Here is a 43649-nt window from a genome sequence, read left to right on the forward strand (position 1 = left end):
CCGAACCGATGCCCAGGACGATCGTGCAGAAGATGACAGGTGCGATCATCATCTTGATCAGGTTCACGAACACGGTGCCGAGCGGCGCGAGTGACTGACCGAATTCCGGGGCCACCCGGCCGACAACGACGCCGGCCACGACGGCAATGATCACCGCGATGTACAGCCAGTGGGTATGGTCGCGTTTCCGCGCTGCGGTGGTATCACTCATGCCGACGAGCATGAGCAACTATTGTGACGGCCGTCACTTTGGTCCATAAGTTTCATATCTGCGCATAACGTTCGAGAAATCCAGGTCGGAGGCAAGAGGTGCGACGAGGACGACTGTCGCTCGCGGGACAGGCCTTCGTATGGCAGCTGGTGGTGCTGGCGCTGCTGATCGCCATCGGCACGATCCTGGCCGTGCTCGATGCCAGGCGCGACCATGACCTGGCCGCGGAGATGCAGGTCAGAGACGTCTCGGTCACGGTGGCGCGGTCGCCGTCGACCTTGGCCGCGGTGAACTCGCCCTACCCGAGCGGATTGCTGCAACCGACCACCGAGCGGATCAGGGCGGCCACCGGCATGGACTTCATCGTCGTGATGGCCCCCGACCGCACCCGCTACACCCACACCAACCCCGACCTGATCGGCAAGCCGTTCGTCGGCAGCATCGACGGAGCCCTGGCGGGCCAGACCCTCACCGAGACCTTCACCGGTACCCTCGGTCCCTCGATCCGCGCGGTCACCCCGGTCTACGACAACGGCCGGGTGGTCGCGCTGGTCTCGGCGGGTGTCACCCGAGCCAAGATCAGCACCCAGGTCGCCTCCCAGCTGCCGCTGATCCTCGGCGTCGCCGCGATGGGTCTCGCGCTGGCCGCGCTCTCGTCGTTCCTGATCAGCCGCAGGCTGCGCCGCCAGACCCACGGCCTGGCCCCCGACGAACTACGCGCGCTCTACGAGCACCACGACGCGGTGCTGCACTCCGTCCACGAGGGCCTGGTGGTGTTCGGTGACCAATCCGAGGCCGCGGAGGTGGTCAACGATCAGGCGCGCACGTTGCTCGACCTGCCCGACGGTCCCGTCCTGCGCAGCGACCTGCCGGTCTCGCTGCAACAGATGAGCGGGGGTGTGGTGCGCGACGAGACGCACGTGACCACCGACCGCATCCTGCTGGTCAACCAGGACCTGGTGAGCTGGGAGGGCCGCGAAATCGGCACCGTGCTCACCATCCGCGATCAGACCGAACTGCGCGCGGTGCTCGGCGAGCTCGACTCGGTGCGCGGCTTCGCCGAATCGCTGCGCGCGCAAGCACACGAGGCGGCCAACCGGCTGCACACCGTGGTGACGATGGTCGAGCTGGGCCGACCCGACGAAGCGGTAGCCTTCGCGACCGCGGAGCTACAGCTCTCGCAGGTGCTGATCGACCGGCTGCTGGCCGCCGTCGGCGACGCGGCGCTGGCCGCGCTGCTGCTCGGCAAGGTCGACCAGGCCGCCGAGCGTGGGGTGAGCCTGGCGATCAGCGAGGACACCGCGCTGGACTCCACCGATCCACTGTCCGCGCACGAGACCGTCACCCTGGCGGGCAACCTGATCGACAACGCGATCGACGCGGCGGCGGGCACCGTCGACAAGCGCGTCGAGGTGTCGGTGTGTCATCGTGACGGCGCGCTGTGGGTCCAGGTGTCCGACAGCGGGCCCGGCATGTCGGCCCAGATGTTCTCGCGGGCCGCCGAACGCGGCTACACCACGAAATCCGACCACGCGGGCCTCGGCCTCGCTCTGGTGCACCGCCTCGTCGATCGACATCGCGGCACCATCACCACCACGGCCGCACCACACAGCGCGGTCATCGTTCGCATTCCGCTGAGGGAGACACCATGATCCGCGTCCTGATCGTCGAGGACGAGCCGTTGATCGCCCAGGCACATCGGGCCTATCTCGAACGGCTCGACGGTTTCGTCACCGGTGGGGTCGTCCACACCGGACGCGACGCGCTGCGGGTGGCGGCCGAGGCGATCGCCGACGGCAATCCGTTCCATCTGGTGCTGATGGACATCGGCCTGCCCGACATCAGCGGCCTCGATGTGGCCGCCGCGCTCAACGGGCTCCAGCCGCGCCCCGATGTCATCGCGATCACCTCGGCGCGCGAGCTGAACATGGTGCGCAGCGCGGTGGCGCACGGTGTGGTGCTGTACCTGCTCAAGCCGTTCACCTTCGCCGCGTTCCGGGAAAAGCTGGAACGCTACCGCGGTTTCGACACCGCGCTGCCCGCGGGTGAGGCGGCACTGTCGCAGTACGACATCGACCGCGCGCTCGGTGCGCTGCGCACCGCCGACCAGAAGGCCGGTGCGCCGAAAGGCGTTGTCCAGCACACCCTCGAAGAGGTGTCGCGCGCGGTACGCGCGGCCGAAGCCGGGATCACGGCCACCGATGCCGCGGCGGCCGTGGGTGTTTCGCGGATCACGGCATGGCGCTATCTCGAGAAGCTCGCCGACGACGGATTGGCCGAGCGTCGCGCCGATTACGGCCGGGCCGGCCGGCCGAAGACCCGCTACCGCTGGCGTGCGAGCACGTAGCCGCGCACGGAGGGCTCGTCCGGCGCGGGCAGGCGCGAAAGTCCGGCCGGCGACCGGCGAGCACCGGACTCAGGCCGGACGGGACGCACCCGCCAGGTCATCGGGGGCCGAGACGCGCGCGACCGGACCCAAGTCGACCGGCATGTGCTCGAAACCGTGCAGCGTGAACAGGTTTCGACGGACCGGCTCGCCGCGCAAACGCAGATTCGGGTAGCGGGTGTAGAGCGCGCGCAGGGCGTGAACCGCCTCCATCCTGGCCAGGCTCGCACCGAGGCAGGAGTGCACGCCGCTGCTGAACGCCAAGTGCTCCTTGGCATTACGGCGGTCGATGTCGAAGCGGTGCGGGTCGGGGAAGACCGCCGGGTCGCGGTTGGCCCCGGCCAGCGACAGGATCACCGTACTGTTCGCCCGCACTCGCACACCATCGATATCGACATCCTCGAGCGTCTGGCGTGCGGTGGTCTGGACGGGTGGATCGAACCGCAGCGTTTCCTCCACCACGTCGGGCCAGCGTTCGGGATCGTCCTGGGCGAGGGCGAGCTGATCGGGATGGGCCGACAGCGCGGCGACCGCGTTGCCGATCAGGTTGACCGTCGTCTCGAAACCGGCGCCCATCAGCAGACTCGCGCCCGCCTGCAGTTCCCGCAGACTCAGATCACCCGAGCGGACCAGGGTGGACAGGATGTCCTCACCCGGCGCGCGACGCAATGTGGCGATGTGGTCGGCCAGGTAGTCGTCCATGGTCTCGATCGCGGCCATCGCGGCCCGATAGGTCCGCCATGATGTGCCGAGATCGAGCAGCGGGGTGACTTTGTCGCCCCAGCGCAGAAACATCTCGCGGTCCGCGGGCGGGAAGCCGAGCATGTCGGCGATGATCGCGATCGGCACCCTGGCCGCGAAATCGGTGATCAGGTCGACCGAGCCGTCCGCGGGCATCGCCGCGAGCAGTTCGGCGGTGACCACCTCCACGCGCTCGCGCAGCCGCGCGATCGCGCGCGGGGTGAACGCCGACGCCACCGGCTTGCGCATCCGGGTGTGTTCCGGCGGGTCGAGGACCAGCATCGACGGCGGCTCGACCGGGTTGGGCGGTACCGTGACCACCTCGGCGAGCTTGCGCCACGCGGCGGGCAGTTCCGCGTTGAGGGCGGGACGCACCCCGAATTTGGGATCGCGCAGAATCGCTCGAACCTGCGCGTGATCGAACGTGGCGTAGGAGACCGACGTCTTGATCAATCCGCCGCGACCGCGCAGTTCATCGATCAGCGGATACGGATCGTGCAGGCCCCGCTGACCACTGAGCAACGTCGAGAACGGATCGCCGCGACGCACCTGCCAGCGCAGGATGGCACGCGGCGCCCCGTGTTCGGCCGACCATCGAACCCAGTATTTCGCTATCATCGCCACCTCTGCCGCTCTGCCGAAGTCTTGCTTCCACAGTACGGACGGGGTGTGACACGCGACACGTCCCCGAGGTGGACCCGAACCTATACCTGGGTAGGAGTCAGCGCCGGACGGTCACCTTCTCGGTGACGACCCGATGTTCGAGACCGGCGGGATCGGGATTGACGACCTGCACCAGCGAGGCCCCGGCGAACAACACCGCGACGAAGCCGTCGATCAGCTCCTCCACCGTCTCCCATGGCGTACTCGACAGCACCCGGTCGCCAGCGGAAAAACCTTGCAGCGCAGCGGACTTCCTGGCCATCGTCAGCACTTCCGGCACCGGGAGCCCGTCGAGCGCGGCCCGGAAACCACCGGGCAGGAACTGATCGCCGTGCACGCGCACCGCGGTCGCGAAGTCGGTGACTCCGACCGGCAGGTCGCGCACCGGGGTCCCCATGGCGTCCAGCGACAGCACCGCCACCTCGTCGACACCGTCGGCATCGTCGAGCCGGTCGGGCGTGACCAGCGCGAGGTCGGCGTCGGGATCGGGGGTGAGCACCACTTCGGTTCCCGCCCACCAGCAGCCGAGCAGCACCGCGGCGGTCTGCCAGTGCGCGGGCAACAGCACCGCGACCCGCGCACCGGGGGTGAGCGCGAATTCGTCGCGGATCAGGTTCGCGGTCTTGGCGGCCCAGTTGGCCAGTGTCAGCCCGGACAGTTCGATCCGCGCGCCGGTGGCGTCGTCGTACCAGGTGACGCGCGGTCCGGCGGGATCACGTTCGAGTATGGGGTCGAGGAGGGCGTCGGTCAGGGTCGAATTCGGCTCACGCATGGGTCAATTCACACATTTCGGTCCGTTCTGGCCTGCGTCGATCGGCGGGGCGGGCGGTATCGGTGTCGCGGTCGCCGAGGAAGTCGCGTCGAGATCGAACATGCCTGCCGCGGCCGAGCCGGGACCAGAGTAGTCGCTCGCCAACACCACGCTCACTGTATCCGTAGACACCGTCTCATCGGCGACCACCGTCAAGCCGCCCAGCGCCTCCGCGACCGCCGCTGCCTTCGGGTCGTCGGCGTCGGCGGCCAGCACGCGGCTCGAGCTCACGCTGCCGCCGGTGTAGTTGCCGACCGTGCCTTCCCGGAATCCCTTGCCCGTCAGAGCCGTGGACACCTTGCCCGCGAGTCCGGTGGCGCCGCCGGCATTGAGCACGTTCACCGTCACGGTCGAGGTATCGATCTTCGGAGCGGTGTCTTCTTCCTTCTTCTCCTCCCCCACCAGACCGGCGACGAACTTCTGCACCGTCTTCGGGTCGACCTTCACCACCGACTCCCCGGCCGAGGTCATGCTGTTGAGGTCGGAGACGGGAATGGTCTCGAATTCCACCTTGCCGCCGGACAGATCCTTGAGCTGCTGCAGGAAAGCCAGCACGTCCCAGTCGTCGTCGAGCACGACGGTGCGCCCGACCGCCTCGCTGATCTCGCTGAGCTTGCCCGGATTGGCCAGGGTCTTGGCGTTGAGCAACTGGCCGACCAATTGCGCCATGAACACCTGCTGACGCACGATCCGGTCGATGTCACCGCGTTCGAGATCGTGGCGCTGGCGCACGAAGCTCAATGCCTCCTGACCGTCGAGACGCTGACGCCCGGCCGGGAAGTCCGCGCCCGACATCGGTTCGTCCACCGCCTGATTCAGGCACACCTCGACACCACCGACCGAGTCGGTGAGCAGCACGAAGCCGAGCAGGCTCACCTCGGCGTAGTGATCGACGGTGATGCCGGTCAGGGTCGCCACCGATTTGATCAGCGCCTGCCTGCCGGCCTTGGTCGACTCGCGTTCGGCCTCGGCCTCGGACTTGCCGTCGGCGAGCAGTTCGGCGCGTTCGGTCTCCTTGGTCGAGCCGTACGCGGAGTTGATCTTGGCCTTGCCCTGGCCGCCGACATCGACGTAGGAGTCGCGCGGGATGGAGATCGCGGTGGCCGAGCGCCCGTCGTTGGGCACGCGGATCAGCACGATGGTGTCGGTGTTGGTGCCCACCTCGTCGCCCGCGTGCAGCATCGCGCGTTCGGCGGTGGTGAGCGGGTTGCCGTGTGCGTCGGTGCGGCTGTCGACGCCGACGAGCAGGATGTCGACAGCGCCGTCGCGCTCACCGCCGAGGCCGAGCCCACCGATCCGGTCGATGTTGGCGATCAGGTTATCGACACTGCGCCAGGCGAATCCGGTGAGTGCCAGCACCAGCACCGCCGAAATCGCCACCATCAGTTTGGCCGGACCGAAGGTGCCCGCAGGCGCGCTGACCGGTCTTGTCGACTCTCGCACTCGTGCATCCTCTCGACGAACTCCGCGCCCGGCCCGCTCTTCCCCCGGCAAACTCCGCCTTGTCGTTAACCCGGGCTCGTCCGAGGACACCGGCCATCACAGGCTAACCAACAGTTACCACACTCGGGCCCAACCGCACGTGCCCCGGCGTGCCAGACTGGCCGCGTGAACGTCGATTTCCCCGCCCCCGCTCACCTGATCGTAACCGGCGCACATGGTCTGCTGGGGCGACAGATCCTGCGCCTGGCACCCGAGGCGCGTGGCTTCGGGCGGGCCGAACTCGACATCACCGACCGCGCCGCCGTCGACGCCGTCCTCGCCCCGGGGGCCGTACTGATCAACTGCGCGGCCTACACCGCGGTCGACGCCGCCGAAACCGACGTCGACGCCGCCTTCGCCGCCAACGCGACCGGACCGGGCGTCCTGGCCGCCGCCTGCGCCGCGGCGGGAGCGCGGCTGATCCACGTGTCCACCGACTACGTCTTCCCCGGGACCGCGCGCACTCCGTACGAACCCGACGACCCCACCGGGCCGGAAACCGTCTACGGCCGATCCAAGCTCGCCGGTGAGCAGGCGGTGCTCGCGCTGGGCGCCCAGGTCGTGCGCACCGCCTGGGTCTATTCCGTTGTCGAGGGGGATTTCGTCGCGACGATGCGCAGGCTGGAGGCCGAACGCGACACCGTCACCGTGGTGAACGACCAGCTCGGCTCTCCCACCAGCGCCGCCGATCTGGCCGCGGGCCTGCTCGAATTGAGCACCCGCCCCGACGCCCCCCGTGTGCTGCACGCCACCAATTCCGGCACCGCCACCTGGTTCGACCTCGCCGCGGCGGTCTTCACCGACCTGGGCGCCGACCCGAACCGGGTACTGCCGTGCGCGTCCAGCGAATTCCCCAGACCCGCACCGCGCCCGGCGTATTCGGTGCTGTCCCCCGCCGCCTGGAACGCGGCGGGCCTCACCCCGCTTCGCCCCTGGCGTATCGCACTCACCGACGCACTGCGCCGGTTGTCCGACTAGGCTCCGCAGTCGTGAACGCAGCAGACGCAGCCGATTCTCCAGCCACCGCCGGCCTTGCCGTGGTCACGGTGACCTATTCACCGGGTGAGCACCTCGAGCACTTCATCACCACTCTCGCCGACGCGACCAGCGAGAAGCCGCAGGTGATCCTGGCCGACAACGGCTCGACCGACGGCGTCCCCGAACTCGTCGCCGAGGCCAACTCGCACGTGACGCTGCTGCACACCGGCGGCAATATCGGCTACGGCGGCGCCATCAACCGGGCCGTCGCCGAGATCGATCCGTCCATCGAATTCGTCATCCTGGCCAACCCGGACATCCGCTGGGGCGTCGACTCCATCGACAAGATGCTCGAAGCCGCCGCGCGCTGGCCGCGGGCCGGCGCGATCGGGCCGATGGTTCGCGAGCCGGACGGCAGCATCTACCCGTCCGCGCGCCGGGTCCCCGGCCTCGCCGATGGCGCCGGGCACGCGATTCTGGGCTCGGTCTGGCCGAAGAACCCCTGGTCGATGCGCTACCGCCAGGAGAACGAGCAGATCTCCGAGCGGGTGGTCGGCTGGCTGTCCGGCTCCTGCCTGCTGGTGCGCCGCGCCGCCTTCGACACCATCGACGGTTTCGACTCGCGCTACTTCATGTACATGGAGGACGTGGACTTCGGTGACCGCATGGGCAAGGCGGGCTGGCACAATGTATTCGTCCCGGACGCCGAGGTGACCCACGCCAAGGGTCATGCCGCGGGCAAGCATCCCGAATTGATGCTGCCCGCCCACCACGCCAGCGCCTACCGCTTCCAGGCGGACCGGCATCCGCACTGGTGGCAGGCACCGTTGCGGGGCGCGTTGCGGGCCGGACTTGCGGTTCGCTCCAAGATTGCGGTTCGATCGGCGCTGCGTGAGCAAGCGCGAACCGGCGCCTGAATGGGCGCGGTATCACTGTGAACAGGGGAAACTCGATGGCAGGCAATGCAGGCACCGACGCGGTCATCCTCGTCGGCGGACAGGGCACGCGGCTGCGTCCGCTCACCCTCTCGGCGCCCAAGCCCATGCTGCCGACGGCCGGGCTGCCGTTCCTGACCCACCTGCTGGCCAGGATCGCCGAGGCCGGGATCACCCACGTGGTGCTCGGCACGTCCTTCAAGGCCGAGGTCTTCGAGGAGCACTTCGGTGACGGCTCCGAACTGGGCCTCGACCTGGAGTACGTGACCGAGACCGAGCCGCTGGGCACCGGTGGCGGTATCCGCAATGTGCTGCCCAAGCTGCGCGCGGACAACGTGATGGTGTTCAACGGCGACGTGCTCGGCGGCACCGACCTCGGTGCGATCCTCGACACCCACGAGTCGACCAACGCCGACGTCACCCTGCACCTGGTCCGCGTCAGCGATCCGCGCGCCTTCGGTTGCGTGCCGACCGACGACGACGGCCGCGTCACCGCGTTCCTGGAGAAGACCCAGGATCCGCCGACCGACCAGATCAACGCGGGTTGCTACGTGTTCCGCCGCGAATACATCGAGAAGATCCCCACGGGTCGCCCGGTCTCGGTGGAACGCGAGGTGTTCCCCGCGCTCCTGGCCGAGGGCGCCCGCGTCCAGGGCCACGTCGACGCCTCCTACTGGCGCGACATGGGCACCCCGGAGGACTTCGTGCGCGGCTCCGCGGACCTGGTCCGTGGCATCGCTCCCTCCCCCGCCCTGCCCGGCCAGCGTGGCGAGTCCCTCGTCCACCCCGGCGCGGGTGTGGCACCGGGCGCGCTGCTCATCGGCGGGACCGTGGTCGGGCGCGGCGCGGAAATCGGCGCCGGTGCGCGACTGGACGGCGCGGTGATCTTCGACGGCGCGGTGGTCGAGGCGGGCGCTACCGTCGAACGCTCGATCATCGGCTTCGGTGCCCGCATCGGCCCCCGCGCACTGGTCCGCGACGGTGTGATCGGCGACGGCGCCAATGTCGGCGCCCGCTGCGAGCTCCTGCGTGGCGCCCGCGTGTGGCCCGGCGTGGTCATCCCCGACGGCGGCATCCGCTTCTCCACCGACGTCTGATCCTCACGACGCCGGGTCACCGCCGATTCCTCGGCCGGTGACCCGGCGTCGTGCTGTTCACGCGAGCCCATATGCCTCACGGAAGACATTGCGCTCCATGGCCCGGCGCCCCGGATGATCGCGTCGCTCGGCCGGGTGACCGACCGCCAGCAGCAGCGCGATCGCGAGATCGTCACGGTCGCCGATCCCGATCGCCTCCTTCACCTTCGCTTCGTCCCAGCCGTTCATCGGTGCGGTGGCCAGCCCCAGCTCGGTGGCCGCCAGCATCACGTAGGTCGCCGCGATCATGGCGTCCTTGACCGCGTATTCACGCAGTAGCCCGCGCCGCGCGAGATCGTTCTGGAACTCGTGGGACGCCGAGGCGAACATCTCGATGAACTCCTCGGACCACGCGCCGTTGCCGCGTGCCTGGTCGTAGACGTCGCTGTGGTCCTCGCGCCAGGACTCCGGTTCGGCGACGAACACGAGAATCAGCGGCGCCTCCCGCGGTTGGGGCTGCTCACCGGTCGCCCAGGCCAGGCCCGCCCGGCCCGCCTCGCTCGTGACGGTGACGATGGCGCGGTCCTGCAAGTTCCAGCTGGTGGGCGCCTCGATGGCGAGAGTGAGCAGCGCCTCAAGATCGGTCGCCGAGACCGGATCAGGGCGGTAGTGACGGACGGTGCGTCGGGTGCGGATCGCCTCGGCGACCGACAGAGTCTTCGATGTCATGCGCCAACTATCAGAGAGTCACTCTCTATTGGGAAGTAGGCACTAAATAGTGCGTTACTATCCGTCGATGACGACCTTCGTGGAGTCCTCCGGTCTGCCCGCCGACGCCTACTCGGCGAAGTGCCCGACCCGCCAGGTGCTCGATCACATCGCAGGCAAATGGACGATCCTGGTGGTCGACGCGCTCCTCGACGGCACGCAGCGCTACACCGACCTCAGCCGGCGCATCGAGGGCGTCTCCCAGAAAATGCTCACCCAGACGCTGCGCCGTCTCGAAGCCGACGGATTCGTCACCCGCACGGTGTATCCCACCATTCCGCCCAGAGTCGACTACGAACTCACCGCGCTGGGTCGCAGCCTCGCCGAACCGATCACCGCCCTGCGGCAGTGGACCGAGACCCACATCAACGAGATCGAACGCGCTCGCGCCGGGTCTAGCTGAAGCCGACGGCTTGGTCGCCCCAGGCGGTGTGGAGTTCGGCGTCGGGGTTGTCCACCACGCGGTCGATGGTGTCGATGAGCAGGGTGGTGCGGGCGGTGGGGCGGTAGCGGGGCCAGTGTTTGGAGCCGTCGATGGCGGCGGGGACACTGTGTTCGGCGAAGGCCAGCCAGCGGCGCTGCATGCGGCCCGAGACCGCGACCGAGGCCTTGCGCCCACCGAGCCAGAAGGTGGGGTCGTGGTTCAAGGTGCCGAAATTGCCGAAGACATACGGCAATTCGGTGGCATGACCGGCTCCCACCCTGGCCGCCTTCAACATCGGGGTGGCGTAGTCGAAGCGGTACATCCAGGTCGGCGAATGCTGGGCGTGCCCCTCGGCGACCCAGGCCGCGGGCATGCGGAAGGCCGCGTCGGTCGACATCGCCAGTGCGCCGCGGGTTTTGGTGAGGTCAGGGTAGGCCGAGGTGATCTCGGCGATCCGCTCGGGCGACATCTCGGGATGCGATGCGGCGACGTCGCGCAGCATCGCGTTCACCGCGTCGGGCGTCACCGGCATGATCGGTGAGCGCAGCACCCGAAACAGCGACGCCTCATCGCGATTGGTGCCGATCAGCAGCGGCACCCGATGCGAATGTCCCTGCTGGAATCGGTCGATCGGGTAGCCGGGCAACAGGTCCGCGTCGACGACCGGGGCCGCGGCGAGCCTGCCCGGTTCCTTGATGGGCACCTCGTCCAACAGCACGGACCCGATCTCGACGAGCTGTTCGATCGGCAATTCCAGCAACCGATTCGCCTCGCCGGGCCCGAGTTCGAGCAGCTCGAGATAGCGCTGTCCGACGACCGCCGCCCGTTCCTGCCCGAAAACCGTGGTGGCGGGCGGACTCTGGGCGATCGCCTTGTGGAACAGCCCGGCCGCGGCGGGCGAGGTGAGCAGCGCGGTGACACATCCCGCGCCCGAGGACTCACCGAAGAGGGTCACGTTGCCCGGATCACCACCGAAGGCGGCGATGTTGTCTCGCACCCACGCGAGGGCGGCGAGCTGATCGTGCAGGCCGAGGTTCGCGGTGAACTGCTCACCGAACGAGGACAGATCGAGGAAACCGAGCACCCCGATTCGGTAGTTCACCGAGACGACCACGACGTCGCCCGCCTCGGCCAGCTTGCGTCCGTCGTAGATGGTCTGGGCTGCGGTGCCCAGGCAGTAGGCGCCGCCGTGCACCCAGACCATGACCGGGCGCGGTGCGTCGTCGCTGGGCTCGGGTCGCGGCGACCAGACATTGACCCACAGACAGTCCTCGCCCATCTGCAGGTCGGAATCCACCGGCACCATCGCGCCCATGGCCTGCGGTGCGATATCCCCGAACACCACACAGTCGCGCACGCCGTCCCAGGGCTTCGGGGGTTCGGGTTTCGCGAAACGAGCGGGGCCGGCGGGAGCGGCGGCGTAGGGAATGCTGCGCCATACGGCGACCGGTCCGTCCCAGGTTCCACTGACCGTGCCGTACTCGGTCTCCGCCAGTGGGTCGGCATCATGGGCCCGCGCGTCCGGGTCGAAATCGGGCTGAATGCTCATCGCACACCTCCTAGCCGGCACGACCGCACGGGTGCCTGTGCATTTGCTCCCGCTGGTCGCAGCACCTGGTGACTTCCTACGAGCGTACGTGGACACCGCCCGAACGCGCGCCCTACGCGCCATTTCCGCAGGTAACAGTTACTCCGCGGTACACGCGAAAGTCCCGTTCCGCACCGACACACGGCGGTCGTGACGCGAATTCGGCGGCGAAGGCCGACCCGGTCCGGCGCTCCCAGGTGGACCGGGGTCGGCCGCCATCCGGATCTCCCCCACCGGACGGCGGCCGAGCTCGCGCCGATTAGCTGGAAATGTGCTGAGCTTCGTCGCCGACATAGGCGGCCCACAGGCGCCGATACGGTCCATCGACGGCCACCAGCTCGGCATGAGCGCCGATCTGCACGAGTTTGCCCTCGCCGACCACCGCGATCAGATCGGCGTCGGCGGCGGTGGCGAGCCGATGCGCGACGACGATCGTGGTGCGGCCCGCGGTCAGCACGTCGACCGCGGCACGCACCCGTGCCTCGGTGGCCAGATCCAGCGAGGCGGTGGCCTCGTCCAGGATGAGGATGTCCGGGTCGATGAGCTGCGCCCTGGCCAGTGCCAGCAGCTGCCGCTGCCCGGCCGACAGACTGCGCCCGTGCGCGCCGATCGGCTGGTAGTAGCCGTGTTCGAGCGCCGCGATCATCTCGTGCGCCCCGACCGCGCGGGCGGCCCACTCGATCTCGGCGGGCTCGGCGTCGGGGTTGCCGTAGGCGATGGCCTCGCGCACGGTGTCGCCGAACAGGAACGGCTCCTGCGGGACGACACCGAGACGTTTGCGGAAGTCGCGCAGGCGGAACCGGCGGATGTCGACACCGTCGACGAGCACCGCTCCCTCGGTCGGGTCGTAGTACCTGGCGAGCAGCTTGACCAGAGTCGATTTGCCCGCACCGGTCTCCCCGACCAGGGCCACCTTCTGGCCCGGCTCGATCCGCAGGTCCAGCCCGTCGAGCACGGTGCGGGCTCGCGACGAGTACCCGAAACTCACCGAACGCAGTTCGATCGCGCCGTCGAGGCCGGTCACCGGGAGCGGATCGGCGGCCTCGGGGGTGTCGACGGGGGTGCGCAGCAGGTCACCGATGCGGTCGACGCCGACCACCGCCTGCTGATAGCTGTCGAACACCTGCGAGAGCTGCTGGATCGGGGCGAACAGCAACTCGATGTAGAGCAGGAACGCGATGAGCGTGCCCGCGGTGAGCACGTCGTCGCGAACCTGGTGCACGCCGACCGCGAGCACCGCGGCCGTGGCGATCACCGACATCAGCTCGATGCACGGGAAGAACACCGCCATCAGCACCTGCGAGCGCAGCCGCGCGTCGCGATAGGCCCACGACCGGCGCTCGAACTCGTTCTGGTTCACCGACTCCCGGCGAAACGCCTGGGTGACGGTGATGTTGTCGACGTTCTCCTGCAGATACGCGTTGACCGCGCTGACGCGCTCCCTGGCCAGGTTGTAGGCGGGCACCGACGCGCGCCGGAACGCCACGGTCGCGACGCCGAGTACCGGCAGCAGCACGAGCACGACCACGGCCAGTTCGGCGTCGATCACCAGGAGCGCGGCGACCACGCCCGCGATGGTGACCGTGCTGGTGAGCGCGGTGGCCAGGCCGGTCTGCAGAAACGCCGACAGCCCGTCCACGTCGGTGGTCATCCTGGTCATGATCCGGCCGCCGAGCTCGCGCTCGTAATACTGCAGGCCGAGCCGTTGCAGGTGGGCGAAGGTCTTGAGGCGCAGACCGTAGAGCAGCCGCTCCCCGACCCGCCCGGTGACGCGCACCTGGGCGACGCTGATCGCCCAGTCCACCACCACGACCACGATCGCCAGCGCGGCCGCGCCGATCACCACCTCGCGCGCACCGGCCAGGACGCCGTGATCGATGCCGTAGCGCACCAGGAACGGGATCAGCACCTGGGCGATGGCATCGAGTCCGACCAGGCCGAGTCCGGCGAGCAGCGGCCAGGTGAACGGGCGAAGCAGTCGCGGCAGGGAGAACGCGGTGTCCGGGGTGTGGGAAAAGGACGGGTCGACCTCGGGTTCGCCGGACACCGGCGGCAACCGGTCGAGCAGGGCGACGATATCGCCGCTGGGTGGCGCGCCGGCCATCATGCCCCCGCCAGCGCCACCGCCGGGACCCGCGGGCGCGCCTGCCGAGCGCCGCGCGAACGCCTTGGCCAGGTGTTCCATCGTGCGGTCGTCGTCGGAGTCGACTTCCGGTGCCACCCAGAGCTCTTCGGTGGCGACCCGCGTGCTGTCGCGATGCGGGTCGACGCCGATGCCGACGACTTCCGGCGGCGTGAACAGGGCGCGGAACAGCTCACCGGACTGCTGTAGTTCGCGCAGTGTGCCCAGTTCGGCGACGCGGCCGCCGTCGAGCACCGCGACCCGATCGGCGAGCGCCAGGGTCGAGATCCGGTGCGCGACGACGATGGTCGTACGCTTGCGCAGTTCGGCGCCGATCCGCCGGTAGATCTGTTCCTCCACCTGGGCGTCGATGGCCGAGGTGGCGTCGTCGAGCACCAGGACAGGCGCCTCGGTGAGCAAGGCCCGAGCCAGCGCGATGCGCTGGCGCTGACCACCCGAGAGCCGTTGTCCGCGTTCACCGATGGTGGTGTCGATGCCCTGCGGCAGGGCGGTGACGAATTCGTCTGCCGCGGCCAGATACAGCGCGTGCCGGACCTGTTCGTCGCTCGCGTCGGGTCTGCCGTAGGCGACGTTGGCCCGGATCGAATCGGCCATCAGGTGCGTGTCCTCGAAGACCATCGCCACCTGCGCGCGTGGGTCGGGCAGCTGTCGCAGGTCGATTCCGTCGAAACGCACCGCGCCGGAATCGGGCTCGAGCAGGGCGGGCAGCAACGACACCAGGATCGACTTGCCGCTGCCCGCACCGCCCGCGACGGCGACGGTCTCACCCGAGCCGATCCGCAGATCGACGCCGTCCAGGATCGTCGTGCCGTCGAAACCGAAAGTGACCGCGTCGAATTCGATCGACGGCGGCTCGGTGACGCCGAGCCCACTCGAGGCGGCGACCGGCGTCCCCGCCGCGCCGGGCGCCGCGCCCGCGTCGTCCGGCGCTTCGATCACCTCGCGCACCCGGTCGAGGGACGCCTTGCCCTGCTGGCTCACGGTGAGCAGCATCGAGAACTGCCGCACCGGCCCCACGAAAGCGCCCAGGTAGGTCATGAACGCGAGAAACGTGCCGAGCGTGATGGATTGGCGCAGCGCGAGCAACCCGCCGACGATCAGGATCAGCGCCTGCCCCGCCGCGGGCACCGCCTGCACGACGGGGGTGAACCGGCTGGTGATCCGGGCGACCCGCAACCGCGACCGATACAGCACCCGCGCCCGCGCGCCCAGCTGTTCCAGCTCGTATTGCTCCTGCCCGAAACCCTTCACCACCCGCACACCGGCCACGGCGGCCTCGACCTGCATCGCCACCTCGGCGGCCCGCGCCTGCGCGTCCCAGTTCGCGGGGAACAGCTGACGCTGGCTGCGCCGGGTGACAATCCACAGCCCCGGCAGCACGACCAGCGCGATCACGGTGAGCGCCGGCGACATCACGGCCATCAGCACCAGCACCGCCAGCAGCAGCGCCACATTGCCCGCGATCATCGGGATGAGCTGCAAGAACATCTGGATCAACGTGACATCGGTGATCGCCCTGCTCACCACCTGCCCGGTGCGCAGCTGTGCCTGCTCGCGCCCGTTGAGCCGCAGCAATGCGGCGAACAGGTCGCGGCGCAGGTCGTGTTGCACCCCCAGCGACAGCTCGGAGGAGGCCACCCGGCGCGCGTACGACGACGCGAACCTGGCCGCCCCGATCACCAGCAACAGCACCACCCACGGCGTCACCGACGCCGCGGTGGCACTGAGTGTGTCGACCACATGCCGCACCACCAGCGGCAGCGCCGCGGTGAGCAGCGCCGCCGCCAGCGCACCGGTGTAGCTGACGATCACCAGCCGCCGGTGCTCGAGACAGCGACGGGTCAGGTACCGGATCCAGTCCGATCTCATCGGGCGGCCACGAGCGCGTCCGCGTCGTCGAACTGGTTCGCCGGTCGCGCGAGACCGTAGTGGCCGCGCAACGTGGTCTCGGTGTACTCGGTGCGGAACAGGCCGCGCTCCTGCAGGATCGGGACCACCTCGTCGACGAAGCGCTCCAGACCCGAGGGCAGCACCGCGGGCATGATGTTGAAGCCGTCGGCGGCGCCCTGACGGAACCAGTCCTCGATGGCGTCGGCCACCTGGACCGCGGTCCCCGCGAAAGTGCGGTGCCCGCGTCCGCCGCCGAGCCGGGCGATCAGCTCGCGCACCGTGAGCCGTTCGCGCCGAGCCAGATTCACGATCAGGGTGAAGCGGCTCTTGGCGCCCTCGATGTCGTCCTCGGTGGGCAGGTCCTCGGGTAGCTCACTGTCGAGGTCGAGCTCGTCGACGGGCAGCTTGAACCGCTCGGCGAGTTGCTTGCGCGCGTATTCGGGCGAGATCAGCCGCGCCAGTTCCTCGTCGAGTTCGCGGGCCTGCTCCTCGGTGTCGCCGATGATCGGGACGATGCCGGGCAGGATCTTGATGCTCTCCGGATCGCGGCCCGCGGCGACTGTGCGCGCCTTGAGGTCGGTGTAGAAGGCCTTGGCGTCGTCGAGCGTCTGCTGCGCGGTGAACACGGCCTCGGCGTAGCGGGCGGCGAATTCCTTGCCGTCCTCCGATGATCCGGCCTGCACCAGCAGCGGATACCCCTGGGGTGACCGTGGCAGGTTCAGGGGGCCGTCGACTCGGAAGTGCTCGCCGTGGTGCAGGATCTTGCGCACCTTCGAGGCGTCGGTGTGGATGCCGAGTTCCTTGTCGGCCAGGATGGCGTCGTCGTCCCAGCTGTCCCACAGTTTCGTTGCCACGTCGACGAATTCGGCGGCCTTCTCGTAGCGCAGCCGATGGTCGGGGGTGTCGTCGAGCCCGAAGTTACGGGCCGCGTCGGCACCGGCGGTGGTGACGATGTTCCAGCCCGCCCTGCCGTTGCTCGCCCAGTCCACGGAGGCGAACCGGCGGGCGAGGTTGTAGGGGTCGTTGTAGCTGGTGGAGGCCGTCGCGATGAGGCCGATCCGGCTGGTCTGCACGGCGACCGCGGTCAGGATGACGGTCGGTTCGAGCTTGCCGCTCGGCCGGCGGCCGGGGTCGCCCATCAGTACCGGGCTGTCGGCGAAGAAGATCGAGTCGAGCTTGCCGCGCTCGGCGGTCTGGGCCAGCCGGACGTAGTAGTTGATGTCGGTGTGCGCGTGGGGATCGCTCTCCGGCAGCCGCCAGGCCGCTTCGTGGTGACCGACCGACATCAGAAAAGCGTTGAGGTGCAGTTTTTTCGACATGATGGGTGCCTTTCAGGCCGCAGTCTCGGCAAGACCGAGTGCGGTGAGCAGAGTGCGGCGGATGCGCTGGAACGCGGGCCGGCTCGGATCACGCTCGCCGGACAGGTCGACCGGAATGTCCACCGCGAGCTTTCCGTCGTCGAGCACGATCACCCGGTCGGCCAGTGCGACAGCCTCGTCGACATCGTGGGTGACCAGCAGCACGGTCGGACGATGCCGGCTGATCAGGTCGCGCAGCAGAGCGTGCATCTTGATCCGGGTGAGCGCGTCGAGCGCGCCGAAGGGTTCGTCGGCCAGCAGCAGATCCGGTTCGCCGACCAAGGAACGGGCCAGCGAAACTCGTTGCTGCTCACCACCGGAGAGCTCTCTTGGCCAGGCGCGTTCCCGACCGGCCAGGCCGACCTCGGCCAGGACCTGCTCGCCGGCGGCGCGGCGCGTGCGCGGCTGCCCGTAGAGCACGTTCGGCAGCACCCGCTGCCAGGGCAACAGCCGTGAATCCTGGAACACCACCGAGGTTTTCGCCGGGATGCGCAGTGTGCCACCGCCGTCGACGTCGTAGTCCAGCCCGGCGAGCGCCCGCAGCAACGTGCTCTTGCCGGAGCCGCTGCGTCCGAGCAAGGCGACGAACTGGCCGGGTGCGATGGTCAGGTCGATCGAGTCGAGCACCGTGCGATCGCCGAATCTTCGCGTCAGCGAGCGGACTTCGACACCCGCGACCTTCGGCTCGCTCACCCCGCGATAGTGCGTCGCCATGACAGCACCCTCCGTTCCACCAGCCGGATCGCCGAATCCGAGGCCAGGCCGAAGATGGCGTAGACGACCAAGCCGACCAGGATCACATCGGCCTGCCCGTAGTTCTGCGCGTTCGACATCATCTTGCCGAGACCGTCGATGGCGTTGACCGTCTCGACCACGATCAGTACCAGCCAGGCGCTGGTGACCGACATCCGCAGACCGAGGAAGAAGCCGGGCAGCGATCCGGGCAGCACCACGCTGCGAATGAACTCCGCGCGTGAAACACCCTGGACCTCGGAGAGTTCCACGAGCTTCTGGTCGATAGTGGTGAGCGAGGCGTGGGTCTGGATGTACATGTGCACGACCACACCCAGGGTGATGAGCACGAGCTTGAATTCCTCGCCGATACCGAGCCACAGGATCATCAGCGGAATCAGGCCGAGGGTGGGAATGGCCCGCTTGATCTGGACCGGGCCGTCGATGAGCGATTCACCCCACCGGGAAAGTCCCGCGATCACGGCGAGCGTGGTGCCGATGAGCACACCGAGGACCATGCCGATCAGCACCCGTTGCAGCGACACCCCCAGGTTGGCCAGCAGTGGCCCGTCGACCAGCAACTCCCAGCCGGTCGCCAGGACAGTCCACGGCGCTGACAGTTTGCGCGGGTCGATCAGTTCGAGCAGTGAGCCCGCCGCCCACGCTCCGACCACCAGGACCACGCCGAGCAGGCGGGCGGCGGGGAAGGCCTTGCGCAGTCCGAGCCGGCGTAGCGTGCGCCGCTCGACGAATCCGTCACCGGACGGTGCGGAAACCGGAATCGCGGTACGAGACAGGGCGATGGTCATTGCTGCCCCTTGGTGCGATACGGCGCCGCCACCGCGTCGAACGCGATCTTCTCGAATCGGCGGTCGAACAGTTCGCCGGCGGGGAAGGAATTACCGAAGAAGCCGGCTTTGGTCACCAGATCGATCGTCTCCTGTTCCCAGGCGATCGCCTCGTTCCAATTCTCCGGGAAATACGGCTTTTCCGTCGTGGCGACAATGCGTTTGCCGTCCTCGGCCGAGACCGTCTGATCCTTGACGTAGTAGGCGTCGATCCATTCCGTGGGATGCTCCCAGGCCCAGACTTCCCCGCGCGCCCAGAATTTCACGAATTGGGCGACGGCAGCGGCTTTGCTGTCGTCACGCAATACCGAGGTCGGCGCCCACAGCACGGTCAGCGCGTCGACGGCGGGAGTGTCGATCGCGGTGGCGCCGTCGACGCGATACTTGTCGAGATACTTGGTCAGGGTCGGTTCGCCGAACGGGGCGACGTCGATTTCCTTGGCCTGCAGGGCAGTGAGGAACTTCGTGCTCGGCAGCTCCACGAGCTGCACCTCGTCGGTGCGGATGCCCGCCGCCTTCAGCGTGCGCAACACCACCAGCCCCTGCGCCTGGCCCGGCGAGAAACCGATCTTCTTCCCGCGCAGCCCATCGAGGCCGGTAATGCTCGATCCGGGGGCGGTGGCCAGCTTGTACAGCGGGGTCGTCCGCACCTTGACACCGACGATCTTCGCGTCGAGACCGCTGGCGTGCGCGTGGATCGGCGGAATGCCCGCGTTGGTGGCCAGGTCCACCGACCCGCCACGGAAGGCCTGGATGACATCGGGACCGGCCTGCACGGCGGGCCACGACGACACCGTGAACCCGAGCTTGTTCAGTTCTCCCGACGCGGTCAGTGCCACTTTGGCGGTATTGGCCGCGACCGCGAGCGAGACCCCGGCGGGGACTTCGGTGGGCAGCGGATTCGTCAGCGCGGTGCCGCCCTCGTCGCCGGTGGCGCAGGAGACCGCGAGCAGCGAAGCCGCTGCGGCGAGAAGTGCTATTCGTCGAATATTTTTACGCAAGGTGATTTCCCGGATTTGATGGAAGAATTGTCGGCGACGGAATTCGAACCGCGACAACACAGCACATCCGACGTGACCCGGGCGACGCCGGACTGCATTTTGTTCATAGTGTCAACTGTCGCGGGTGACGCCGCTTTCGGTCAATATTCGACTGTCTTAAAATAACCACGAATCAAACTGCCTGCGCGACAACCGTGCTCAGTGGATCACTGAACAACTCCTGCAACACCACCCCGGCCGCCGCCATCACCAGCACCTGCCCGGGGAACGTCGACGCGAAGATCACCTCGGACGGGTCGGCGCCGATGGTCGAGTGGGCGCGCACCGCGTCGTCGTAGGCTTCGCGAACGCCGGGAACCGCGAACAAGCCGCGGTCGATCAGTACCAGCGCTTCCGGGTCGATCAGATCGATCAGTGCCGCGGCGACCTCGCCCATCGCCGTGGCACGCTCGATGAAGTACTCGCGTTCCGGGCCACCCGCCGCGGCCGCCGCCACCAACTCGGGGAAGCCGTCGAACCGGCCGATCGCTTCGGCACGCGCCAGCAACGCGTGGTCACCGAGGGCCTCGAGGGCGAATCTGTCGGTCGTGCCGAGCAATCGGGCGATCGAGCCCGCCCCGAAATGCGGCCCGCAGTGGACGCGGCCGTGCACGGCGATGGCGGCGTCGATGACATTGCCGACGAACAGCACGATCGAGCTCGCCGAGCCGCGCAACCGGCCGTAGAGCTGTTCGGCGTACACCGTCGCGCGGGTGTGGCTGTCCACACTGACCGGTAAACCTGTTCGGGCACTCAGATATTCGCGCACCGGCACATCACGCCAGCGCAGGTAGGAGTGTTCGACGACCGAACCGGTGGCGGTGTCGACACGGCCGCCGATCGCCACCCCGAGCCCGCGGATCCGCACCTGGTCGGCGAGGTCGGCCCCGACCGCGCGCACTCGCTCCAATACGGCGTCGAGGATGTCGTACGGAGCATGGGTGCGGTGGGGCACCTGCTCGCTGCGCAGCACCGCACCGGCGATGTCGACCACCGCGACGGTGATCTGCACCGCCGCGATATGCACCGCGATCACCACATTGCCGACCGCGTCCAGCGCGATCGGGCTGTGTGGCCTGCCCACGCCACCCGGCCCTGGTGACTCCGGCAGTTCGACGAGCAGTCCCGCCTCGACCAGCGCCCGGCTCTGCCAGGTGACCGTGGCCGGGGAAACCCCGGCGTGTCTGGCCACCACGCTGCGCGGTGCCGACCCGAGGTCGAGCACCGCCCGCAATACCGCCCCCGCGCTACTGTTCGCCATGCGCCACCTCGCCATCACCGCTGTTCGCTCACGGTACGGAGCGCAGCGGCCACGACGAAGCGTTCGGCGCAGCGTGATCGCAAGCATCGGCCTTACACTGGGCCGATGCCGAACTACAGCTTCCGGTGTCGCTCCTGTGGCGACACGTTCGACGTCAACCGGCCGATGGCGCAGTCCTCGGATCCGGCCACGTGCCCGGCCGGCCACGACGACACCGTCAAACTGCTCACCACCTTCGCGGCGGTGGGACGGGGCTCGGCGCCCGCCCCCGCACCCGCGCCACGTCCGGCGGGTGGCGGTTGCTGCGGTGGTGGCGGCTGCTGCTGATTCCGTCGATCGGAGTGCGCGGCCGCCGCTGCGACGTCAGTCGCGGCGGTCCGAGTGGCCGAGGTCGCGCTCGGGGGCGATCCGGTCGCGGACCCGCTGCTTGAGGACGGCGATGTCGGGAAAGCCGCCGTCGGCCTTGCGTTCCCAGAGCTGTTCGCCGTCCAGGGTGATGCGGAAGATGCCCCCCTGGCCGGGCACCAGCGCCACCTCGCCGAGCTCGGTGGCGAACGTGGTGAGCAATTCCTGCGCCATCCAGCTCGCGCGGAGCAGCCAGCGACATTGGGTGCAGTACTCGATCGCGATGCGTGGCACCTCAGCAGTATCCCTGGTTCACGCCTGGAAGGTACCGTCGAGATAGACCCACGCGCCGTCGACCCGGACGAAGGTGCTCAGCTCGTGCATCGCGTCGCGCGTGCCGTCGAGCTTGTAGTGGGCGATGAATTCGACGGTGCCGTTGTCGTCGAACGGGCCGCCGCGCTGGGTGCCGACGATCTCCAGGAACAGCCAGCGCTGGTCCGCGTCGAGTTCGAGGTCGGCGGGGCGGGTGCTGGGATGCCAGGAGCGCAGCAGATAGTCCACGTCACCTACTACGTAGGCGGTGTAGCGCGAGCGCATCAGCGTTTCCGCGGTCGGCGCGGGCTTGTCCCCGGCCAGGATCGGTCCACAGCAGGCATCGAACGGCTCGCCACGGCGGCACGGACACGGTTTCACTTCACCCATGCCGCACATCCTGCCGGACCTCGCGGTCACACCGCGCACCCCAGGTCCACCATGGCCACCCTTCGCCGATCACCCGAACGGCTGGTGGGCAAGGGGCGCGAGCTCCAGCGCTCGCGCCAGCTCAGCGGTCTGATCCCGCCAACGCCGCAGATCGGTGACACTCGGCGCCATCTCGTAGTCGAGATGATGCGCCGCCCGTGACAGCGCCGCCCACAACGCACCGACCTGACCAGCCGTCTCCGGCCCCGCGTACACCCGCAACGCGAGCAGCTGCGCCCGCATCGGACACCGCATCAGCTCCGGCGCCACCTGCGCCCACAGCTGGTCCACCGCCTGCTCGAGCGCCAACCGCAGGATCCACGCCACCGCCCGCGACCACACCCCACCGGCATCCGACACCGATCCGTCCAGCAAATTCTCGGCCGCTTCCAGCCGCTGCGCCACCGACGGCCTCGGGCTGAACTTCGCGCGCGCGGGCCTGCCACGGCGATTCACGTCGACCTCACCGCACCGGCGAGGCCACGCGGCGGTGCGGCCGCGCCGCTCATGTTCGCACCGCGTTCGGCTCGTGGGCGCGCAGCCACGTGATGAATCGTTCGGTGTCACTGATCAATTCACGCATCGGACGATCGATCGGCACGTGCGCCCCCGCGGTGGCATCGCGCAGGACGCCGACGAGCCAGCGTCCGCCGACCGCGCTGAGATGCTTGTTCAGGTCGTCCACGCGGGCGCCGACACCCATGATGGCGAGGGTGATCATGGCGCGGGTGGTGTGGGCGTTGCGCACGCGCCGCTCCACTTCCCCGTGCGCCAGACCGGTCGCCAGCAGTTCCTGACGGGCCTTCGCCAGGCCCGCCGCCTCGATCGCCGAACGGCAGCAGGTCGCGACGAGTTCATCGGCGATGGCGGCGGGCAGTTGCGGTGTGCGGAGCAGGGATCGGGCGTCGTCGAGATAGCGGCGAACCGGGTCGCCCGTCACCCGCACCTCGACGATCGAACGCTCGCGACGCTGTACCTCGAGCACCGTCGCGTCGAGCTGCATGCGGCGGACCGCCTCGGCGAGGCGCTCGTCATGGGTGAACACCACCACCTGCCGCGACGCCGCCACCTCGGCGAGCACCCTGGCCAGCCCGTCCACCTTCGCGGGATCCATCGCCTGCACCGGGTCGTCGATCATGACGAACCGGAAAGGGCTGTGCGCCACCGTGGCTCGCGGCAGGAACAGCGACAGTCCGAGCGCGTGCAGCTCCCCCTGGCTCATGACGCCGAGCGCCGCGCCGTCCACCTCGTCGACGGTCACATCGAGCAGCACCCGCCGCGCCGTGCCCGCACTGCCCTGCAAACGAATCGCCCCGAGCTCGACATTGCTCTGCTGGCGCAGGGTGCTCCACACCCAGCGTGCCGTGGTCTCCAGCGGCCGCATCCGCTCCCCACGGATCGTCGCCGTCGCCGCCTTGAGCCAGTCGGCTGCCTTCTTCACCACCCGCAGCTCGCTCGCGTGGTCGGCGACGGCGCGGGCGGGGTCGAGCCACGCGAGAACGCGCGGGACCAACGGCGACCACACCGCATCCAGACGGTCCAGTTCGGTGCGCGTATCCCGTTGCAGTGCGGCGAGTTCCGCGGTGAGGTCGGCGTGCATCGTGCGCAGTCGATCCGGGAGCTGGTCTTCGTAGTCGGCTGTCGCGAGCGCGGCCCACTCCGACCACAGCTGTCCGACGATGTCGCGCTGTTTCCGCAACGAGTCCGACGTGCCGTACGGCGCGGGCGCATCCGCCCGACGCCCCGCCGGATCGGACGTCGATACCGTGAGACCCACTGCGCGGGTACCGGCTGCGATCGCCGAACCGAACTCGATCGGCAGGTCTGCGGGAAGGTTGCGGGCCGCTGTCAGAGCCGTGTCGAATTCCGCCGTGGCCGCCTGAAGGGCCGCGAGTTCCGCAGTGCGGTGGGCGATTTCGGCATCGGCGGCGGCGAGCCAGTCGGCGTCGAGTTCGTCGCGTCCACAGACCGGACAGGGGCACGAACCCGCCGTCGAGACGTGTTCGCGCGCCCGCGTGAGCAATTCGAGCACCCGCAGATCGGCTTCGGTATCGACCGTCTCGTGGCGCGCCACATTCCGGGCCGCTTCGGCGAGTCGATCGGTGGTGGCGGCAACCCGCGCGACATCGGGCAACGACAGGCGCAGGATCGCGCGCAAACCCTCCGGCCCGTCGATGCCGAGGACCGAACCGGCCACCGCGCCCGCTACCGCGTCGAGATCGGGGTCCGGCGTGCGCAGCAGGTCGGCCACGGCACGGGCACGTTCGTCATCGGCCTCGGCCAGCTCGACCAGCAGGTCGGCGCGGGACTGGCGCGAATCCTTCACCGCGCGTTCGAGTTCCAGCTTGCGCAACCGGATCTGCTCGGCCGCGGCGGCCAGCTCGTCCAGGCCGAGCAGGCGATGCAGCGCGTCGAACAGGTCGCTCGGCTTCCCGTCGACGAGCGCGCCGAGCTCGCTGTAGGACAGGAACGGCCGGTACAGATCGAGCCGCCGGCGCCGTCCGTGCGGGTCGACCGAGGCCGCCGGTTCGGATCCACGCCGCTCGGTCCACCGCGCGTCGGCCAGGTCCGCACTCGGGTCCCAGCTGGTCGCGACCGAGAGCGCGGGGTCATCGCCCGCCGTGAGCAGCTCGACGTCGATCCGGGCGGTCTCGGGTTCGTGCAGGTTGCGCCACCCCTCGCGCCAGGCGGTCGAGCGGCCGTCCCAGCGTCGATTCCCGCCGGTCAGGGCGAATTCCGCGGCCTCGGCGAAACTCGATTTCCCGCTGCCGTTGCGACCGACCACCAGCGTCAGGCCAGGCCCCGGATTCAACCGCAGCGTCGCCGCGGGCCCGATTCCCCGGAAACCCTGCACGGTGATCGACCGCAGAAAGACCCCGGTATCGCCGGAATCCGTTGCGGCCGAGTCACCGTCGACAGCTGTGAGCGCGGCGAGCACGCAATCGGCGACCCGTTCCTCCACTGCCGGGTCGGCGGCGAGCTCGCGCGCGACCACCTCGGCGATCCGATCCGAGCACACTTGCGACATCCCCCTTCGCGTCGGCGCGCAACGCGGCGATCCTGGTTGAAACGCTACCCGATCGCCGGATGTTCGCCCAGGGGATGCGCAGGGCCCTCAGCGAATCTGCCCGCGGGAGTGGAATGGCCATCGCGGCGCCACGGCGGGCCCTCGATGTCCACCCCTCGCCCACCCCGGCGGGCAGCTCGATGAGGTGTTCACACCCGCGTTACGCTGCGTCGAGCAGCGCGGGCGGTCCGGGCGGTGCCGAACAGGTCAGAATGCCAGAGATCGCGACCCACGGCAAGAGGTGGAGCACGAATTTGCCGCGGCACCAGTGTTTTCCGAGCGCTATGCCGCCGGGCCCGCCAGTTGTCGGTGGGTTGCGGTAGATATTCGGCGAACACGAGAACGGGGGAACCGATGACCGAGCAACGCACGCCGTGGACCGAGGACCAGGTCCGCGCGCTCGCGCCCGATGCGAGCTCACTGGCTGCCGCACGCAAGCTGGCCGGTCGCTGGCGCGAGACCGGCACCGCGGGCAATGCGGTGTGGGGGCTGTGTCAGGGCAGTGGCGCCAAGCCGTACCAGGCGATCGTCGACCTGGACGGGCCCGCGTACAAGTGCTCGTGCCCCAGCCGCAAGTTCCCGTGTAAGCACACGCTGTCGCTGTTGCTCACGTGGTCGGGTGGCCGGACTCCCGTCCGGGAGGAGCCCGCCGACTTCGCGGCCGAGTGGCTGGCCGGGCGGGCCGCGAAAGCCGCCGCGCCGCCGAAGACCAAGGCCGCGAGTACGCCGTCGCAGGCCACCGTCGAGCAGCGGCGGGCGCGGGTATCCGCCGGGCTCACCGAACTGGAGGTCTGGCTCACCGACCAGATCCGGACCGGGCTCGCCCAGACCGACCGTTCGTACGCTGCCTACGAGGCGATCGCGGCACGGATGGTCGATGCCCAGGCGCCCCGCATCGCCGAGGCCCTGCGCAGGCTGCCCACCGCGGTCGTCACCACCGAACACTGGCCCGAACTGCTGTTGCGCGAGTACGCCCGCCTGCACCTGCTGGTGCTGGCCCATCGCAGACTCGACGCGCTCCCCGAGCCGCTGCGGGCGGGGATCCGCACCCATGTCGGCTACCCGACGTCGGCCGAGTCGGTGCTGAACGAGCCCGCAGTGCGGGATCGCTGGCTGGTGCTCGGCATGCGGACGAGCGAGGAGGAGCGGCTGCACACGCGCCGCACCTGGCTGCGCGGTCGCGGTAGCGGACGGTGGGCCCTGCTCATCGAACATTCCTTCGCCACCCCGAATTTCACCGGCGAGGTGCCCGCGCCCGGCAACGAAGTGGACGCCGAACTGCACTATTACCCCGGCGCGGCGTCCCTGCGCGCGCAGTGGGGCACCCGCCACGGCACACCCGAACCCTTCACCACCGTCCCCGCTGTCGGCGGCACCACGATCGACGACGCGCTCGACGCCTACGCGGGCGCGTTGAGTGCGGATCCGTGGCTGCGTTCCTGGCCCGCGCTGCTCACCGATGTCGTCCCGGTGCTCGACGAGAACGGCTGGCAACTCGTCGCATCCGACGGCACCGCGCTACCGCTGCCCGCGGGCGTGCGCCCGTGGCGGCTGATCGCGGTCGCGGGTGGTCATCCGGTGACGGTGTGCGGCGAGTGGCGAGCCGACGGCTTCGACCCGATCTCGGTGTTGTGCGCCGGCGAGGTGAGCGACCTGGAGACCGAGTTCCCCACCGAAACCACCCCGACCCCCGCGCTGGCCGAGCTCGTCTCGGTGGCGCTGCTCGGCACCGCCCGGCGCAGCGCCGACGGTGTGCACCTCGAGTCCGCGGTCGCCGCCGCCGTCCCACAGCACGCGGGCGAACCGGCCACCCGGCTGCTCCACACCGCCGCGCTGCAGGACCTGTACCTGCGCGGCGGGCAACTCCCCCGTACCGCGGCGAAACCCGAACCCGCCGTCGATGATCCGCGCCCGCTTCTCCCGCGCCCCGCCGCCGACCGCCTCAGCCGCCTCCTCGCGGACAAATCCCCGTTCCTGACCGAATGGTTCACTGCGGCAACACCATTCGATTTCCGCCTGCCCGATGTGCTGTGTGTCCAGGCGCTCTCGGCTGCCTCCGACACCACCCTGCGTGCGCCGCTGCTCCGACTGGCCGGCCGCCGCGGACGCTGGCTCGCCGCCCGCAACCCGGCCTGGGCGAAACTGGTCGACGAGTTCCCTGCCGACGCTGCCACATCGTCGGCGGACGAGGCGGCCGATGCCGATTCGGGCACGACTGCCGGCTCGGGCTCCGGTACGGAGCCGGGAGCGCACGCAGCGCACGATGTCTGGTTGTTCGGCACCTCCGGCGAGCGAAAGGACTGGTTCGCGCGTACTCGCCGGGCCGATCCCGCCGCGGCACTGGGCGTGTTGACCGCTGCGTGGCCGAAGGAGTCGGGGCCGGTGAAGGCGGAGCTGCTGGGACTGCTCGCCGACGGGCTGAGTTCGGCCGACGAAGCCCTGCTCGAGCGGGCCCTCGACGACCGGCGCGGTGATGTCCGGCGCACCGCCACGACGCTGCTGAACAAGCTTCCGGATGCCGCTTTCGGGCGGCGGATGGCAGCGCTCGTGGCGTCGTGGATCCGGGTCGAGGAAGACGGGACGGTAGACGTACGAGTACCCGCGGAGCTCGACGCGCAGGCCAGGCGCGACGGCATCACCGATGCGACCGATCAAGCGAAATTGCGCTGGGACACCCCTGATTCGACGATCACGACGCTGCACCAGGCGATCGCCGCGACTCCGCTCACCGCATGGTCGTCGATCGTGCGGGCCACCGGCGAGCACACTCCCACCACCGCGCTGACCCTGTCGCTGCCACCTCGCTACGCCAAGGCGATCGTGGACGGCTGGGTCGACGCCACGCTCGCCCAGCACGACACCGCGTGGGCCCGGGCGCTGTTCGCCCACGCGACCCCGACCGAGCAGGCCGTGCTGCGGCGTCGGGAACTGTTCACGCTGCTCGATGCCGCCGACCGGGTCGAGCACGTGCTCGACCTCGACGCCCACCAGCTCAACGAACTACACGCGATCCTGCCCGGCCTCGATCACCCGTGGCCGGAACCCGTCGCCGACCACGTGCTGCGTCTGCTCGGCGAGCGCGCCCGCACCACCGCACGGCAGCCGCACGCCAGTGCGGGCGTGTACACCGACCGGGCGCTGCTCACGGCCGCGAGCGTGCACCTGCCTGCCGAACTCGCGACGCGCGTCAGCGCGCTCGCCGACACCACCGACGATCCCGCCTGGCAACAGGCATTCCACCGACTCGCCCACGATCTCACCGATCGTGCCACCATGCTCGAGGAGCTGCGTTGACCACCATCGAACCCTCCACCACCCTGCTGCGTCCCCACGCCGAACAGGCCTTCGCCGACGAGCTGGCCGCCCTGGACCGCGTCGACGATCGCGTGCGCCCGCCGTCCTGGAAACTGTCGCCGTGGGCCGTGGTCACTTACATTCTCGGCGGCACCCTCGACGACGGCACCGTGATCACGCCCAAATATGTCGGCCCGCGCCGGCTGATGGAGGTCGCGGTCGCCACCCTCGCCACCGACCGCGCCCTGCTGCTCCTCGGCGTGCCCGGCACCGCGAAAACGTGGGTTTCCGAACATCTTTCGGCCGCCATCAGCGGCGAGTCGACCCTGCTCGTGCAGGGCACCTCCGGCACCGCCGAGGAAGCGATCCGCTACGGCTGGAACTACGCCCGGCTGCTCGCCGAGGGGCCCAGCGACGCCGCTCTGGTCGCGTCACCGGTGATGACCGCCATGCGCACCGGCGCCATCGCACGCATCGAGGAGCTCACCCGCATCCCCTCCGATGTGCAGGACGCGCTGATCACCATCCTGTCCGAGAAGACCCTGCCGGTGCCCGAACTCGGCGGGGAAGTACAGGCGGCCAAGGGTTTCAACGTCATCGCCACCGCCAACGATCGCGACCGCGGCGTCAACGATCTCTCCTCTGCCCTGCGGCGCCGCTTCAACACCGTGGTGCTGCCGCTGCCCGCCGACGAGGATTCCGAGGTCGCCATCGTGAGCCGTCGCGTCGAACAGCTCGGCGCCGCACTGGAATTGCCCACCGTTCCCGCCGCCGCCGAGGAAGTCCGCCGCGTCGTACGGGTCTTCCGCGAACTGCGCTCCGGCATCACCGCCGACGGCCGCACCAAGCTCAAATCCCCCTCGGGCACCCTGTCCACCGCCGAGGCGATCTCGGTGATCACCAACGGCCTCGCGCTGTCCGCCCATTTCGGCGACGGCGTGCTGCGCGCCTCCGACATCGCGGGCGCCGTTCTCGGCTCGGTGATCAAGGACCCGGTGGCCGACACCGTGATCTGGACCGAATACCTCGAGGCTGTGGTCCGGGAACGCCCGGATTGGGCCGACTTCTACCGGGCCTGCCGCGAGATCGCCGGCTGAGAACCGCCCGAAGGGGAGGACGGAACACACACCACACATGGGGTTTTCGATGAGTCAACGCAACAAGGCGACCCACCCGGCCACCGGTGACGCCACACCGGGCGATCCGGCGAGCGATCCGCTGGTCGACGCGGCGGCGGTGACGCGGGTGTTCGGCATCCGTCACCACGGACCCGGATCGGCGCGCTCGCTGCGCCACGCCCTCGAGGAGTTCCGGCCCGACGCCATTCTCATCGAAGGCCCCGCCGACGCGGATCCGCTGGTCGGGTTCGTCGCCGCCGACACGATGACCCCACCGGTCGCGTTGCTCGCCTACGTCCCGGATTCGCCTGCTCACGCGGCATTCTGGCCGTTCGCCGTGTTCTCTCCTGAGTGGCAGGCCATGCGCTACGGCGTCGAGCACGCCGTCCCGGTCCGCTTCTGCGACCTCCCCGCCACCAACGTCCTCGCCGCCGACGACGACGCCCGTGGCGGCGGCTCCGACCCGCTGGCCGCCCTGGCCTCGGCCGCGGGCTACGACGACGCCGAACGCTGGTGGGACGCGGTCGTCGAATCCGTTCCCGACAGTGCGGCTTTCGACGCCATCACCGAGGCGATGACCGCCCTGCGCGAGGATGCCCTGCGCGCCGCGACTGGGATCACGCCACCCACTGCGGATGCTGCACCACCGCTCAGCGCGTCGGCGCCGACCGACACCGAAGTCCCCGACCCGGTGACAACTTCACCACTCGACGCTCCTGAGCTGCTGGAGAAGCCTTCGGCAGCGAACGGATTCGAGTCCCCGGCAGCCGCGGATCGACATGACCCCGCGACGGCGCCACTGATCGTCGACCAGCACACTCTGGTCCGCGAGGCGCATATGCGGCAGGTGATGCGGCAGGTCCTCAAGGGCGGTGCGAAGCGGTTGGCGGTGGTGTGTGGTGCCTGGCACGCGCCCGCGTTGGTCGAACCGCTCGGTCCCGCCGCACCGGATATACGACTGCTCAAGGGGTTGCCGAAGACGAAGGCCGCGTTGACCTGGGTGCCGTGGACGCATTCGCGGTTGGCGGCCGGGTCCGGCTACGGGGCAGGCGTCACCTCGCCCGGCTGGTATCACCACCTGTTCACCGAGACCGAGCGGCCGGTGGCGCGCTGGCTGACCAAGGTCGCCGGGGTGTTGCGCTCGCACGATCTGCCGGTGTCGAGTGCGCACATCATCGAGGCGGTGCGGCTGGCGGACACCCTCGCCGCGTTGCGCGGCAGGCCGCTGCCGGGATTGTCCGAGGTCACCGAGGCTGTGCGGTCGGTGATGTGCGGTGGCGACGAGACCATGCTGCGACTGGTGGTCGACGAACTCGTCGTCGGCGAGACGCTCGGCGGTGTCCCGGAGGACACTCCGACGGTTCCCTTGGCCGCCGATCTGCGGGCGCGCTGTAAAACCCTGCGGCTCAAGCAGGAAGCGCTCGCCCGAAATGTCGACCTCGACCTGCGCAAGGAACGCGACGTCGAGCGTTCACACCTGCTGCACCGCCTGCGCCTGCTCGGGATCGGCTGGGGCACCCCGACCACCGGCGAAGTCCGCAGCACCGGCACCTTCCGTGAGACGTGGACGCTGCGCTGGGAACCGGAATTCGAAGTCCGCATCGTCGAAGCGGCGGTATGGGGAACAACCCTGCGCACCGCCGCCGAGACGAAGATCCTCGACACCGCGAGCCGCGACGACGTCACCGTCACCGCCCTCGCCGACGCACTGGAAATGGCCCTGCTCGCCGACCTCGGCGGCGCCACCGAAGGGTTGATCACCAGGCTCGAAGCCGCCGCCGCCCTCGACCACGATGTCACCCACCTGCTCGGCGCCCTCCCCGGCCTGACCCGCACCCTGCGCTACGGCGATGTCCGAGGCACCGACACCAAGGCCCTGGCCCACGTCGCCGACGGGCTGCTGGTGCGGATCTGCGCGGGCCTGCCCGGTGCCGTCACCGGCCTCGACACCGATGCCGCCCAGGCCCTGCGCGCCCAGATCGACGCCGCGCACACCGCCATCAGCACCCGCGACGACGAGCACGCCACCACCGAATGGCTGACCACCCTGCAACGCATCGCCGACCGCGACGACGTGCACGGCGCGATCGGCGGCCGCGCGGTGCGCCTGCTGTGCGACGCCGAACGCATCGACGACGCCGACTCCGCCCGCCGACTGGCCGCCGCCCTGTCCGTCGGCAACACCCCCGCCGCCAAGGCCGCCTGGATCGACGGCTTCCTCGGCGGCCGCGGACTGCTCCTGGTCCACGACCGAGAGCTGTTGCGCCGCATCGACGAATGGCTCCGCGACCTCAACGAAGACCAGTTCGTCGCCACCCTTCCCCCGCTGCGCCGCACCTTCGGGTCCTTCGAATCCGGCGAACGCCGAGCCATCAGCCAGGCCCTGCGAGACACCGGATCGGCACCGACCACCTCCGACGGCCGCACCGCGGTCGATCCGATCCGCGGGCAGCTGGCGCTGCGCGCAGCGACCGCGATCCTGGGGGCCGCTGGGTGACCCACCTCCGCAGACGTCTGACGCCGAAGCAGCGGCCGGGCCGGGCCCGACATCGGATCCACCGGTCGCCGCGCGAGGATCGCGCACCGCGAATCGCGTGCGGCGCGATCGTCACGGTGGCCTCGCCCGACACCCACGCGACACCGCGTCCCGCTCTCCCGCTCGACCACCAGGAGCACCGATGACCGAACCCGACGAAACCCATGCGCGCCGTTGGCGTCTCGTACTCGGTGGTGCCGCCGAAGAACAACTCGGCGGGTTGAGCTCAGGTGCCGATCAGGCGATGGACCAGGCACTGTCGGCCCTCTACAACACCGGTGAAGCCGCCGGGTCGACGAAAAGGTCCGGTGGGCTGGGCGGTTCAGCGCCCCGAGTCGCGCGCTGGCTCGGCGATATCCGCACCTACTTTCCCGCCACCGTGGTCGAGGTGATGCAGCGCGACGCCGTGGACCGGCTCAACCTCACTCAGCTGCTGCTGGAGCCCGAGCTGCTGGAATCGGTCGAGCCCGATGTGCACCTGGTCGGCACACTGCTCGGTCTCAACCGGGTGATGCCCGAAACCACCAAGGCCACCGCGCGCATGGTGGTCGAGAAGGTGGTGCGCGAGATCGAGCAGCGTATCGCCGCCAAGACCGTGGCCGCGGTCTCGGGCGCCATCAACCGTGCCGCCCGCACCCATCGCCCGAAACTGCGCGATATCGATTTCAACCGGACCATCCGCAAGAATCTCGCCAACTACCTGCCCGAACACCGCACCATCGTGCCCGAGCGGCTCGTCGGCTACGGCCGCAACTCGCAGTCGATCCAGCGCGATGTGGTGCTGGCCATCGACCAATCCGGCTCGATGGCGGCCAGCGTCGTCTACGCCTCGGTGTTCGGCGCCGTCCTCGCGTCCATGCGGTCGCTGAAGACCTCACTGGTCGTGTTCGACACCGAGATCGTCGACCTCACCGACCAGCTCAGCGACCCGGTCGACGTCCTGTTCGGCACCCAGCTCGGCGGTGGCACCGACATCAATCGCGCCATCGCCTACTCGCAGACGCTGATCACCCGGCCCACCGACAGCCTCTTCGTGCTCATCTCCGACCTCTACGAAGGCGGCGTCCGCGACGAGATGTTGCGGCGCTGCCATGCGATGAAAGAGACGGGCGTCCAGGTGGTGGTGCTGCTCGCGCTCTCCGACGAGGGCGCGCCCGCCTACGACCACGACAACGCCGCGGCACTGGCAGCGCTCGGCATTCCCGCCTTCGCCTGCACCCCCGACAAGTTCCCGGACCTGCTCGCCATCGCGCTGGACCGCGGCGACATCACGCGCTGGGCCGACACCAACGCCCCGGCGGTGTGATCGCGCCCCGGGGAACGTGGCGGGACTCGGCAGCGTTGCGAGCCAGCGCCAACTAGGCTGCGAACGATCGGGTTCGTTGGACGGGGTGAGGCGATGTTGCGGCGCGGGGCGGTGTTCGCCGGTTTCGTCATCGAGCGCGAGCTGGGACGTGGCGGGATGGGCGCGGTGTACGCGGCCAGAGACCGCAGGCTGCCGCGGCTGACCGCGTTGAAGTTGATGCACCGTGACCTGTTCGCCGACTTCGAGATCCGCGCCAGATTCGAACGCGAAGCCGACCTGGTGGCCCAGCTCGACCACCCGAACATCATCACCGTCTACGACCGCGGCGTCGACGAGGAACGTCTCTGGATAGCCATGCAGTTCGTGGACGGTGTCGACGCCTCGGCGGTGCCGGTGCAGCAGTTCGGGAGCGAGCGGATCGCCCAGATCGTCACCCAGACCGCGAGTGCGCTCGACTACGCCCACCGCCAGGGCGTTCTGCACCGCGACGTGAAGCCCGCCAACATCCTGTTGTCGCATACCGCGGGTGTCGGCGCCGGCTTCGACGAACGAGTCGTGTTGACCGACTTCGGCATCGCGAAACTCCTCGACGACACCGGCGGCCTCACCCGCACCGGCCAGTTCACCGCCACCATCGCCTACGCCTCGCCCGAACAACTCAGCAGCGCTCCCCTCGACGGCCGTGGTGATCAATACTCCCTGGCCTGCACGGTTTTCCGGCTTCTCACCGGCACCGGGCCCTTCGACGCCCCCAACCCGGCCACCGTCATGCTCGGCCACCTCAACGCCCCACCTCCCGCGGCCAGCACCCGCCGCGCCACCCTCCCCACCGCGGTCGACACCGTCCTGTCGAAGGCCATGGCCAAAGACCCCACCCACCGATTCCCCACCTGCACCGCGTTCGCCACCGCGCTCACCGAGGCATTGCGCCACCCCGCCCGATCCGCCGCCACCCACGCCCCGATCCGCATCGAGAGCCCCCCGCGCGCCTCCGTCTACCCCGCGGGCACCGTATCGGCGGCCGAGTCGCGCCCGACCGCGACGTCATCGCCCGCGTTCCCACCGAACTCCGTCGCCGAGGCCGCGCCCCACGACGGGTCGAGTCGGCGCAGCGCTGCCCGGCGCCACGACCCGACAGCTGTTCGCCACACCGCAGCCGAGCCGGAAACCCGGTCGCCCGGTGCGCCGGGTGACCCAGCGGCGCCCGCCCGGACGGGCACCGTCTCGCGGGACCAGTGGCGTTCGGCGGTTCGCAACGGGGAGCCGGGGAATGCCGCGCGTAAAGCAGTGGGTGCGGCGATGTGGGCGCAGCGTGTGCACGGTTGCCTGCTCGGCGGCGCGATCGGCGATGCGCTCGGCGCTCCGGTGGAAACGCGTTCACTGCAACAGATCCGAGCCGAATACGGCTCGGCCGGGGTCACCGACATCGACCCGCTGCGCATCTCCGAGGAAACCCAGCTGACCGCGTTCACGGTCGAAGCGCTGATCAGAGGCTCGGTGCGGGCCAGGGCCAAGGGCATCGGCGGGGCGACGATGGGCCTGCTCCAGCAGGGCTTGCTCGTGTGGTTGCGCGGACAGATCGCGGAGATACCCGACCAACCGTTCGCGCTGCACAGCTCACTCACCGGCTACCCCGAGCTCATCGAGCAACGCGGCGTGGCCAATTCGGTCTACACCGCGCTACGCCAGGTGGCGGCGCGGCGCGCGCCGACCGACCCGCTCGGTACCCGCGACCAGCCCATCAACCACTCCAAGGGCAGTGGAGCCGTGATGCGCGCGGCCCCGTGCGGATTCGGTTACGCCGCAGATCGTTCCGGCGACGCGACCGATGCCATCTTCGAATTGGGTTGTGACGCCGCCGCACTCACCCACGGCCACCCCAGCGGCTGGCTCCCCGCGGGCACGCTGTCGGCGCTGATCTATCAGCTCGCGCGCGGCGCCGACCTCGCCACCGCGCTGTCCCACGCGCGGGTCGAGCTGGCGAGCTACCCCGAACACGAGGAGACCTCGGCCGCCCTCAATGCCGCCCACCGGCTGGCCGCCCGGATCGAACGCGAACGGCGCTATCCCACACCGGAAGACGTCGAGACCCTCGGCCAGGGCTGGATCGGTCCCGAAGCGCTGTCGATCGCCGTCTTCGCCACCCTCGCGGCAGAAGGGCTCGGCGGCGCACCCCACGACATCGTTCGCACCGGACTGCTGCTGTCGGTCAACCACTCCGGCGACAGCGATGCCACCGGCTCGATCGCGGGCAGTCTCCTCGGCGCCCGCTACGGCTTCAACGCACTACCCCGCCGCTGGTTCGAGACAGTCGACGCGCGCCACGTCCTCGAACGTCTCGCCGCCGACTACGCCACCGAATTCGGCCTCACCCCGCCGACCGACAACCACGGTCAGCCGACCGGCGACTGGTACAACCGCTACCCGGCATAAATGCCGCCGGCACGCACCAGAAATCGGGATCGCAGCGCCGGCACGCTCGAACTGTCATCCGAGCGAATGGTTCGAACGGTGCACCACTACACAGGCACCAACCGGTCCGAAATATCTGCAGCGATCCAGTACGTCGCACCAAAACTCGCGAACCCACCAAAAATCGCTACGCCCCATGTCGCGCCGGAGATTCGCGAAATCACCCCGGCGACCAGAGCGCCCACCACGGCGATTAGCACAACGATCAGCGTCACGAGCACCTTCACAGCGGGCCAACTTTCCATTTCTCAAATCCATCGCTAATTCTGACCAAGGGCTCCTAGGTCAGTGAGCCCCGGATATATAACCACACCTGTTAGGTGACATCAATCCCCGACTCGACGTCTTGCACTCACGTAGCAGGACGATCGAAAACCTTTGACAGTTTCTATATTTCGTACAGTTCGTACAGTTGGATGCAAGCGTCAACCCGATGTCACCCAAGTTTTGAGTGAAGGTGACATTGGGGTGACATAAGACTGACACCAGCAACCATTGTCCAAAGTCACGTGTGTGGGATCAACCCATACAAATAGGTGACATAGAGTTGACGTAGCTCGTACACTGCGACCGTGGCCAAGAAACCTCTCGCAGCACCTCGCGCACCCGCGGGGCCGCAACGCGACTTCTTCCTTGCATTACAGGGTCTCGTGATGAGGGCTGGCGACCCCTCGGTCGGCACCATTGCCGAAATGGTCGGCAGATCACGTCAAGTTGTGCACCGAGCACTTATTGGCCCGGCTCTGCCGAGCAGAGACCTCGTTGAACGACTGGTAGGCGCTCTCGCCGGCGCATCCATGGAAGAGCCCGACGGCCTCATGCACCGGTTCAGGAGACTCCAATTCGCAGCCCTCGCAGATAGTCGAGGTTCATACAGTCCGGTCGCTGACGCTCAAACTGAGCACGTCACCGATCGGGCAATGCCCGCCCAAAGGCCGAGAACCCCCGAATTCGGCAACTCCAATACAAACCTGACCACGCAGACTATCCCGGATGTCCCGACGGTCGAACCTGACTCGGACCGTACGCACACCGCCGATGTTCCAACAAAAGAACGTAGGTCGGGGCGCAGAATTAGCCCGAAAGTGCGTGGGGCACACACTCCCGCACGGGCAGCACTTGCCAATGAGCTTGTTCGGCTGTCCCTGGCATCGGGCAAGTCGATGGCCGTAATCGCACGGGAGTCCGGTACCAGTCAGTCTTCTGTGGACAAATGGATGCACGGCGAGCGAACTCCAGACATGACGAGCATAGTGAAGCTCTCAATGGCGTTTGGGCTGAACGAAACTCAGACCAATTACCTGTTGGATTTGCACCGGGTCATCAAACTCGAGACCTCCAAGTAGACCAGCGGGAGGCTACCCGTCCGTGAATTCATCAGCGACGCTGTCTATTTCTCTGAAGCTGGTTCGAGACAGTCGACGCGCGCCACGTCCTCGAACGTCTCGCCGCCGACTACGCCACCGAATTCGGCCTCACCCCGCCGGTCGGCAACTCCGGCCGACCGACCGAGGACTGGTACAACCGCTACCCCGCGTGATCGCCGTCCCCCCGACACAGGCCGGCCCCCGGCGTAGAAGTCCACCGGGGGCCGACGTGCCGGTTCCGCCTACAGATCGGCGATAGCCGCCAACGGCGGTGTCCGCGCGGCCCGCACACCCGGCCACACCGCGGCCAGCACACCCACCACGCCGGACGCGATCAGCACGATCACCAGCTGCGACCACGGAATGGTGATCTGGTCGATGCCCATATCGCGCAGGGTGCGCAGGAATCCGACCCCGAGCGCGATGCCGAGCACCAGACCGACGATCGCGCCGAAGATGGCGATCAGCATGGACTCCAGGTAGATCGTGCGACGCACCTGCGCACGCTGGGTGCCGACCGCGCGCAGCATGCCGATCTCGCGCCTGCGCTCCACCACCGACAGTGCCAGGGTGTTGATGATGCCGAGCACCGCGATCACCACCGCCAGGGCGAGCAGCCCGTAGAGGATGGCGAGCAAGGTATTGATCTGCTGACCCTGCGCGCCCTTGAACTGTTCGTGGTCCTGGACCTGCACCACCACGAACGGTTCGGTGGCCTTCTCCAGATTCGTCCGCATCGCGGTGAGATCGGCCCCCGGCGCGGCCTTGACCAGCACGAAGACATTGGTGCGCAGACTCTGTGGCATCAGCTGCTCGTAGATGCCGGGATCGACCACCATGGGCCCGAGCAGCGGCGAGTCGGCGTAGATGCCGCCGATCGTGAGCTCGATCTGCTTCTTGTCGAGACTGGTGATGGTGACCTTGTCGCCGAGCTTCCACCCACGCTCGGTCGCCTCGGTCTCGTCGATGAGCGCGCCACCGGCCGGGATCGTGGTGGTGCCGCTGATCACGTCGATGTCCATCACCGGGTCGATCGGACCGTCCGGTGAGGTGGCGCCGATCTGCTCGTCGCCGACCTTGAACGCGACGACCCGGATCCCGGTGACATCGCTGACGCCGGGAACCTCGGTGCGCACCGCGTCGACCGCACCGATCGGCGCGCCGATCATCTGCGGACCGGCGAGCACGTACTCGGCCTTCACACCCTTGTCGATGAGCACACCGACACTCGTCTTCGCCGAAGCACCGAGAATGCCGATCGCCGAGACCAGCATCAGGCCGAGCGTGAGCGCGAACGCGGTGGCGGCGGTACGCCGCGGGTTACGCGTGGCGTTGTTGCGCGCCATCTGCCCGATCGCACCGAACGGCCTGGTGAGCACCCCGAGCACGAGCACCATCGGCCGCGACAACGCGGGCGCCGCCAGCAGCACCGCCAGAATCAGCCCGAGCGCGCCGACACCGACGGTCACCGCCGAGCCCTTGCCGGTGCCCTGCGCACCCACGTACACGAGCACGCCACCGGCGACGGCCATCACCGCGCCGATGATCGTGCGCAGCCGCAAAGAATCACCCGCGCTGGCGAATTCGGACCGCATCGCCTCCACCGGTGGCACCTTCGCGGCCCGCCGAGCGGGAGCATAGGCGCTGGCCACGGTGACGATCAGGCCGACGAGCAGCGCGACGATCGCGGTACGCGGCAACACGGTCAACGACCCCGTCGGCAGTCCGAGATCGAACGCGTTGAGCAACGCCGACAACCCGTACGCCAGCCCGATCCCCGCTGCCAGCCCGAGCGCGCTACCGATCAGCCCGATCACGATCGCCTCGGAGACGACCGACCGCCCGACCTGCTGACGACTCGCTCCGATCGCGCGCAGCAGCGCGAGTTCGCGCAGACGCTGGGCCACGATCATCGAGAAGGTGTTGTAGATGATGAACGTGCCGACGATCAGCGCGATCGCGCCGAAGGCGAGCAGGAAGTAGTTGATGAAGGTGAGCGCCTCGGAGATCTCCTTCTTCATGTCCTCGCGGACCTCGTCGGAGTTCTGCACCTTGTAGTTGGGCAGGCCGGCGGCGAGCTGATCGCGCAGGTCATCGGCCGAAACACCGGGCGCCGCTGCGATATCGGCGTAAGCCACGTGCGACCCGTCGGTGAACAGCTTGCGGCCCTGCGGCTCGGTGAACATCACCGCTACCACACCGCCGCCCTCGGCGCCCGGCATCTCGTAGATACCCGACAGCGTCACCTCGAACGGGTCACCCTTGGACGGAATCAGCACCTTGGTCTTGTCGCCGACCTTCAGCCCGGCCTTCTCGGCGCCACCGGCGTTGAGCGCGATCTCGTTCGGCTGGGTGGGCGCGGCGCCCGACAGGAACTTTTCCGGCTCCTCGACGGACTTGTCGGGCGGCAGGTAGGACAGACCGAAACTCGGTGCGCCACCGGTCTGCACGGCCTTCTTGCCGTCGGGCTCGAGCAGCACGACCGGGCCGTTCACCGCGGGCGCGACCCTGGCTACGCCGGGGGTCTTGGCCAGCGCGTCGACGATGTTCGTCGGTACGCCGAGTGATTGGCGGTCCGCGGGGCCCACGCGCACGTCGACGCCCTGGGCCTGGCCTTCGAAAATCCCGTCGAAGGTGCGCTGCAGGGTGTCGGTGAAGACGAACGATCCGGAGATGAAGGCGGTACCGAGCACCACCGACAGCAGAGTCAATGCCAAACGCACCTTGTGCGCGGCGAGGTTACGCAAGGCGACCTTGCGCATGGGATTGCTCATCGGGTTTCCAGCGCCTTCATCCGGTCGAGGATCGAATCCTGGGTCGGGTCACGCAGCTCGTCGACGATGCGACCGTCGGCGAGGAACACGACGCGGTCGGCGTAGGCGGCCGCGCGCGGGTCGTGGGTGACGATCACCACGGTCTGGCCGAACTCGTCGACCGAGGCGCGCAGGATCGAGAGCACCTCACCCGAGGAATGTGAGTCCAGGTTGCCGGTCGGCTCGTCACCGAAGATGATCTCCGGCTTGCCCACCAGCGCACGCGCACACGCCACCCGCTGCTGCTGACCGCCGGACAGCTCGGACGGCCGGTGCTCGAGGCGGTCGCCGAGACCGAGGCGCTTGACCACGGTGTCGAGCCATTCCTGGTCGGCCTTGCGACCCGCGATATCGAGCGGGAGGGTGATGTTCTCCAGCGCGGTGAGCGTCGGGACCAGGTTGAACGCCTGGAAGACGAAGCCGATCCGGTCGCGCCGCAGCGCCGTCATCTGTTTGTCGGACAGGCCGGTGAGCGCGGTGTCGCCGATGCGGACCTGACCTGTGCTGGCGCTGTCGAGCCCGGCCAAGCAGTGCATCAACGTCGACTTGCCCGAACCCGATGGGCCCATGATCGCGGTGAATTCGCCCTTCGCGAAGTCAGCCGACACCCCGTCCAGGGCCTTGACCTGTGTATCTCCCGATCCGTACAGCTTGACCAGGTCGAGCGCGGCGGCCGCGATATCGGTAGCGGCCGCCGCATCGGCGGCCTCGGTGCCCAAGGCGTGCGAAGTCATGCTGTCCAGTCTGGCTGCCCACCGTGAACCGCGCCATCCGGGATCCCCCCGATACCGCAGGTCTTACCGACCTCTCAGCGAACGACCCACTCGAAGGCGTCGGCCTCTGAACGCGCGCCTTCCAGGGCGCGGGAACGGTTGGGCTCGCCGAGCTCGGCGAGGAGTTCTTCGGTGAGCCCGACGAGGTCGGCCAGCGAGGCCGGGGTGAACCAGTCCGGCCTGGTCGCGAAGAGGATGTCCTCGGACGCGGTGTTGCCACTGGCACCGGGAGCGAAGGGGCAGCCGCCGAGACCGCCCAGCGCGCCGTCGACCATGGTCGCGCCCGCGGCGACGGCCGCGAGCGTGTTGGCCACGCCCATGCCCCAGGTGTCGTGACCGTGGAAGACGATGCGGCGCGGCGGGGTGGTGTCGCGGACGGCGGTGACCAAGGCGCTCACCTGACCCGGGTGGGCCTGGCCGAGGGTGTCGGCGAGGACGATGTCGGCGGCACCGTCGGTGCGCGGATCGTTCGCGATGGCGAGCACCCGGCCGGGATCGACGGGACCGTCGAACGGGCAGGTGAACGTGGTGGCCAGGCACAGCTGGATCTCGCCGCCCGCCTCGTGGGCGAGGCGGATCGCCGCGGGCATCGCCGCCACCGAGGTCTCGGTATCGCGGCCGATATTGGCCCTGTTGTGCGCGTCGGACACCGAGAAGCAGTACTGAAAATTGCGAGCGCCCGCCGCGGCGGCCTTCTCGACATGGCGCGGGGTGGCCACCCACACCCAGCATTTCGCCAGTTCGTCCGGGGTGAGCGCCGCGATCAACTCGAGCGAGTTGGCCATCGGCGCGACCAGATCCGGCCGCGCCATCGAACCGATCTCCAGCGCGGGCACTCCCGCCGCGAGCAGTCTGCGCACCACGTCGATCTTCTGCTCGACCGGCAGCACCTTGCCGGTGAGCTGCAAACCGTCGCGCAGCGTCACATCACGCAACAGCGGTGCGGTCACCGTCGCTGCTCCGGTTCCCGCGCGGGCACACACATCACACCACCGCACGGTTTGTCGCCCACGCTGGCCGGGGTGGGGTGGACCGTCGGACGCACATGACCCGGGCCTCGCGGCTCCCACTTGTTGCGCACCGGCGGGCGGCGCCTGCCGTGTACTCGCCTCGTCACAGTGCCTCCAGCGCGTCGATCTGATCTTCACTCATCCCGAGCAGCCCGCCGAGCACCTCTCTGGTGTGCTCGCCGAGATCGGGGCCGACATTGCGGATCGGCAGCGATGCGTCCCCGATCACCGGGACGATGCCACCGAAACCCACCTGCTTGGGTTCGGCCTCGCCCACGTCGACGGGGAACATCTGGATCATATTGCGTGCGCGGTACTGCTCGTCGGCCACGATGTCGGCGGCGGTGTAGATGGGGCCGCACGGGATGGCCGCGTCATCGAGCAGTTTCAGCGCCTCCGCGCGCGTGTGTTTGCTCGACCATTCCGCGATCGAGGCGTCGAGGCGTTCGCGGTTGCGCCAGCGGCCGTTGTTGTCGGCGAGTTCCGGATCGACGGCGAGGTCGGGGCGCCCGATGACCTGCATGTACCGCTGGAAGATGGCGTCGCCGTTGCCACCGATGATGATGGAGTAACCATCGCTGGTCGGATAGGCGTTCGACGGCGCGATGCCTTCCATCCGGCCGCCGACCCGCTCCCGGTTGATGCCGTAGGCGAGATGGTCGGGGATCAACGATTCCATCACCGACAGGATCGACTCGTTGAGCGCGACATCGATGATCCGCTCCACCTGCGGCACCGGACCCGTGACCCGTTCGCGCTGGAACAGTGCCATCACGGTCCCGAACGCCGCGTAGATGCCCGCGATCGAATCACCGATCGACACCCCGGTGCGCACCGGCGGCCGATCGGGATCCCCCACCAGCTCACGCAGCCCACCGACCGCCTCCGCGACCGCGGCGAAGCCCGGCCGCGCGGCCATCGGCCCGGTCTGGCCGTAGGCCGAGATCCGCGTGATCACCAGCTTCGGGTTCGCCTCCTCGAGCGCCTCGGGCCCCAGGCCCCACTTCTCGAGCATTCCGGGCCGGAAGTTCTCCAGCAGCACATCGCACTGCTTCACCAGATCGAGCACGATCGCGCGCCCCGCCTCGGTCCGCAGATCCAGCACGATCGACTTCTTGTTGCGGTTGACGGTGCGATACAGCATCGAGGTATCGCCACCGTACAACCGCCAGTTGCGCAATTCGTCGCCCGTGCCGGGGCGTTCCACCTTGATCACCTCGGCGCCGAAATCGCCCAGAATACGTCCGGCAGTAGGAGCGGCAACATAGTTACCGAGTTCCAGGACGCGAACACCGTCCAACGGCCGAATACTCATGCGCCCAGTATGGCGGCCCAACCCCGCGCGACACGCGACCCCCTCACAACCCCGCCACACGGACAACCCCGAGACCGCCATGACCGCACTCCCAACCCCCACCCGCGACCCCTAGGGAGCGGCGGCCACGAAGTGGCCGGTCCGCGGCCGGGTCGCC

Annotated in this window: 34 protein-coding genes (1 of these 34 running past the window's edge); 13 read left to right on the forward strand and 21 right to left on the reverse strand. The window is 68.9% G+C overall.

Annotation, left to right across the window (positions count from 1 at the left end; genetic code table 11):
- Positions 1 to 211: the 5' end (the start) of a cation:dicarboxylate symporter family transporter gene (locus ACWF99_RS27390; protein WP_378632542.1), read on the reverse strand. The gene continues 1166 nt to the left of window position 1, outside the view; the window shows 211 of its 1377 coding nt (coding positions 1-211); the start codon lies at positions 209 to 211; the stop codon falls past the left edge of the window.
- Positions 212 to 309: 98 nt separating this feature from the next.
- On the opposite strand from ACWF99_RS27390, the gene ACWF99_RS27395 reads away from it, so the two are divergent.
- Positions 310 to 1863 carry an ATP-binding protein gene (locus ACWF99_RS27395; RefSeq protein ID WP_378652125.1) on the forward strand — a complete coding sequence of 518 codons (1554 nt, stop codon included), beginning with the start codon at positions 310 to 312 and terminating at the stop codon, positions 1861 to 1863.
- On the forward strand, positions 1860 to 2558 hold the full coding sequence (locus ACWF99_RS27400; RefSeq protein WP_378632537.1) for a response regulator: 699 nt from the start codon (positions 1860 to 1862) through the stop codon (positions 2556 to 2558). The genes ACWF99_RS27395 and ACWF99_RS27400 overlap by 4 nt, the downstream gene beginning before the upstream one ends.
- Before the next feature lie 69 nt (positions 2559 to 2627).
- On the opposite strand, the gene ACWF99_RS27405 is transcribed toward ACWF99_RS27400, so the two are convergent.
- The 3 genes from ACWF99_RS27405 to ACWF99_RS27415 all read right to left on the reverse strand — a co-directional run bounded on the left by ACWF99_RS27405 (position 2628) and on the right by ACWF99_RS27415 (position 6195).
- Entirely contained in the window at positions 2628 to 3956 is a 1329-nt protein-coding gene (locus ACWF99_RS27405; protein WP_378632535.1) for a cytochrome P450, read from the reverse strand.
- A 103-nt stretch (positions 3957 to 4059) separates the two neighbouring features.
- Positions 4060 to 4773, reverse strand: a complete 714-nt coding sequence (locus ACWF99_RS27410; protein ID WP_378632533.1) for a TIGR03089 family protein — start codon at positions 4771 to 4773, stop codon at positions 4060 to 4062.
- Positions 4774 to 4776: 3 nt separating this feature from the next.
- A complete protein-coding gene (locus ACWF99_RS27415; protein WP_452537766.1) occupies positions 4777 to 6195 on the reverse strand; it encodes an LCP family protein in 1419 nt (472 codons plus the stop codon).
- Between the two features lie 225 nt (positions 6196 to 6420).
- Between ACWF99_RS27415 and rfbD the strand changes: the two genes are divergently transcribed.
- Genes rfbD through ACWF99_RS27430 form a run of 3 tightly spaced genes read left to right on the forward strand, consistent with a single transcriptional unit; the run spans position 6421 to position 9304 of the window.
- Positions 6421 to 7272 carry a dTDP-4-dehydrorhamnose reductase gene (gene rfbD / locus ACWF99_RS27420; RefSeq protein WP_452537741.1) on the forward strand — a complete coding sequence of 284 codons (852 nt, stop codon included), beginning with the start codon at positions 6421 to 6423 and terminating at the stop codon, positions 7270 to 7272.
- Positions 7273 to 7283: 11 nt separating this feature from the next.
- Entirely contained in the window at positions 7284 to 8189 is a 906-nt protein-coding gene (locus tag ACWF99_RS27425) for a glycosyltransferase family 2 protein (RefSeq protein WP_378632529.1), read from the forward strand.
- Positions 8190 to 8224: 35 nt separating this feature from the next.
- Positions 8225 to 9304 carry a mannose-1-phosphate guanylyltransferase gene (locus ACWF99_RS27430; protein ID WP_101466021.1) on the forward strand — a complete coding sequence of 360 codons (1080 nt, stop codon included), beginning with the start codon at positions 8225 to 8227 and terminating at the stop codon, positions 9302 to 9304.
- Between the two features lie 57 nt (positions 9305 to 9361).
- Here ACWF99_RS27430 and ACWF99_RS27435 read toward each other — a convergent pair whose 3' ends face one another.
- Positions 9362 to 10012, reverse strand: coding sequence for a nitroreductase family protein (locus ACWF99_RS27435; RefSeq protein WP_452537742.1), 651 nt, complete (start codon positions 10010 to 10012; stop codon positions 9362 to 9364).
- A 67-nt stretch (positions 10013 to 10079) separates the two neighbouring features.
- Here ACWF99_RS27435 and ACWF99_RS27440 point away from each other — a divergent pair, with 67 nt between their 5' ends.
- Positions 10080 to 10454 (forward strand): winged helix-turn-helix transcriptional regulator, encoded by a 375-nt coding sequence (locus tag ACWF99_RS27440; protein ID WP_378632524.1) that lies wholly within the window; start codon positions 10080 to 10082, stop codon positions 10452 to 10454.
- Here the strand turns inward: ACWF99_RS27440 and ACWF99_RS27445 are convergent.
- From ACWF99_RS27445 to ACWF99_RS27475, 7 genes are all read right to left on the reverse strand, one after another.
- Entirely contained in the window at positions 10447 to 12024 is a 1578-nt protein-coding gene (locus ACWF99_RS27445; protein ID WP_452537743.1) for a carboxylesterase/lipase family protein, read from the reverse strand. The genes ACWF99_RS27440 and ACWF99_RS27445 overlap by 8 nt on opposite strands.
- Positions 12025 to 12322: 298 nt before the next feature.
- The gene (locus ACWF99_RS27450) at positions 12323 to 16075 is read right to left on the reverse strand and encodes an ABC transporter ATP-binding protein (RefSeq protein ID WP_452537744.1); all 3753 of its coding nucleotides are present in this window, start codon (positions 16073 to 16075) and stop codon (positions 12323 to 12325) included.
- A complete protein-coding gene (locus ACWF99_RS27455) occupies positions 16072 to 17415 on the reverse strand; it encodes an LLM class flavin-dependent oxidoreductase (RefSeq protein WP_378632516.1) in 1344 nt (447 codons plus the stop codon). The genes ACWF99_RS27450 and ACWF99_RS27455 overlap by 4 nt, the downstream gene beginning before the upstream one ends.
- Positions 17416 to 17427: 12 nt before the next feature.
- Positions 17428 to 18168 carry an ABC transporter ATP-binding protein gene (locus ACWF99_RS27460; RefSeq protein ID WP_452537745.1) on the reverse strand — a complete coding sequence of 247 codons (741 nt, stop codon included), beginning with the start codon at positions 18166 to 18168 and terminating at the stop codon, positions 17428 to 17430.
- Positions 18144 to 18995 carry an ABC transporter permease gene (locus ACWF99_RS27465; RefSeq protein WP_378632510.1) on the reverse strand — a complete coding sequence of 284 codons (852 nt, stop codon included), beginning with the start codon at positions 18993 to 18995 and terminating at the stop codon, positions 18144 to 18146. The genes ACWF99_RS27460 and ACWF99_RS27465 overlap by 25 nt, the downstream gene beginning before the upstream one ends.
- A complete protein-coding gene (locus ACWF99_RS27470; protein WP_452537746.1) occupies positions 18992 to 20035 on the reverse strand; it encodes an ABC transporter substrate-binding protein in 1044 nt (347 codons plus the stop codon). Before ACWF99_RS27470 ends, ACWF99_RS27465 begins: the two co-directional genes overlap by 4 nt.
- 172 nt (positions 20036 to 20207) lie before the next feature.
- Positions 20208 to 21335, reverse strand: a complete 1128-nt coding sequence (locus tag ACWF99_RS27475) for an ROK family protein (protein ID WP_378632505.1) — start codon at positions 21333 to 21335, stop codon at positions 20208 to 20210.
- A gap of 105 nt (positions 21336 to 21440) precedes the next feature.
- Here ACWF99_RS27475 and ACWF99_RS27480 point away from each other — a divergent pair, with 105 nt between their 5' ends.
- A complete protein-coding gene (locus ACWF99_RS27480; RefSeq protein WP_379223472.1) occupies positions 21441 to 21662 on the forward strand; it encodes an FmdB family zinc ribbon protein in 222 nt (73 codons plus the stop codon).
- Positions 21663 to 21698: 36 nt separating this feature from the next.
- Here ACWF99_RS27480 and ACWF99_RS27485 read toward each other — a convergent pair whose 3' ends face one another.
- The 4 genes from ACWF99_RS27485 to ACWF99_RS27500 are packed head-to-tail and all read right to left on the reverse strand — an operon-like array spanning position 21699 to position 25440.
- Positions 21699 to 21974, reverse strand: coding sequence for a SelT/SelW/SelH family protein (locus ACWF99_RS27485; protein WP_056813149.1), 276 nt, complete (start codon positions 21972 to 21974; stop codon positions 21699 to 21701).
- 18 nt (positions 21975 to 21992) lie between these two features.
- Positions 21993 to 22391, reverse strand: coding sequence for a YchJ family protein (locus ACWF99_RS27490; RefSeq protein ID WP_378633422.1), 399 nt, complete (start codon positions 22389 to 22391; stop codon positions 21993 to 21995).
- A 60-nt stretch (positions 22392 to 22451) separates the two neighbouring features.
- Positions 22452 to 22877 carry a hypothetical protein gene (locus ACWF99_RS27495; RefSeq protein ID WP_170112314.1) on the reverse strand — a complete coding sequence of 142 codons (426 nt, stop codon included), beginning with the start codon at positions 22875 to 22877 and terminating at the stop codon, positions 22452 to 22454.
- A 49-nt stretch (positions 22878 to 22926) separates the two neighbouring features.
- Complete coding sequence (locus ACWF99_RS27500; RefSeq protein WP_452537747.1) at positions 22927 to 25440, reverse strand: AAA family ATPase; 2514 nt, start codon at positions 25438 to 25440, stop codon at positions 22927 to 22929.
- A gap of 402 nt (positions 25441 to 25842) precedes the next feature.
- Here ACWF99_RS27500 and ACWF99_RS27505 point away from each other — a divergent pair, with 402 nt between their 5' ends.
- The 5 genes from ACWF99_RS27505 (at position 25843) to ACWF99_RS27525 (ending at position 36175) form a co-directional block, all read left to right on the forward strand.
- Positions 25843 to 28782 carry a DUF5691 domain-containing protein gene (locus ACWF99_RS27505; protein WP_452537748.1) on the forward strand — a complete coding sequence of 980 codons (2940 nt, stop codon included), beginning with the start codon at positions 25843 to 25845 and terminating at the stop codon, positions 28780 to 28782.
- The gene (locus ACWF99_RS27510; protein ID WP_378632496.1) at positions 28779 to 29879 is read left to right on the forward strand and encodes an ATP-binding protein; all 1101 of its coding nucleotides are present in this window, start codon (positions 28779 to 28781) and stop codon (positions 29877 to 29879) included. The genes ACWF99_RS27505 and ACWF99_RS27510 overlap by 4 nt, the downstream gene beginning before the upstream one ends.
- Positions 29880 to 29928: 49 nt before the next feature.
- Positions 29929 to 32397, forward strand: coding sequence for a DUF5682 family protein (locus ACWF99_RS27515; RefSeq protein WP_452537749.1), 2469 nt, complete (start codon positions 29929 to 29931; stop codon positions 32395 to 32397).
- 181 nt (positions 32398 to 32578) lie between these two features.
- Positions 32579 to 33742, forward strand: coding sequence for a VWA domain-containing protein (locus tag ACWF99_RS27520; protein ID WP_452537750.1), 1164 nt, complete (start codon positions 32579 to 32581; stop codon positions 33740 to 33742).
- Between the two features lie 93 nt (positions 33743 to 33835).
- Positions 33836 to 36175 (forward strand): ADP-ribosylglycohydrolase family protein, encoded by a 2340-nt coding sequence (locus ACWF99_RS27525; protein WP_452537751.1) that lies wholly within the window; start codon positions 33836 to 33838, stop codon positions 36173 to 36175.
- Between the two features lie 86 nt (positions 36176 to 36261).
- Here the strand turns inward: ACWF99_RS27525 and ACWF99_RS27530 are convergent, their stop codons facing one another.
- A complete protein-coding gene (locus tag ACWF99_RS27530) occupies positions 36262 to 36441 on the reverse strand; it encodes a hypothetical protein (protein ID WP_378632489.1) in 180 nt (59 codons plus the stop codon).
- 345 nt (positions 36442 to 36786) lie between these two features.
- Here ACWF99_RS27530 and ACWF99_RS27535 point away from each other — a divergent pair, with 345 nt between their 5' ends.
- On the forward strand, positions 36787 to 37560 hold the full coding sequence (locus tag ACWF99_RS27535; protein ID WP_452537752.1) for a helix-turn-helix domain-containing protein: 774 nt from the start codon (positions 36787 to 36789) through the stop codon (positions 37558 to 37560).
- A gap of 263 nt (positions 37561 to 37823) precedes the next feature.
- On the opposite strand, the gene ACWF99_RS27540 is transcribed toward ACWF99_RS27535, so the two are convergent.
- From ACWF99_RS27540 to ACWF99_RS27555, 4 genes are all read right to left on the reverse strand, one after another.
- Complete coding sequence (locus ACWF99_RS27540; RefSeq protein WP_378632485.1) at positions 37824 to 40355, reverse strand: ABC transporter permease; 2532 nt, start codon at positions 40353 to 40355, stop codon at positions 37824 to 37826.
- Positions 40352 to 41128, reverse strand: coding sequence for an ABC transporter ATP-binding protein (locus ACWF99_RS27545; protein WP_378632484.1), 777 nt, complete (start codon positions 41126 to 41128; stop codon positions 40352 to 40354). Before ACWF99_RS27545 ends, ACWF99_RS27540 begins: the two co-directional genes overlap by 4 nt.
- 74 nt (positions 41129 to 41202) lie before the next feature.
- Positions 41203 to 42117, reverse strand: coding sequence for a beta/alpha barrel domain-containing protein (locus tag ACWF99_RS27550; RefSeq protein WP_378632482.1), 915 nt, complete (start codon positions 42115 to 42117; stop codon positions 41203 to 41205).
- Positions 42118 to 42280: 163 nt separating this feature from the next.
- Entirely contained in the window at positions 42281 to 43492 is a 1212-nt protein-coding gene (locus tag ACWF99_RS27555; RefSeq protein WP_378632480.1) for a CaiB/BaiF CoA transferase family protein, read from the reverse strand.
- Between the last annotated feature and the right edge of the window lie 157 nt (positions 43493 to 43649).

This window comes from Nocardia sp. NPDC055002 (genome assembly GCF_053608825.1).

Coding starts and splice junctions, on each gene's coding strand:
- ACWF99_RS27400 (WP_378632537.1), top strand. CDS start 1,860: ATGATCCGCGTCCTGATCGTCGAGGACGAGCCGTTGATCGCCCAGGCA.
- ACWF99_RS27405 (WP_378632535.1), bottom strand. CDS start 3,956: ATGATAGCGAAATACTGGGTTCGATGGTCGGCCGAACACGGGGCGCCG.
- ACWF99_RS27410 (WP_378632533.1), bottom strand. CDS start 4,773: ATGCGTGAGCCGAATTCGACCCTGACCGACGCCCTCCTCGACCCCATA.
- ACWF99_RS27415 (WP_452537766.1), bottom strand. CDS start 6,195: ATGGTGGCGATTTCGGCGGTGCTGGTGCTGGCACTCACCGGATTCGCC.
- ACWF99_RS27430 (WP_101466021.1), top strand. CDS start 8,225: ATGGCAGGCAATGCAGGCACCGACGCGGTCATCCTCGTCGGCGGACAG.
- ACWF99_RS27435 (WP_452537742.1), bottom strand. CDS start 10,012: ATGACATCGAAGACTCTGTCGGTCGCCGAGGCGATCCGCACCCGACGC.
- ACWF99_RS27440 (WP_378632524.1), top strand. CDS start 10,080: ATGACGACCTTCGTGGAGTCCTCCGGTCTGCCCGCCGACGCCTACTCG.
- ACWF99_RS27445 (WP_452537743.1), bottom strand. CDS start 12,024: ATGAGCATTCAGCCCGATTTCGACCCGGACGCGCGGGCCCATGATGCC.
- ACWF99_RS27450 (WP_452537744.1), bottom strand. CDS start 16,075: ATGAGATCGGACTGGATCCGGTACCTGACCCGTCGCTGTCTCGAGCAC.
- ACWF99_RS27455 (WP_378632516.1), bottom strand. CDS start 17,415: ATGTCGAAAAAACTGCACCTCAACGCTTTTCTGATGTCGGTCGGTCAC.
- ACWF99_RS27460 (WP_452537745.1), bottom strand. CDS start 18,168: ATGGCGACGCACTATCGCGGGGTGAGCGAGCCGAAGGTCGCGGGTGTC.
- ACWF99_RS27465 (WP_378632510.1), bottom strand. CDS start 18,995: ATGACCATCGCCCTGTCTCGTACCGCGATTCCGGTTTCCGCACCGTCC.
- ACWF99_RS27475 (WP_378632505.1), bottom strand. CDS start 21,335: ATGGCGAACAGTAGCGCGGGGGCGGTATTGCGGGCGGTGCTCGACCTC.
- ACWF99_RS27480 (WP_379223472.1), top strand. CDS start 21,441: ATGCCGAACTACAGCTTCCGGTGTCGCTCCTGTGGCGACACGTTCGAC.
- ACWF99_RS27490 (WP_378633422.1), bottom strand. CDS start 22,391: ATGTGCGGCATGGGTGAAGTGAAACCGTGTCCGTGCCGCCGTGGCGAG.
- ACWF99_RS27505 (WP_452537748.1), top strand. CDS start 25,843: ATGACCGAGCAACGCACGCCGTGGACCGAGGACCAGGTCCGCGCGCTC.
- ACWF99_RS27515 (WP_452537749.1), top strand. CDS start 29,929: ATGAGTCAACGCAACAAGGCGACCCACCCGGCCACCGGTGACGCCACA.
- ACWF99_RS27520 (WP_452537750.1), top strand. CDS start 32,579: ATGACCGAACCCGACGAAACCCATGCGCGCCGTTGGCGTCTCGTACTC.
- ACWF99_RS27525 (WP_452537751.1), top strand. CDS start 33,836: ATGTTGCGGCGCGGGGCGGTGTTCGCCGGTTTCGTCATCGAGCGCGAG.
- ACWF99_RS27540 (WP_378632485.1), bottom strand. CDS start 40,355: ATGAGCAATCCCATGCGCAAGGTCGCCTTGCGTAACCTCGCCGCGCAC.
- ACWF99_RS27545 (WP_378632484.1), bottom strand. CDS start 41,128: ATGACTTCGCACGCCTTGGGCACCGAGGCCGCCGATGCGGCGGCCGCT.
- ACWF99_RS27555 (WP_378632480.1), bottom strand. CDS start 43,492: ATGAGTATTCGGCCGTTGGACGGTGTTCGCGTCCTGGAACTCGGTAAC.